57 protein-coding genes and 11 tRNA genes (1 of these 68 running past the window's edge) are annotated in these 57,671 nt (G+C 41.3%); 23 read left to right on the top strand and 45 right to left on the bottom strand.

Features of this window, described 5'->3' with window-relative positions; genetic code table 11:
- Together CSV67_RS05735 and CSV67_RS05730 are read right to left on the bottom strand one after the other, a co-directional pair.
- Window positions 1-1,164, bottom strand: the 5' portion of a protein-coding gene (locus CSV67_RS05735; protein ID WP_099630647.1) for an aromatic ring-hydroxylating oxygenase subunit alpha. Its footprint begins 108 nt before the window's first position; 1,164 of the gene's 1,272 nt are visible here — the first part of the coding sequence; the start codon lies at window positions 1,162-1,164; its stop codon lies off the left edge, out of view.
- Window positions 1,165-1,256: 92 nt separating this feature from the next.
- Window positions 1,257-2,033, bottom strand: coding sequence for an SDR family NAD(P)-dependent oxidoreductase (locus CSV67_RS05730; RefSeq protein ID WP_099630646.1), 777 nt, complete (start codon window positions 2,031-2,033; stop codon window positions 1,257-1,259).
- A 718-nt stretch (window positions 2,034-2,751) separates the two neighbouring features.
- Between CSV67_RS05730 and CSV67_RS05725 the strand changes: the two genes are divergently transcribed.
- Entirely contained in the window at window positions 2,752-3,639 is an 888-nt protein-coding gene (locus CSV67_RS05725; RefSeq protein ID WP_099630645.1) for a LysR family transcriptional regulator, read from the top strand.
- A 152-nt stretch (window positions 3,640-3,791) separates the two neighbouring features.
- Window positions 3,792-5,018 (top strand): benzoate/H(+) symporter BenE family transporter, encoded by a 1,227-nt coding sequence (locus CSV67_RS05720; protein ID WP_233192564.1) that lies wholly within the window; start codon window positions 3,792-3,794, stop codon window positions 5,016-5,018.
- 243 nt (window positions 5,019-5,261) lie between these two features.
- On the opposite strand, the gene CSV67_RS05715 is transcribed toward CSV67_RS05720, so the two are convergent.
- A tRNA-Arg gene (locus CSV67_RS05715) sits at window positions 5,262-5,333 on the bottom strand.
- A 231-nt stretch (window positions 5,334-5,564) separates the two neighbouring features.
- Here CSV67_RS05715 and clpP point away from each other — a divergent pair.
- The gene (gene clpP / locus CSV67_RS05710) at window positions 5,565-6,161 is read left to right on the top strand and encodes an ATP-dependent Clp endopeptidase proteolytic subunit ClpP (RefSeq protein ID WP_099630644.1); all 597 of its coding nucleotides are present in this window, start codon (window positions 5,565-5,567) and stop codon (window positions 6,159-6,161) included.
- 360 nt (window positions 6,162-6,521) lie between these two features.
- On the opposite strand, the gene CSV67_RS05705 is transcribed toward clpP, so the two are convergent.
- From CSV67_RS05705 to hprK, 12 genes are all read right to left on the bottom strand, one after another.
- The gene (locus CSV67_RS05705; protein ID WP_099630643.1) at window positions 6,522-6,779 is read right to left on the bottom strand and encodes an HPr family phosphocarrier protein; all 258 of its coding nucleotides are present in this window, start codon (window positions 6,777-6,779) and stop codon (window positions 6,522-6,524) included.
- A 48-nt stretch (window positions 6,780-6,827) separates the two neighbouring features.
- Entirely contained in the window at window positions 6,828-7,754 is a 927-nt protein-coding gene (gene whiA / locus CSV67_RS05700; RefSeq protein WP_085131583.1) for a DNA-binding protein WhiA, read from the bottom strand.
- Window positions 7,755-7,795: 41 nt separating this feature from the next.
- Window positions 7,796-8,758 carry a gluconeogenesis factor YvcK family protein gene (locus tag CSV67_RS05695; RefSeq protein ID WP_233192571.1) on the bottom strand — a complete coding sequence of 321 codons (963 nt, stop codon included), beginning with the start codon at window positions 8,756-8,758 and terminating at the stop codon, window positions 7,796-7,798.
- 7 nt (window positions 8,759-8,765) lie between these two features.
- The gene (gene rapZ / locus CSV67_RS05690) at window positions 8,766-9,653 is read right to left on the bottom strand and encodes an RNase adapter RapZ (protein WP_099630642.1); all 888 of its coding nucleotides are present in this window, start codon (window positions 9,651-9,653) and stop codon (window positions 8,766-8,768) included.
- A gap of 5 nt (window positions 9,654-9,658) precedes the next feature.
- The gene (locus CSV67_RS05685; RefSeq protein WP_099630641.1) at window positions 9,659-10,135 is read right to left on the bottom strand and encodes an 8-oxo-dGTP diphosphatase; all 477 of its coding nucleotides are present in this window, start codon (window positions 10,133-10,135) and stop codon (window positions 9,659-9,661) included.
- Between the two features lie 204 nt (window positions 10,136-10,339).
- Window positions 10,340-11,293 carry a thioredoxin-disulfide reductase gene (gene trxB, locus CSV67_RS05680; protein ID WP_099630640.1) on the bottom strand — a complete coding sequence of 318 codons (954 nt, stop codon included), beginning with the start codon at window positions 11,291-11,293 and terminating at the stop codon, window positions 10,340-10,342.
- A 148-nt stretch (window positions 11,294-11,441) separates the two neighbouring features.
- Complete coding sequence (locus tag CSV67_RS05675) at window positions 11,442-12,965, bottom strand: tetratricopeptide repeat protein (protein WP_099630822.1); 1,524 nt, start codon at window positions 12,963-12,965, stop codon at window positions 11,442-11,444.
- Window positions 12,966-13,053: 88 nt separating this feature from the next.
- Window positions 13,054-13,575, bottom strand: coding sequence for an acyltransferase (locus tag CSV67_RS05670; protein WP_099630639.1), 522 nt, complete (start codon window positions 13,573-13,575; stop codon window positions 13,054-13,056).
- The gene (gene ppaX, locus CSV67_RS05665) at window positions 13,572-14,228 is read right to left on the bottom strand and encodes a pyrophosphatase PpaX (RefSeq protein WP_099630638.1); all 657 of its coding nucleotides are present in this window, start codon (window positions 14,226-14,228) and stop codon (window positions 13,572-13,574) included. Before ppaX ends, CSV67_RS05670 begins: the two co-directional genes overlap by 4 nt.
- A complete protein-coding gene (locus CSV67_RS05660) occupies window positions 14,221-15,183 on the bottom strand; it encodes a nucleoside recognition domain-containing protein (RefSeq protein WP_233192563.1) in 963 nt (320 codons plus the stop codon). The genes ppaX and CSV67_RS05660 overlap by 8 nt, the downstream gene beginning before the upstream one ends.
- Complete coding sequence (gene lgt / locus CSV67_RS05655; protein WP_233192562.1) at window positions 15,170-15,985, bottom strand: prolipoprotein diacylglyceryl transferase; 816 nt, start codon at window positions 15,983-15,985, stop codon at window positions 15,170-15,172. The genes CSV67_RS05660 and lgt overlap by 14 nt, the downstream gene beginning before the upstream one ends.
- A complete protein-coding gene (gene hprK / locus CSV67_RS05650; RefSeq protein WP_099630636.1) occupies window positions 15,986-16,936 on the bottom strand; it encodes an HPr(Ser) kinase/phosphatase in 951 nt (316 codons plus the stop codon).
- Between the two features lie 204 nt (window positions 16,937-17,140).
- On the opposite strand from hprK, the gene CSV67_RS05645 reads away from it, so the two are divergent.
- A complete protein-coding gene (locus tag CSV67_RS05645; RefSeq protein WP_099630635.1) occupies window positions 17,141-17,692 on the top strand; it encodes an N-acetylmuramoyl-L-alanine amidase in 552 nt (183 codons plus the stop codon).
- 38 nt (window positions 17,693-17,730) lie between these two features.
- Window positions 17,731-17,979, top strand: a complete 249-nt coding sequence (locus tag CSV67_RS16525) for a hypothetical protein (protein WP_143560686.1) — start codon at window positions 17,731-17,733, stop codon at window positions 17,977-17,979.
- On the opposite strand, the gene CSV67_RS05640 is transcribed toward CSV67_RS16525, so the two are convergent.
- From CSV67_RS05640 to CSV67_RS05615, 6 genes are all read right to left on the bottom strand, one after another.
- Window positions 17,955-19,046, bottom strand: a complete 1,092-nt coding sequence (locus tag CSV67_RS05640; RefSeq protein WP_099630634.1) for a DUF4097 family beta strand repeat-containing protein — start codon at window positions 19,044-19,046, stop codon at window positions 17,955-17,957. The genes CSV67_RS16525 and CSV67_RS05640 overlap by 25 nt on opposite strands.
- A gap of 80 nt (window positions 19,047-19,126) precedes the next feature.
- The gene (gene uvrA, locus CSV67_RS05635; RefSeq protein WP_099630633.1) at window positions 19,127-21,994 is read right to left on the bottom strand and encodes an excinuclease ABC subunit UvrA; all 2,868 of its coding nucleotides are present in this window, start codon (window positions 21,992-21,994) and stop codon (window positions 19,127-19,129) included.
- 7 nt (window positions 21,995-22,001) lie between these two features.
- Complete coding sequence (uvrB, locus tag CSV67_RS05630; protein ID WP_099630632.1) at window positions 22,002-23,984, bottom strand: excinuclease ABC subunit UvrB; 1,983 nt, start codon at window positions 23,982-23,984, stop codon at window positions 22,002-22,004.
- A gap of 208 nt (window positions 23,985-24,192) precedes the next feature.
- A complete protein-coding gene (locus CSV67_RS05625) occupies window positions 24,193-24,450 on the bottom strand; it encodes an IDEAL domain-containing protein (protein ID WP_099630631.1) in 258 nt (85 codons plus the stop codon).
- 192 nt (window positions 24,451-24,642) lie between these two features.
- Window positions 24,643-25,854: an ABC transporter permease gene (locus tag CSV67_RS05620; protein ID WP_099630630.1), complete on the bottom strand. Its 1,212-nt coding sequence runs from the start codon at window positions 25,852-25,854 to the stop codon at window positions 24,643-24,645.
- Window positions 25,838-26,584: an ABC transporter ATP-binding protein gene (locus CSV67_RS05615; protein WP_099630629.1), complete on the bottom strand. Its 747-nt coding sequence runs from the start codon at window positions 26,582-26,584 to the stop codon at window positions 25,838-25,840. The genes CSV67_RS05620 and CSV67_RS05615 overlap by 17 nt, the downstream gene beginning before the upstream one ends.
- A gap of 121 nt (window positions 26,585-26,705) precedes the next feature.
- Here CSV67_RS05615 and CSV67_RS05610 point away from each other — a divergent pair, with 121 nt between their 5' ends.
- The 4 genes from CSV67_RS05610 to CSV67_RS05595 all read left to right on the top strand — a co-directional run bounded on the left by CSV67_RS05610 (window position 26,706) and on the right by CSV67_RS05595 (window position 28,691).
- Window positions 26,706-27,131 carry an HIT family protein gene (locus tag CSV67_RS05610; protein WP_099630628.1) on the top strand — a complete coding sequence of 142 codons (426 nt, stop codon included), beginning with the start codon at window positions 26,706-26,708 and terminating at the stop codon, window positions 27,129-27,131.
- A 189-nt stretch (window positions 27,132-27,320) separates the two neighbouring features.
- Window positions 27,321-27,677 carry a YtxH domain-containing protein gene (locus CSV67_RS05605; RefSeq protein ID WP_099630627.1) on the top strand — a complete coding sequence of 119 codons (357 nt, stop codon included), beginning with the start codon at window positions 27,321-27,323 and terminating at the stop codon, window positions 27,675-27,677.
- Window positions 27,678-27,855: 178 nt separating this feature from the next.
- On the top strand, window positions 27,856-28,419 hold the full coding sequence (locus CSV67_RS05600; RefSeq protein ID WP_099630626.1) for an HTH-type transcriptional regulator Hpr: 564 nt from the start codon (window positions 27,856-27,858) through the stop codon (window positions 28,417-28,419).
- Between the two features lie 86 nt (window positions 28,420-28,505).
- Window positions 28,506-28,691 carry a hypothetical protein gene (locus CSV67_RS05595; RefSeq protein WP_099630625.1) on the top strand — a complete coding sequence of 62 codons (186 nt, stop codon included), beginning with the start codon at window positions 28,506-28,508 and terminating at the stop codon, window positions 28,689-28,691.
- A gap of 42 nt (window positions 28,692-28,733) precedes the next feature.
- On the opposite strand, the gene CSV67_RS05590 is transcribed toward CSV67_RS05595, so the two are convergent.
- Window positions 28,734-28,835 (bottom strand): YjcZ family sporulation protein, encoded by a 102-nt coding sequence (locus CSV67_RS05590; protein WP_099630624.1) that lies wholly within the window; start codon window positions 28,833-28,835, stop codon window positions 28,734-28,736.
- Between the two features lie 159 nt (window positions 28,836-28,994).
- Here CSV67_RS05590 and CSV67_RS05585 point away from each other — a divergent pair, with 159 nt between their 5' ends.
- The gene (locus tag CSV67_RS05585; RefSeq protein ID WP_099630623.1) at window positions 28,995-29,951 is read left to right on the top strand and encodes a peptidylprolyl isomerase; all 957 of its coding nucleotides are present in this window, start codon (window positions 28,995-28,997) and stop codon (window positions 29,949-29,951) included.
- Between the two features lie 203 nt (window positions 29,952-30,154).
- On the opposite strand, the gene yhaM is transcribed toward CSV67_RS05585, so the two are convergent.
- The 5 genes from yhaM to CSV67_RS05560 all read right to left on the bottom strand — a co-directional run bounded on the left by yhaM (window position 30,155) and on the right by CSV67_RS05560 (window position 37,553).
- The gene (yhaM, locus tag CSV67_RS05580; RefSeq protein WP_099630622.1) at window positions 30,155-31,093 is read right to left on the bottom strand and encodes a 3'-5' exoribonuclease YhaM; all 939 of its coding nucleotides are present in this window, start codon (window positions 31,091-31,093) and stop codon (window positions 30,155-30,157) included.
- Window positions 31,093-33,945, bottom strand: coding sequence for an ATP-binding protein (locus CSV67_RS05575; RefSeq protein WP_099630621.1), 2,853 nt, complete (start codon window positions 33,943-33,945; stop codon window positions 31,093-31,095). Before CSV67_RS05575 ends, yhaM begins: the two co-directional genes overlap by 1 nt.
- A 1-nt stretch (window position 33,946) precedes the next feature.
- Entirely contained in the window at window positions 33,947-35,149 is a 1,203-nt protein-coding gene (locus CSV67_RS05570) for a metallophosphoesterase family protein (protein WP_099630620.1), read from the bottom strand.
- A gap of 252 nt (window positions 35,150-35,401) precedes the next feature.
- Window positions 35,402-36,661 carry an ABC transporter permease gene (locus tag CSV67_RS05565; protein WP_099630619.1) on the bottom strand — a complete coding sequence of 420 codons (1,260 nt, stop codon included), beginning with the start codon at window positions 36,659-36,661 and terminating at the stop codon, window positions 35,402-35,404.
- Entirely contained in the window at window positions 36,654-37,553 is a 900-nt protein-coding gene (locus CSV67_RS05560; protein WP_099630618.1) for an ABC transporter ATP-binding protein, read from the bottom strand. The genes CSV67_RS05565 and CSV67_RS05560 overlap by 8 nt, the downstream gene beginning before the upstream one ends.
- Window positions 37,554-37,738: 185 nt before the next feature.
- Here CSV67_RS05560 and CSV67_RS05555 point away from each other — a divergent pair, with 185 nt between their 5' ends.
- Both CSV67_RS05555 and mgsA read left to right on the top strand, forming a co-directional pair.
- Complete coding sequence (locus tag CSV67_RS05555) at window positions 37,739-37,924, top strand: YhzD family protein (protein ID WP_029054126.1); 186 nt, start codon at window positions 37,739-37,741, stop codon at window positions 37,922-37,924.
- A 172-nt stretch (window positions 37,925-38,096) separates the two neighbouring features.
- Window positions 38,097-38,501, top strand: coding sequence for a methylglyoxal synthase (gene mgsA / locus CSV67_RS05550; RefSeq protein ID WP_199173138.1), 405 nt, complete (start codon window positions 38,097-38,099; stop codon window positions 38,499-38,501).
- 64 nt (window positions 38,502-38,565) lie between these two features.
- Here mgsA and CSV67_RS05545 read toward each other — a convergent pair whose 3' ends face one another.
- From CSV67_RS05545 to CSV67_RS05530, 4 genes are all read right to left on the bottom strand, one after another.
- Window positions 38,566-39,363, bottom strand: coding sequence for an enoyl-CoA hydratase (locus tag CSV67_RS05545; RefSeq protein ID WP_099630616.1), 798 nt, complete (start codon window positions 39,361-39,363; stop codon window positions 38,566-38,568).
- Between the two features lie 102 nt (window positions 39,364-39,465).
- Window positions 39,466-40,974, bottom strand: coding sequence for a coproporphyrinogen III oxidase (locus CSV67_RS05540; protein ID WP_099630615.1), 1,509 nt, complete (start codon window positions 40,972-40,974; stop codon window positions 39,466-39,468).
- Between the two features lie 61 nt (window positions 40,975-41,035).
- The gene (locus CSV67_RS05535) at window positions 41,036-41,386 is read right to left on the bottom strand and encodes a YlbF/YmcA family competence regulator (RefSeq protein WP_099630614.1); all 351 of its coding nucleotides are present in this window, start codon (window positions 41,384-41,386) and stop codon (window positions 41,036-41,038) included.
- An 11-nt stretch (window positions 41,387-41,397) separates the two neighbouring features.
- Window positions 41,398-42,519, bottom strand: coding sequence for a DUF445 domain-containing protein (locus tag CSV67_RS05530; protein ID WP_199173145.1), 1,122 nt, complete (start codon window positions 42,517-42,519; stop codon window positions 41,398-41,400).
- A gap of 209 nt (window positions 42,520-42,728) precedes the next feature.
- Between CSV67_RS05530 and CSV67_RS05525 the strand changes: the two genes are divergently transcribed.
- A complete protein-coding gene (locus tag CSV67_RS05525) occupies window positions 42,729-43,508 on the top strand; it encodes a helical backbone metal receptor (RefSeq protein WP_099630612.1) in 780 nt (259 codons plus the stop codon).
- A 1-nt stretch (window position 43,509) separates the two neighbouring features.
- On the opposite strand, the gene CSV67_RS05520 is transcribed toward CSV67_RS05525, so the two are convergent.
- Window positions 43,510-43,902 (bottom strand): ferritin family protein, encoded by a 393-nt coding sequence (locus CSV67_RS05520; RefSeq protein ID WP_099630611.1) that lies wholly within the window; start codon window positions 43,900-43,902, stop codon window positions 43,510-43,512.
- An 83-nt stretch (window positions 43,903-43,985) separates the two neighbouring features.
- Here CSV67_RS05520 and CSV67_RS05515 point away from each other — a divergent pair, with 83 nt between their 5' ends.
- The 6 genes from CSV67_RS05515 to CSV67_RS05495 all read left to right on the top strand — a co-directional run bounded on the left by CSV67_RS05515 (window position 43,986) and on the right by CSV67_RS05495 (window position 47,861).
- Complete coding sequence (locus tag CSV67_RS05515) at window positions 43,986-44,189, top strand: YheE family protein (RefSeq protein ID WP_099630610.1); 204 nt, start codon at window positions 43,986-43,988, stop codon at window positions 44,187-44,189.
- A gap of 44 nt (window positions 44,190-44,233) precedes the next feature.
- On the top strand, window positions 44,234-44,386 hold the full coding sequence (locus tag CSV67_RS16650; protein ID WP_158232078.1) for a hypothetical protein: 153 nt from the start codon (window positions 44,234-44,236) through the stop codon (window positions 44,384-44,386).
- 322 nt (window positions 44,387-44,708) lie between these two features.
- Window positions 44,709-46,046, top strand: coding sequence for a hemolysin family protein (locus tag CSV67_RS05510; protein ID WP_199173137.1), 1,338 nt, complete (start codon window positions 44,709-44,711; stop codon window positions 46,044-46,046).
- Between the two features lie 59 nt (window positions 46,047-46,105).
- Complete coding sequence (locus CSV67_RS05505; protein WP_099630609.1) at window positions 46,106-46,525, top strand: disulfide oxidoreductase; 420 nt, start codon at window positions 46,106-46,108, stop codon at window positions 46,523-46,525.
- 6 nt (window positions 46,526-46,531) lie between these two features.
- Window positions 46,532-47,005, top strand: a complete 474-nt coding sequence (locus CSV67_RS05500) for a thioredoxin family protein (protein ID WP_099630608.1) — start codon at window positions 46,532-46,534, stop codon at window positions 47,003-47,005.
- A gap of 13 nt (window positions 47,006-47,018) precedes the next feature.
- Window positions 47,019-47,861: an RluA family pseudouridine synthase gene (locus CSV67_RS05495; protein ID WP_099630607.1), complete on the top strand. Its 843-nt coding sequence runs from the start codon at window positions 47,019-47,021 to the stop codon at window positions 47,859-47,861.
- 234 nt (window positions 47,862-48,095) lie between these two features.
- Here the strand turns inward: CSV67_RS05495 and CSV67_RS05490 are convergent, their stop codons facing one another.
- Window positions 48,096-48,920: an aldo/keto reductase gene (locus CSV67_RS05490; protein WP_099630606.1), complete on the bottom strand. Its 825-nt coding sequence runs from the start codon at window positions 48,918-48,920 to the stop codon at window positions 48,096-48,098.
- A 159-nt stretch (window positions 48,921-49,079) separates the two neighbouring features.
- On the opposite strand from CSV67_RS05490, the gene CSV67_RS05485 reads away from it, so the two are divergent.
- Window positions 49,080-50,378: an NCS2 family permease gene (locus CSV67_RS05485; protein ID WP_099630605.1), complete on the top strand. Its 1,299-nt coding sequence runs from the start codon at window positions 49,080-49,082 to the stop codon at window positions 50,376-50,378.
- 257 nt (window positions 50,379-50,635) lie between these two features.
- On the opposite strand, the gene trmL is transcribed toward CSV67_RS05485, so the two are convergent.
- Window positions 50,636-51,112 carry a tRNA (uridine(34)/cytosine(34)/5-carboxymethylaminomethyluridine(34)-2'-O)-methyltransferase TrmL gene (gene trmL / locus CSV67_RS05480; RefSeq protein WP_099630604.1) on the bottom strand — a complete coding sequence of 159 codons (477 nt, stop codon included), beginning with the start codon at window positions 51,110-51,112 and terminating at the stop codon, window positions 50,636-50,638.
- A gap of 14 nt (window positions 51,113-51,126) precedes the next feature.
- Window positions 51,127-52,263 (bottom strand): tRNA epoxyqueuosine(34) reductase QueG, encoded by a 1,137-nt coding sequence (gene queG, locus CSV67_RS05475; protein WP_099630819.1) that lies wholly within the window; start codon window positions 52,261-52,263, stop codon window positions 51,127-51,129.
- Window positions 52,264-52,318: 55 nt separating this feature from the next.
- Here queG and CSV67_RS05470 point away from each other — a divergent pair, with 55 nt between their 5' ends.
- The 3 genes from CSV67_RS05470 (at window position 52,319) to CSV67_RS05460 (ending at window position 56,097) form a co-directional block, all read left to right on the top strand.
- Window positions 52,319-53,020 (top strand): B3/B4 domain-containing protein, encoded by a 702-nt coding sequence (locus CSV67_RS05470; RefSeq protein ID WP_099630603.1) that lies wholly within the window; start codon window positions 52,319-52,321, stop codon window positions 53,018-53,020.
- Window positions 53,021-53,022: 2 nt separating this feature from the next.
- Window positions 53,023-53,535, top strand: a complete 513-nt coding sequence (locus CSV67_RS05465; RefSeq protein WP_369803142.1) for a hypothetical protein — start codon at window positions 53,023-53,025, stop codon at window positions 53,533-53,535.
- 888 nt (window positions 53,536-54,423) lie between these two features.
- Window positions 54,424-56,097: a ribonuclease J gene (locus CSV67_RS05460; protein WP_099630601.1), complete on the top strand. Its 1,674-nt coding sequence runs from the start codon at window positions 54,424-54,426 to the stop codon at window positions 56,095-56,097.
- A 659-nt stretch (window positions 56,098-56,756) separates the two neighbouring features.
- Here CSV67_RS05460 and CSV67_RS05455 read toward each other — a convergent pair.
- The 10 genes from CSV67_RS05455 to CSV67_RS05410 form a co-directional block, all read right to left on the bottom strand.
- Window positions 56,757-56,837 (bottom strand) — tRNA-Leu (locus CSV67_RS05455).
- 28 nt (window positions 56,838-56,865) lie between these two features.
- Window positions 56,866-56,936 (bottom strand) — tRNA-Cys (locus CSV67_RS05450).
- A 7-nt stretch (window positions 56,937-56,943) separates the two neighbouring features.
- Window positions 56,944-57,018 (bottom strand) — tRNA-Gly (locus CSV67_RS05445).
- An 8-nt stretch (window positions 57,019-57,026) separates the two neighbouring features.
- Window positions 57,027-57,098, bottom strand: a tRNA-Gln gene (locus tag CSV67_RS05440).
- Between the two features lie 4 nt (window positions 57,099-57,102).
- Window positions 57,103-57,178: transfer RNA gene (locus tag CSV67_RS05435), tRNA-His, on the bottom strand.
- Between the two features lie 52 nt (window positions 57,179-57,230).
- Window positions 57,231-57,306 (bottom strand) — tRNA-His (locus CSV67_RS05430).
- Window positions 57,307-57,331: 25 nt separating this feature from the next.
- Window positions 57,332-57,402, bottom strand: a tRNA-Trp gene (locus CSV67_RS05425).
- Between the two features lie 3 nt (window positions 57,403-57,405).
- Window positions 57,406-57,490, bottom strand: a tRNA-Tyr gene (locus tag CSV67_RS05420).
- Window positions 57,491-57,498: 8 nt separating this feature from the next.
- Window positions 57,499-57,571: transfer RNA gene (locus CSV67_RS05415), tRNA-Thr, on the bottom strand.
- A 7-nt stretch (window positions 57,572-57,578) separates the two neighbouring features.
- Window positions 57,579-57,654 (bottom strand) — tRNA-Phe (locus tag CSV67_RS05410).
- Window positions 57,655-57,671: the final 17 nt, after the last annotated feature.

Below are 57,671 nucleotides of genomic sequence, written 5' to 3'. Positions count from 1 at the left end.
CATTCCTTTTGAAATATCATTCCATTCCACTTCTAAATTGTTCAAGTATCCTTCCTGACACAGCTCAAGAGCTTCATTGTCATCCGGAGTCGCAAATCCGCCAGGCCCGAGAAACTCGAGGAAGTTATCATTTCTTCGCAATCTGAACTTTTCGCTCTCGTCTTTAGGTGCTAACGAATACCCTGTCACTTCCATATAACCCGGTTCAGTAGGATAGAAGGTCCGTGCCGTGATTGCCATGATGTCGTTTATGACCAGGTTTGGGAAGATCAATATGTTCCGGTTATATTTGGCTATTCGTTCGCCGCGCTCTTCACCATGTAGTTCAATCAATTTGTCTTTTAGTTCCTGTATTTCCTTCTTGTCTTCTTCCTCCCATGCAGGCGTCCACTCCGCAACCGGTCTTCCCCAAGGCGCAATATATTCAATTACCGCATGGCCGTTCCCAAGGTCAGTTCCTTTTCCTTCAAGAACTGCTTTTCTCATCGTAGGATCCTGAGCGGCTTTAATATCAAAATAGGTTTTATGCGTCGGCATGCCGTGGTAAAGATCCACACTGTTCTCAGAAATCAGTTTCCAGTTCGCACGGACACTGTATTGCTGCGGATCGCCCAGAACTTCCAATCCTGCATCTGACTGGTCTGCCACCAGATCGATATATTCTTTCGCATTTCCAAGGTATTCTTCCAACGAAACTGCTTCGCTGTCATAGTTTACAAACATAAAGCCGCGATAACTTTCCAAACGGGAGACTTCCGTCATGTTTTTAGAACCATCACAGTTGAACGTATCAGGGAATCCGTCTTTACCTGGCATCCCTACGAGTTCCCCGTCATTTTTAAATGTCCAGGCGTGATAGAAGCATCTGAATACTTTAGTGTTTCCTTCATTTTCCCTGCAGACTAAGGCACCGCGGTGTGGACAAGAATTATATAAGGCCCTGATTACGCCTTCATTATCACGAGTGAATATGAGGTTCCGTCCGCCGACTTTCTTTCTCTTAAAATCACCGTTTTTCGGAAGCTCTGATTCATGTCCAATATAGATCCAACACTCGCTGAAGATCTTCTCACGTTCTTCCTGTAAAACATCGTGACTAGTAAAGACGCTGCGGTGAACGGAAAACTCAGACTTCTTGACGTTCTCAATGATATAGCTTTTCATTATGTTTCCTCCCCTTCATGTTGGCAGTACTTCCACTGCACCCAAATTAGTATTTACAATTCTAAATGAAGATCCCGTCTGGCAATTTGATTTTATTGCATTGTACTTCCGCCATTCACACTAATTACCTGGCCATTTATAAATGATGCTTTATCGGAAGCCAAGAACACCACTGCATCTGCAACCTCTTCCGGGTAAGCTCCCCTTCCGATCGGGATTATATCGATATAGCGGTTTACTAGTTTAGTATCCCGATCACGTATATCATCGAGCAGCTCTCCTTCTACTGCTGGAGGGGCGATGACATTTGCGGTAATATTACTTTTCGCAAATTCTCTCCCTAATCCCGAAACAATAGCGTGAACTCCGCCTTTCGCAGCGTTATATGCCGCATGATCCCATAAACCGTTACGGACTGAATCTGCACCGATGTTTATGATTCTTCCGTAATTTTGCTCGACCATATGAGGTAGAACTTTATAGCATGACCAGAGCATCGTCCATAAATTCCGATCAATGGTTGTTTTCAACGTTTCCGGTGTCTGTTCTAGGAACGGTAGAATGACACCGCCACCTGCATTGTTCACGAGGATATCTATCTTCTTCCAGTTTTGAATCGCCTTATCAGTCATTTCCGCGACGTTCTCTTCCTTGGACAGATCCCCGATATAATAATCCGATTGCTGACCCGTCTCCTTGGTAATCTCCTCTGAAACGGCTTTTGTACGTTCAGGATTTGTTCCAGTTACTAATACATTCGCTCCCTGCTGTGCAAGTCCGATTGCAATCGCTTTCCCGATGCCTCTCGAAGAACCCGTCACAATTGCAACCTTGCCTTCTAAAAGTGATTCCTGCTGCTGACTAGCCATAATTTCAGTCATCTCCTTCGATTTGTGAAAACCATACATTTTTGATCCGGTAGTCAAATGAAATTCAGTATTTTTTTCATATCCTACAGTTAGTCACTAAAAAGTTGACTCTTCGCTGTATACAGTGTCCAGTTATCATTCATTGAGTGCTTTCTATACTACGTGGAACGTTTTACCATTCCAATCACTAACACAATTGTGATGGACGAATTAGTGAAATGAAAAACACCTGTTTGAGTGCTCAGTTTCCTGAAAGAATAATGATCCATTTTAAACCACGGATTGTAACCGCATACATTTTTCGACAAGAAACAATTTCCCTTCAGCTGGATTTCCACGTTTTGAGTAAAGCGCCTCAAACTTGTTTCCCAAGTAAACTTGTAATTGTGTCAGTTCAATGAACTTAACTTACTCTCAGTATAAGATGTGAAAATAGATAACACCAATCGAATATAATTTGTCATTTGGACTATTCTGAAGATTTTTTCTATACGGATTTTCCGGTGTCTTCACGCCTTACTATGTGTTCAACTTTTCCAGACCCTTACAGTAAAGATATTTGGTAGATTTAGTTTCTGCTCTATAGATGAAGGAAAAAATCATTTGGGTATTACGACTGAAAAATGTTTTTGACAGCTTTAAATCTAGTGCTATACTTATTGAATAATTACCAATTTGGAATAAATTCCATCTTATTATCTGCATAGGGGGTAAGCAATTGGATAAAACTCAGCTGGAAACTTTTTTGACTATCGTGGAACAGAAGAGCTATTCAAAAACAGCAAATTTGCTAAATGTTACACAGCCTACAGTCACAGCCCGGATAAAGAATCTGGAGCTCGAGTTGTCCTGCTCGTTATTTGAACGAGTCGGCCGGAAGATTGTTCCGACAAAAGAAGGCACGGTTTTTTTTGAATATGCAACGAACATATTAACGTATATGAACCATTCAAAAGAAGTAACAAAGCATTCCAACTTCCCGGAAATCAGAATTGGTTTTTCACCCGGTTATTCCTATTCCTTTATGACTGAACTCCTGAACGCAATCATTACGATTGAAAACTTAAATATTACGATAATTGAAGGTGAAGATTCTTGCAGTCTGAATGAACAGATTCTATCAGGTGAATTGGATTTAGTATTCACCCGAAATGTTAGCGCCCACCGCCCGGAAATCATAACGGAATATCTTTTTGATAATAATTTAGTCGTTGTTCTAGGCAAAGACCATCATCTGGCTGAAAAGGATGAACTCGCTATCGGTGACCTCGAAGGTGAAACGCTGATCAGTTACAGGCGTAAATCCAATCTCTGGAAAGAAATTGATCAGAAGTTGGTTGGTGTTCCCGATATTAAACGAATTGATGTGGACAATAACGAAATGCTGATAACGATTATCGAAAGTGGAATAGGAGTCGGTATTACACCATCTCTTGGAATCCATAGATTAAATAAAAATGATATAATCGTCAAAAGTATTGAAGATATCTCTAATATCCCGAACAGAGTCTATGTGCAGTACAGAAAAAGCTCTATAATTGCTGCGCCTGTCAAGAAAATTATATACTCCATCATCAACCATGAAATGGAAGTAACATGTAATTAAGCCATAAATGTAAGCGCTTATATTTCTAAATAATTAATCTACTGCAGAAAGACTGTTTCCAGGAATTCTTTTCGTTTCCATGGCGAGGCAGCATCTGCACCATTTTACCGTGGAAATAGAAACGCAGATTTATAGCTGGGAGGCTGGGATATGTGAAAATAACTACTCTGCGTGCGCACTTGAAAGATCTGGGTAATCACACAAACTTAAATACCATCAGCGCAGGGTTGGTGGCAGCAATCTTCGGTTGCACAGGTCCAGCTTTAATCATCATTGGTGGCGCAACAAGCGGTGGCTTATCTTATAGCGAGACCATAAGTTGGATATTTGCCGTTTATTTTTTCAGTGGATTGCTCGGTATTTTTCTCTCATTACGATATCGTCAGCCTATCGCAGGCGCCCACTCCATTGCCGGTGCAGTATTAGTTGCTGGATCTTTAACCCATTTCTCTCTTCAAGAAGCCATCGGGGCTTATTTAGTGGCGCATGTGTTAGTAATCATTCTAGGTTCATCGGGCATAATCGACAAAGTGATGAAGTGGATACCAGTGCCAATCGTCATGGGGATGATTGTCGGTGTCATGATCCGTTTTTCCACAGAAATGATTACCTCCGTCACGGTTTCCCCACTATTGGCAGGCTCTACTATTTTGGTATTTTTACTGTCAACACGCTTTTTGAAGAAATTCCCACCGGTTTTACTAGCGCTTCTGATCGCTGTTACATTGGCTATCTTTATGAAAGAGTTTCAATTGCAAGACATTACCAGTACATTTATATTGCCGCAGCTCATTATGCCCAGCTTCAACTTAAACGCTATTTTGTCTATTGGCATACCGCTTGCTCTGCTGATTATCTGTACAGAAAATGCCCAGGCATCCGGCGTACTGACAGCTCAGGGTTATAAGCCTCCGAATAATATGATGGCGATTCATGGTTCTGTTATTGGTTTGATTGGCTCTTTCTTTGGAGCGCATGCCATCAACATCGCAGGCCCTATGACAGCAATTTGTTCTGCTGATGATGTGGGAGGAAAAGAGAGCCGGTACGTGGCTTCGGTAGTATGCGGCGTCCTGTTCTCAACGTTCGGGCTGTTTGCAGCGGCGGTTGTTCCTCTTGTCATCGCCATGCCAGGAGTAATTGTCAGTGTCATCGCTGGACTTGCTATGCTCGGCGTTCTCATGAATTCACTGAAGAAAGCCTTCTCAGCAAACAATTTCCAGATGGGCGCATTCTTTTCTTTAATCATCGGTATGTCAGATATTAGCTTCCTGAACATCAGCGCACCTTTATGGGCAATCGTTGGTAGTTTACTCGTTTCATTCCTTGTTGAAAAAGAGCACTTCGTCTCGGATAAAAAAGTGGAAACGGCTGTGTAGGACACCGGTAACCGGCGTTCTATATTCCGGATTTAGCCAAACAGCCAGCGTTCGCAAAGCCAAGCGATTCGTGAATACTTATACGAAACCAAAGACTGCCAAGGGATATTTAGCAACGAAGTTTAAAAGAAGTGCCAGACGGGGAAAATAAGAATAGAAAGCCGAGAGCAATAGAAATTCGAGCATAAAAAAAGCGTTTGAGCATAATCGCAAAATGCGAACTGTTCAAACACTTCACTATGATGCCCTCGGCGGGAGTCGAACCCACATTTCAAGCTTCGGAGGCTTGCGTGCTATCCATTGCACCACGAGGACTAAACGTGTAGTATCAAGCTTTAACTATAATTACTCAACTACAGAAAAAAGCTTTTCTTCTGTAAGAGACATCTTCCATTATATCGTAGAATATAATGAAAAGCAATGTGTATTTTTAAGGCAAATGATTTGACCTTTGTTGACCTTAATAGGTAAAATACAGTTATAGTTGAAATACGAAATGATTTCAACCGAACGAATATTATGAAGTGATTAAAGGAGGAAGTCTAATTGAATCTAATTCCTACAGTTATTGAACAAACAAATCGTGGTGAGCGAGCGTACGACATCTACTCTCGTCTATTAAAAGACCGTATTATCATGTTGGGGAGCGGCATTGACGACAACGTGGCAAACTCCATCGTTGCACAACTGCTATTCTTGGAAGCTGAAGATCCAGAAAAAGATATCTCCATTTACATTAACAGCCCAGGTGGAAGTATCACAGCGGGTATGGCAATCTACGATACAATGCAATACATCAAGCCAGACATCCGCACAATCTGTGTAGGTATGGCAGCATCTATGGGTGCATTCTTGCTAACTGCTGGTACAGAAGGTAAACGTTACGCTTTGCCAAACGCAGAAGTAATGATTCACCAACCATTAGGTGGCGCACAAGGTCAGGCAACTGAAATCGAAATTGCCGCAAAACGCATCTTACACCTACGTGAAAAACTAAACCAAATCCTTTCAGATCGCACGGGTCAGCCAATCGACGTCATCGCAAAAGACACAGACCGCGATAACTTCATGACTGCCGAACGCGCTAAAGAATACGGCCTAGTCGACCACGTTCTAGAACGCAGCGAAATCGAAAAGAAATAATCACTATAGGTTGTCCGGAACGCCAAATGGCCTTCCGTGACAACCTTTTTATTTTGTATTTTTATATGGACTTGGGGTTGGGTTTAATCTTTTCCAAACAAATGTACCAGCTTTCTAACTTCAGAAAGAAACGTAAACCAGGTGATCTGCGTTTTAGGCGGCGACTCCCGCGGGAAAAGCATGAGCCTTGAGACCCCGCAGGAACGCAGTGACGAGGAGGCTCAAGCCATGCCCGCAGGAAAGCGTCCGTCTAAAACGCAGATCAACGGCTTCCCCACGTCTCCCCTCACTAAGCCATAAACAAAAAAAGATGACGAAACCTCACAAGGTCACCGCCACCCATTTCCCATACTATTCAACTTACTGCTCCTCTTCCACTATGTCAGCTAAATTCTGAAGAGCCAAATCCTCATCAATCCCGTCCGTAATCAACGTGATCTCCGTCCCCTTCGCAATCGCCAAACTCATAATCCCCATGATACTCTTTGCATTCACTTGACGATTATCCTTCTTCAAATAAATATCAGCCGTATACTTATTGGCCTCCTGCACAAATAACGCCGCCTGTCTCGCTTGCAAACCAGGTTTAATTCCTACTTTCACTGTTTTTTCTACCATATTGTGTGCTCCTTTTCTTCCTCTTCTTAAGAAGGATCTACTAATAATTTACCGTAATCGATCTGCGATTTCTTCAATCTTACGCAAACGATGATTGACACCCGATTTACTAACCGGTGTACCCGTTACTAGCTCGCCTAGCTCTTTTAGCGTCACATCTTGATGAGTAACACGTAATTGAGCAATCTCTTGTAGACGTTCCGGTAATTGATCTAAACCAATCGTGCGCTCAATCAATTTAATATTTTCTACTTGCCTTTGTGCTGCACCAATCGTTTTATTCAGATTAGCGGTTTCACAATTCACTAGCCGATTCACACTGTTGCGCATATCTCGCATGATTCGCACATCCTCAAACTTCATTAGGGATACATGTGCACCGATGATGCCCAGAAAATCGGATATTTTTTCTGCTTCTTTTAGATACGCGATAAATCCTTTTTTGCGTTCAATAGATTTTGCATTCAAATGAAAATGGTTCATCAACTCAACAAGTGATTGACTATGTTCTTGATAGCTCGAGAAGACTTCCAAGTGATAAGAAGACGTCTCCGGATTATTAACGGAACCTCCTGCCAGGAAAGCTCCCCGTAAGTATGCGCGTGCACAGCAGTCTTTTTCAATTAGCTGTGGATCGATCGTGTTAATCATTTGGAAGTCATGCGTCATAATGGATAACTCTTCCAGTAAGTGCTTGGCCCCATCACGAATCCGGCAAATATAGACATTGTTTTTCTTTAAACGCATTTTTTTCCGTACAAGCAATTCCACTTTATATGGATACAACGCCTTCACATTCGAATACAAACGACGCGCAATAGAGGCATTTTCCGTTTGAACGTCAAGACTAAGTTGTTTATTTGAAAAAGACATAACGCCATTCATACGGATGAATGCCGCAATTTCTGCTTTCGTACAACAATCATCCGTTTCAATCTGCGTCAATTCTTTCTTTGTTTTGGATGCAAAAGACATGATATTCCCCCTCTTCGGCGATTTTCACATCTATCCGCCTTCTACGTTCTCTCTATATAACGCATCAACAAATCTGACACTTCCATTGTTTTATGCATAACCGTCCCATCAATAAGAGACGCGATCTCTTGCACAAATACTTCAGGCACTAGCGCTTGCAGGCACTCCAAATCATTTTCCACAAGCCAAGGCTCTTCATTTTCAGCCAGGTTATGCATACGTCTGAACGCTTCTACATTATTCACTAGAACTGCATCAAGAAACGGTGCTCCCGCATGATCATAGAGTGCCTGAACATGCTCAGAAGCAGTATAGCGATACGTTTCGCCACGTTGTGTGGTTAAGTTACCAACATAGACTTTTTTTGCAGCACTTTCGAGAATCGCTTCGCGAATGTCCTGCACTAAAAGTGTTGGCAAAGTACTAGTATACAAGCTTCCCGGTCCAAATACGATTAAATCTGCATTTTTTATCGTATCGGCTGTTTCCGGTAATGGTTTTACATCTTGAGGCGTGATGAAAACGTTACGGATTTTCCTTCCATAGAGAGGAATTTTCGATTCGCCTGTAATGATTGAACCATCTTCAAGCTCTGCATGCAAGGTAATTCGCTGATTTGCAGCAGGTAATACGGTTCCTTTAATATTCAGAACAGCGCCCATCTGCTCGACTGCACGGGCGAAATCACCAGTAATCGTTGTTAAGGCCGTAAGCATCAAATTCCCAAGAGAATGTCCCTTCAATCCATCTGATCCCTCAAAACGATGCTGGAACATTTTTTCAATCATGGGTTCGACATCTGAAAGCGCTGCCATAACCTGTCTTATATCTCCAGGTGGCGGGACGTTGTACTGGTCGAATAAACGACCTGAACTTCCCCCATCATCCGCCACCGTCACAATAGCTGTCAATTCAATTGGATAACGCTTTAAACCGCGAAGGATATTAGATAATCCTGTACCGCCTCCGAACACAACAACGCGTTTCTTTGTAGTGGATTGCATATTCATGTCAACCCTTTCTTTTTTCAACATCCCGATGCGATACATGTGTTGGGTAATCGCCTTTAAAAACGCCTGTAAAGTATTCGGCGAGTGTAACAGAACGGTGTTGACCACCTGTACAACCGAACGCTATGACTGCCTGACCTTTTCCTTCTTGTTTATACTGTGGAATTAAGAACTTGAATAAGTCCGTTAGTTTCTCAATCAATTCTTTCGTGTCCGCCCATTTCAATACATAATCCGATACTTCATGATTTAAACCTGTCAACGGACGTAATTCTTCCAAATAAAACGGGTTCGGTAAAAATCGTACGTCGAATACTACATCTGCATCAATCGGCATCCCATGCTTGAAACCAAACGATACGAAATTCAAGGTGAAGTTCGGCTCGCCTGCTTCAGAAAACTCCCGTGTGATTTTTTCCCGTAAGTGCTTGGGCTTTAATTTCGATGTATCAATAATAGAACGTGAAAGTCCTTTTATTTCAGTCAGCAAATGACGCTCTTTCCGAATCCCTTCGAGTAACACGCCACCTTCAGATAATGGGTGTGATCTGCGTGTTTCTTTATAACGTTTTACAAGAGCTTCATCATCTGAATCCAAGAACAACAAACTGGTTTTGACATCTTCCATCTTGAATAATCCTTCGAGTGCAGTAATCATGGAATCAAATAAACTTCCTCCGCGCGTATCCATCACTGCGGCAATACGTCTCATCTGATTATTCGACTTCATCATCAAATCGAGGAATGTTACAAATAGTTCGGGTGGCAAATTGTCGATACAATAGAATCCCATGTCTTCAAAGCATTGCATAGCGACTGTCTTGCCTGCACCTGACATACCCGTAATAATTACCACTTCATATTCATTTACCACTTGTGGTTGATCCATAAATATTATTCACCTTCCATTGATTGTTGAAGTGATTCCCGCAAGAGGCGGAATTGCTCTGTATAATAGAATGTTCCATACTGCATGCCTTTCTGATTAACCGCAAAGAGCAAATTCTTGCGATCACCTTCCGCCATTGGCAGTGTATGCAAACTTTCTAGCGGATGCCATTCTAATTCACCTTCGATAGTTGTCTTCATCAATTCCCCAGAATAATCATGTGCGACAAATGTGAAGAGTAACCATTCGTTCAATAATTCTATACCCTCATCGTCCATAATCATCATCGTATATATGCCTTTTACATGTGGCGAGATTGCCTGCGCACCGGTTTCTTCGAGAAATTCACGATGAGCTGCTTCATAGACCGATTCACCTTCGTCTATTTTCCCTCCCGGTGCCACATACCATCCACGCCTCGGCTTCTTTAGTAATAGGACTTGACCGTCTTTCACCACGAGCAAGTTAGCAATTTTTTGCATATGTAGTTCCCCACTTTTCAAGTATGTATGTATAGTATACAACGCTTTCATTGAAAACGAAAAAAAAAGACGGCTATTCACGGAAGTTTATACCGTAAATAGCCACAAAGTTGCTATATTATGAAAGGGGGTGTCTTTCTTTTTCTATTATCCCTCTCTTATATTGCAAGACGATTACACACACGTTACAATTTCAACGATCGTTTATGCCTTTGCTTCTACTTCTTCCGCCAACTCTTCAATATACTTCTGAGCTGCTTGAGCTGCAATACTGCCGTCTCCTGTAGCCGTCACGACTTGGCGTAATAATTTCTCCCGCACATCGCCAGCAGCAAAAATACCAGGAATTTTTGTTTCCATAATATCATTCGTTTCGATATAGCCGTTTTCATCCAAAATGCCTAGATCTTTGAAAGGCCCTGTTATGGGATCCAATCCTATATAAACGAACATACCTTCCGTTTCCATTTCGCGTTCAGAACCGTCTTCAGTTGAGACGAGCGTCAAGGAACCAATCTTACCATCCTTTTCATTCACTTGCTTAACCGTTGAATTCCAAATGAAATCAATCTTCTCATTTGCGAATGCACGCTCTTGTACAATTTTTTGTGCACGCAATGTATCACGACGGTGGATGATTGTTACCTTGTTAGCAAAACGTGTTAAGTATGAACCTTCTTCTACCGCCGAGTCACCGCCGCCAATTACGACGATATCTTTATTACGGAAGAATGCTCCGTCACATACCGCACAATAACTCACACCACGACCAGTCAATTCTTCTTCGCCCGGAACGCCTATCTTGCGGTATTCAGCACCTGTTGCCAAGATGATCGCACGTGCTTTATATTGTTTCTCACCCACATAAATTGTTTTGAATTCGCGGCCGTCTTCGATTTTCGTTACGTCACCGTAAGCATATTCTGCACCAAAACGTTTCGCATGATCGAACATTTTTGTGGAGAGATCTGGACCTAAAATACTCTCAAATCCAGGATAGTTCTCTATTTCTTCTGTGTTAGCCATTTGACCGCCTGGCACGCCTCTTTCTAACATCAATGTAGACATATTTCCTCGTGATGTATAGACAGCCGCTGTCATACCTGCTGGTCCTGCACCCACGATGATTACGTCATAAATCTTTTCTTCCGTCGTCATAGTCGTTTCCTCCTTCAAAATATGCACCTTATTTGGTGTTATTCACTTCGTCAAAAATTTCATCTGACTGGCAGATAAAACTATCGCTATATAAAATCGTACGAGAAACACACTCGAATTTCAACTTAAATGCAACTTCTGTAAGTAGTTATTCTTCTGTATAAGGCAGAAATTGAAGCAATTCCTGAATATACTTGGATAGCGTTGAAACGGATACGTTATAGTTTTCTGCTACAGATTTCTTTGTCACTTTTTTGTCATGCGATGATTGGAACATATAATCTGCCGCAGCAGCAAGTGCATGCACGTTACTGAACATATATTTCTGTTCAAGTGCATGTTCACATAACGTAAACCACATTTGAAAGAATTGTACACTTCGCTCATCAAGCGGTTTATACTCTTCATACAATAGATCACAAATAGCTAGCGCTTTTTTCAAAGCCTTTTCGAATGGATTCGTCACTTGGAATGAATAACTCAGGCTATGCGCTAAAAACAACTGTTCCGCAGCAGTCAATTTTTCAACGTCTATATATCCTGGATGCGAAAGGATTTCCTGTAAATGTGACGACTTTCCCACTACATATAAGCCGAACATTCGCTCACTGCGATAAGGACTCGAAATCTTTTCAATCAGAAACGGAACATCCTCTTCGTAAGAATCTACGTCCACCTCTTCGTCCAATGATTTCCATGGTTCAAATCCTTCTTTAGTAGGGTCCAATTTCAGCAAGGCTTCATTTGCCTGCTCCGCTACTTTTCGGTGACCTGTAAAGTATGCAGCATTCGCCAGCCAGAAGTAGTATCCGACATCACCTTCAAATCCGCGTTTTTGTAGACTGCGAAGCCAGTGATACGCTTCTTCATAACGACCTGTCAGCGCAAATGTCGCTCCTAATTTATAGCGCTGTTCGAATTGATACGGTTTAATCTTCGACAACAGTTCCATCATGCTGTTCAGACGCTCTTCATCCCGATTGTAATAAAAGAACACTGCCAAGTTACACAGCGCATGGATATTGCCTTTTTCCTCACGTAGGACATTGTATAGAATATCTTCCGCATGTTTTTCTTTACCTATATAAAAATATGCAAGCGCCAAATTATTATGGACAGCCCATGTCTTTGGATAATCCACTAATAAATCCTCAAGCACGTCAATGGCATCTTCAAAGTCCCCTTGTTCCATCATACGGCGCGCTTTTTCTTGCCTGAATATGACTTCCCCATCCAGCTGTTCGCCTTCTTCAACAAACATTTCTTCTTGATCGGCGAATTCAGAGATTTCATGGGCTTCTTCCACAAATACGCCATCCGGTGCTATAGCAACATATTTCAATGCATACTGCTTCGCTTCACGCAGTAGGCCCAGATGTGCGTGAACTTCTGCTAAATAGAATGTCGTCTCTTCATTGTTTGGATCCAGGTCATCAGCCGTTTGCAGAAGTTCATAAGCATCTTCAAAGCGGCCAACTTCCATAATAAACACACCGTATTCCATATGTGTCAGTGCATCTTCTGGATTCAAATCCAGTGCACGTTTATAATATTTTTCCGCGTCAGAAAATTGTTCACGTTGCATAGCTTGCATCGCGCGTTTACGATAAAAATCACCGTCAGGCAGGAATGATATAATTTTATCTCTTTTAAAACGTTGGTTGTTTTTCAATCGAACTCCTCCGAAAAAGTAAGAGGAACGCACTTGACGTCCCCCTGCAATGTATCCTCTAGTATAGCACAACTACATGGCCCGTCATTCATTTGCTTTCACGTGCTGCACGTTCTACCATTTGTTCGGCCGTATATATAATACGCACTGGATTACCGCCAGCAAATGTACCGGCCGGAATATCTTTATTGACGAGTGATGCAGCGGAAACAATGGCACCATCACCAATTTTCACACCCGGCAAAATCGTTGTATTGGCTCCAATCAGTACATTATTGCCTATTTCCACATCTCCAATACGGTATTCGTCTATCAAGTATTCATGCGCTAAAATCGTCGTATTAAACCCAATTATGGAGTTTTCACCGACAGAGATTCGTTCCGGAAACATGACATCCGGTACAACCATTAGCGCAAATGCCGTATGTTTTCCAACTTTCATCCGCAAGAACCATCGATACAGAACGTTTTTCCACGAAACAAATGGCGTGTACCGCGCAATCTGAATGACGATGAAATTTTTGGCTACCTTAAAGATCGAGATTGTACGGTAAATATGCCAAAGTGAATTTGCATCTCCTTTGGAAGGATGCCGTTCCGTGCGTCTCATAGTTTGATTCCCGCGGTGATTTTAAGTAAGTCGGACATATGCTGCAACATAAAGTCGGGTTTAAATGTCTGCAAATATTCTTCCCCTTTTAGTGCCCATGCAACTGCCGCAGTTCGTGTTCCTGCATTTTGTCCTCCGAGTATGTCGTGGAAGTTATCCCCAATCATGAGTGACTCTTCTGCTGTTCGATCTAGGCGTTTCAATGCCAGTAAAATCGGCTCTGGATCCGGTTTAGGATTCATTACATCATCCAGTCCAATCACAGTCTCAAAATAAGGTGCAATGCCTAGAAGGTTGATCCCTCTTTCTACCATATCGCGCTTCTTTGTGGAAACGACTGCCATCTTCAAGCCTAGATCATATAATTTACGAAGCGTATCTGTCACACCCTCGAATTCGGTTACATAGTCATCGTGATGCGCTAGATTCCATTCACGGTATTCTGCTACCAGTTCTTCTGTCTTATCCGATGCAATCGAGGAAAAAGTATCATGTAATGTAGGTCCGATAAACGGTAACATCTCTTCTCGCTGGAAACGTCCAGGGAAATGTTTTTCCAATACATACTGGAAAGATGAGAGTATTAACTCATTTGTATCGGCAAGCGTTCCGTCAAAGTCAAATAGTAATGTAGTAATTGGTTGATTAGTCAATAACAGCTTCCCCCTTCTCTCTCGGCTGTTTCCATAAAATACTCACAGTGATCGTCAATACAATGGCGGTCACAAGCCGAATTATCAATAATGGCCAAATCGGTATACCGAGTGGCAGGAATAACAGTGTATCCTCAATCACCGCATGGCATGCCATCAAGAAAATGAAGGCCAGTGTAATATCGCGTTTCGATACGCCATCTTCCTGCACTGCTTGAATCATGACACCTGCACCGTATGCCAAACCGATCAATAATCCCGCAACGAGTGTCATCGACGCATTGGGTTTCACACCAATCATTTTTGTAAACGGTGCCAACCCAGTAGAAAAACGCTCTAAGTAATTGCGATCTTTCACATACTGCACAACTAACATTAATGGAATGACGATCAATGCCAACTGCAAGACACCAAATGTTGCCTTTTCAAGTCCAAGTATGAAAATTTGCAAAAAGCCTTCTGGCACAACTTCCGCTTGCGGCGTTAGACCGTATTGCGCGATTTCATTGCCGCCTGTCCAGAATATATTAATCAGCACTCCAGCTAGCACAGCCAATCCAAGTCGAACGACAAGCACTGTCCATAGTTTAACGCCTACTTTTATGGCGACAGCTGTCTCAATGAACAGATTATGCGCAAAGCTGATCATCACAGCAATGATGAATACTTCTTTAACCGTTAATTCTAATGAAATGATGCCCGCAATTCCAGCATATAAATTTAATGCATTACCAAGCACGAGGGGCACAGCTGCTTCACCACGCAAGCCAAATAGATGCATAATAGGTTCCACCAATTGCACAAGCCAAGGTAAGATAGGTGTAAACTGCAAAATGGTTACAAGCAAAGTAATAGGGAAAATGATCTTGCCGAGTGACCATGTCGTTTTTAATCCCACTTGTAAACCATTTTTCAACGTATTGGATAGTGCGATATTATGTTTATTTGTCATCATAGTTCTCTTTCACTTTCATTACATATCTACGATACAACAAGATGGCAAGACCTACGACAATTCCTGTTACAGATACTAATTGTGCTGCCCGCAAACTACCGATGACATATAGACTATCCGTCCGCATCCCTTCAATGAAGAATCTACCGATTGAATACCAAATGACGTAAAATAAGAAAACTTCGCCTCGTTTCATCTTCAGCATTCTTCGGATAACTAAAATCAAAATGAGTCCGACTACATTCCATAACGACTCATACAAGAATGTCGGATGATACGTTATACCCTCAATCGTCATTTGATTCATAATCCAGTCAGGAATTATTGTGTTTTCCTTAAACGTATCTGAAACCGGTCCACCATGGGCTTCCTGATTCATAAAATTTCCCCAGCGACCGATAATTTGTCCAATTAATAAACCAGGCGCCGTAATATCTGCAACTTTCCAGAAGGATACCCCACGCTTCCTACAGAAAATCATCGCTGTAATGACCGCACCTATTAAGGCACCGTGGATTGCAATCCCGCCATTCCAAATTTGAATGATTTGGTCCGGATGGTCACGATAATAATCCCATGTGAAAATAACATAGTAAATTCGTGCACTGATGATGGAAATAGGAATCGCCCAAATGAGCATGTCCGTTAGTAAGTCGGGGTGCATTCCCCGCTTTAGCATTTCTCGTTGAACTACCATAAATCCTAAAATAATTCCGAGCGCGATCAAAATACCGTACCAGCGAACTTCTAGGCTGCCAATACTGATCGCGACTGGATTAATCGCTAGCATGGATACATTCACTTAGTCGCGCTCCTCTTCTTCTAATAGTTCTGCATTGTCTGCGATTGCTTGATCCAAACGCTTGGTAAATTCCTCTGCAGCATTAACGCCAAGACGTTTCATGCGATAATCCATTGCCGCTACTTCAATGATCACCGCGATATTCCGCCCTGGTCTTACGGGGACGGACAATTTCGTAATTTGCGAATCGAGTATCTCGACCTTCTCTTCATCAATTCCCAGACGATCATAATGCTTTTTATCATCCCAAATCTCTAAATCGACCGCTAACAATACACGCTTATCATCTTTCACGGAACTTGCACCAAATAACGTCATCAAATCGATAATACCGACGCCGCGAATCTCTAGCATATGCTTCAACAGTTTCGGTGACGTTCCGATTAAGATGTTATCGGATACTTGACGAATCTCAACAGAATCATCTGCAACTAGTCTATGCCCTTTTTTAATGAGTTCTAACGCAGTCTCACTTTTACCTACCCCGCTGCCACCTGTTATTAAAACCCCTACGCCATATACATCGACTAGCACACCATGAACTGTCGTCATCGGAGCGAGTTGTCCGACCAAGTAATTCGTCAGCATTCCAGAAAACTGTGTAGTTTTATAATCCGTCCGAAGAACAGGAATGTTTTTCTCTTCAGCTAATTGGCTCAATTCTTTTGGACCTTCCTCGCCATGAGCAATAATGAAAGCCGGCGTATCGTCCGAGCAAAGTCGCTCTAAGCGTTTTCTTCGCGTAATGGCAGACAATGTTTCAAGGAAAGACATCTCCTTGCGCCCGATCAACTGCACGCGTTCGGCAGGATAATAATCGAAATAGCCTGCCATCTCAAGCCCCGGCCGTGAAATATCACTCATTAGGATCTGCTTATGAATGCCCGCGTGTCCAGCAATCAATTCCAATCCAAATCGATTCATAATATCTTCTACTGTTAATTCACCCATGAAGTTCCTCACTTTCTGCTACGATGTACGTATTCCGGCAATCTTTTGCCGAATCATCGTTTCCTGTGCTTATGTACAAATCATTCAAACCTATTTTACCATGAAGGAAATGAAAAGAAATGGATTACTTCTTGATCTATATTCCCTTTTTGTATCCTTTTCAAAAGTCTTCTCTATATAGAGGATAAAGGAGAGTGGACAGAATTGACACTAATCATTCTTGATGCAGGTCACGGGCCAGATACACCAGGCAAAAGAACGCCAGATGGAAAGCTTCGTGAGTACGATTTTAATGCAGCAGTAGCTGTACTGGTCGGAGAGTTTTTAACAGAGGAAGGCATGACAGTAAAGTATACGCATGCGTCTACACACGACGTACCTTTAGGTGAACGAACAGCTTCGGCTAACCGTATGAGAGCGGATGCCTTTGTTTCAATCCATGCAAATGCATTCGGCAATGGCTGGAATACGGCACAAGGGATTGAAACGTATATGTATCCACAAGCAAGCAAAAGTTCCGCAGTTCTCGCCTCTGCGGTACAGAAAGCTTTAATTTCTGCTTGCCAACGTCCCGATCGCGGCGTGAAGAAGGCCGATTTTGCGGTCCTGCGTGACACCAACATGCCCGCGATTTTAGTTGAATGTGGCTTTATGTCGAATCAGACAGAGGCTACTCTATTGCAAAGCAAAACGTATCAACTTCAATGTGCACGAGCTATAGCTTTTGGCATTTTGTGTTGGGAGTATGTTAGATGAATTGGGGAGATGCGGGAGGCAATGAGCGAATATGAGTCGTGATTGATCGTGTATTGCGTGGGTATGAGCGGTTACAGACCGTGATAGAGCGGTTAGCTCGTGTCATAGGGTGGTTAGCTGATGTGATAGAGCGGCTACGCAAGAACTATGAGCGTTTACACGAATTTTATGAGCGCCCTAAGCGACTGCCCCATCTAATTACAAACATACAAAAAACACCTGCACCGCCAGAAACGGCAAATGCAGGTGTTTCATTAAGCTATCAATCCATATCGACAGAGTTATAACGGACCATAACAGTACCAGTCTTGGATTCGCCCGTAACATGCAATGGCTCTTTCGTTGCGTCCTCAACATTCTTGCTGAAACGGATTGTACGGTGCAAGAACTGCTCTTGCTCTTCCACACGTGATACGTCATTCAACCGTAAATCAAGCTTACCCATGTTGGATGAAATCTCTCCCTTTAGACCTAAAGATGACGGGAAGTAAATTTCAACCGTACCGCTGATGGACTTCGCTTCTAATCTTTTTGCATCAGGGGATGAAGTCGTCAACGTCACGTTTCCGTTTAGGGATTTTGCGTCTACATCATTTACCGCGCCATCTACATAAACTCGACCGTTTAATGTTTCAGCCTCTAACTTTTCACCGGTAACTTTTAATAAACGCACCATACCATTTGCAGTTTCCAGCTTCGCTTCATCGAATTTACTATCTGCACATTCAATTTTACCATTCGCTGTTCTAATCCGTAGATCTTTAAAATCTACACCTTCCACTGAACAGCCGCCGTTCAATAAACGTACAGAGAGTTTACTATACGGTGTGGCAGTCGGTACATACAGATCAACATTTACTTGTAACATCTTCAAGTCGCTTCCGATACGCAACTTATTGCCGTCTTTTACGAACAATAACTTGTCAAGGAACTGACTAAGCGCGTCTGCTTCGGAATCATTATTAAAATGCTTTACAGAGAACTTCGCCATGATCTCGTCATTGTCTGAAGGGTGAACTTCCACAGTACCATGGTCAATATGGATGATGACTTCTTCAATATCTTCTACTGATTTACTTTCGGTATGTGTAAAGGAGACAGATTTGCTGAATGGTGCTTCGAAATCAAATTTTTTCACACGGTGTACTGCCGTATCCATAAATTGCATGAAGCGGTCACCTGCTGTGACGAATTCTTTACGGATATCCTCGAAGAAAGCATCAGCAGAAGAGCCCTCTTCTGCTGTTCCTTTTTCAGATTCTTTACCCATGACTTCCAGTAATTTCAATGCTTCATCAGCTGTGATTTTACCTTCTTCAAGCATCGTTAGTATTCGTATGCGTTCATTTTGCATATCCAGATTCCTCCTCGTTTTGACTAATCTTTTTAGCAGCTATCTATTTATACGGTTCTGCGGAACAAAAGTTTCATTTTCTATTTCGTTACTACACTCTGAATTTGTTCCTTCATCCGATTTCGATCTCTTTCTAGGATGGTTTTCAAATATTTCCCTGTGTAGGACTCTTTAACTTCTGCTATCGCTTCCGGTGTCCCCGTTGCAACAATTTCTCCGCCTTTGTCTCCGCCTTCCGGACCGATATCGATAATATAATCAACCGTCTTAATAACATCCAAATTATGCTCAATAACGAGAACCGTGTTACCCCCATCAACTAGACGTTGAAGAACTTCTAGTAACTTGGCAATGTCATGTACGTGCAAACCCGTTGTTGGCTCGTCTAAAATATAAAACGATTTACCCGTGGAACGTTTATGCAATTCCGAAGCCAATTTCACACGTTGGGCTTCCCCACCTGATAGTGTCGTTGCGGGTTGACCTAATTGAACATAGCCTAAGCCTACATCAACTATCGTCTGTAATTTACGGTGGATTTTCGGGATATTCTCGAAAAACACCACTGCATATTCCACGGTCATCTCCAGTACGTCCGCAATATTTTTTCCTTTATATTTCACTTCCAGCGTTTCCCGGTTATACCGCTTGCCGTGACATACTTCGCATGGTACATATACATCCGGAAGGAAATGCATTTCGATTTTAATGATTCCATCTCCACGGCATGCTTCACACCGTCCACCTTTTACGTTGAAACTAAAGCGACCTTTTTTATAGCCCCGAACTTTTGCTTCATTCGTCATCGCAAAGACATCACGTATATCGTCAAAAACGCCTGTATACGTAGCTGGATTGGAGCGTGGTGTCCGTCCGATTGGTGATTGATCAATATCGATAATTTTTTCCAAATGTTCCACACCACTAATACTCTCGAACTTTCCAGGTCTTTGTTTGGAGCGATTCAATTTCTGAGCCAATGTTCTATGCAAAATATCATTGACCAATGTACTCTTACCTGAACCAGAAACACCAGTAACTGCAATAAATTGACCGAGAGGGAATTCTGCGTCGATATGCTTTAAATTGTTCTCCGAAGCACCTTTAACGATAATGCTGCGTTCATCACGTGATCTTCGTTCAATCGGAAGTGGAATGAATTTCTTTCCGCTTAAGTATTGTCCGGTCAGCGATTTCTTGTTTTTCATAACTTTTGCAGGTGTACCTGCAGCTACCACTTCTCCTCCTGCCACACCAGCGCCAGGACCGATATCAATTAAATAGTCCGCAGCCATCATCGTGTCCTCATCATGTTCTACAACAATCAATGTATTACCGATATCTCGCATACTTTGTAACGTGCCAATTAGTCTGTCATTATCCCGCTGGTGAAGCCCGATTGAAGGTTCATCCAGTATATATAGAACACCCGTCAAACGTGATCCAATTTGTGTAGCCAAACGAATTCGTTGTGCTTCTCCACCAGATAATGTCCCTGCTGAACGGGATAAATTCAGATAGTCGAGACCTACGTTCACCAAAAAGCCCAAGCGTTCCTGGATTTCTTTTAGGACCATATCTGCAATTTGTGTATCTTTCTCGGAAAGAATTAATTGGTCAAAGAATTTTGTCGTTTCAACAATCGAGCGTTCCGTGATTTTTCCGATATGCTGACCATTCACTAATACCGCAAGTGATTCGGGCTTTAGGCGGTAGCCTGTGCAAGTAGGACATGACTTTTCTGTCATATATTTACTCATCTGCTCACGAATGTAGTCTGATGATGTCTCATGATAACGTCGTTCAACGTTGCGCAAAACCCCTTCGAAATAAATATCGCTATCACGGGTATTACCAAATTCATTTGTATAGCGGAAGCGAATCTTTTCTTTTCTCGATCCTACCATCAGTTTTTCAATATCCGAGTCAGCCAATTCGCTAACCGGTACATCCATTGGAATTTTATAGTGCTTCGCAATCGTCTTCAGGAGTTCTGGATAATACTGCGAGCTTGTTGGCTCCCATGGGGCAATGGCGTGTTCTTTTAGGGTTAGGTCACTATTTGGAATGACTAAATCTGGATCGACTTCGAGCTTCATTCCAAGTCCGTCACATTCAGGGCAAGCGCCGAATGGACTGTTAAATGAAAACATACGTGGTTCTAGTTCGCCAATAGAGAATCCACAAATAGGACACGCGTGATGTTCACTGAAAAACAATTCTTCTTCACCGATTACATCTACCAGCACATTACCATCAGCTAATCGCAAGGCGGATTCCAACGAGTCACTTAGACGTGTTTCGACGCCTTCCTTCATGACAATTCGATCGATGACGATTTCAATTGTATGTTTTTTATTTTTATCTAACTCTATATGATCATCCAAATCAATTGTTTCACCGTTGACTCGAACGCGTACATAGCCTTGTCTTTTGATATCTTCAAATAATTTAGCATGCGTCCCTTTACGTTCTGAAATAATTGGAGCCAAAATTTGAATTCTTGTACGCTCAGGCAATTGAACTACACGATCCACCATCTGTTGAATCGTCTGCGTAGAGATTTCAATGCCATGATATGGACAATGTGGTTTCCCAACTCTCGCATAGAGTAAACGCAAGTAGTCATAGATTTCTGTCACCGTTCCTACAGTAGACCGTGGATTTTTACTTGTTGTTTTTTGGTCAATGGAAATGGCGGGTGACAATCCTTCTATAGAATCCACGTCTGGTTTATCCATTTGTCCAAGGAACTGACGCGCATATGCGGATAATGATTCCACATAGCGGCGCTGCCCTTCCGCGTAGATCGTATCAAAAGCTAGTGAAGACTTGCCTGAACCCGACAGGCCCGTAAGCACAACCAGTTTATCGCGTGGAATCTTCACCGTAATATCTCTCAGGTTATTCGCTCTCGCTCCCTGTATTACAAGTTCTTTATTTTTCATGCGGACTCTACCTTTCTGCTTTCAGTTCTATTACGGTATCGCGTAACTCTGCAGCTCTTTCGAAGTCCAAGGCTTTTGCTGCATCTTTCATTTCTTTTTCCAATTTGATTAGCAATAAGCCTTTCTCGTCTTTTGATAACTTCTTGCCGTTCGTCACCTTTTGCAAATACGATTCCGTTTCTTCAGCCACTTGAGTCGCACGGATCAATTCACGTATCGGTTTGACAATTGTCGTAGGCGTTATACCATGTTCTTCATTGTAAGCTATTTGAATTTCACGACGACGTTCCGTTTCATCAATGGCTTTCTTCATCGAATCTGTCATTTTATCTGCGTACATAATGACGCGCCCTTCTGAGTTACGTGCTGCGCGACCAATTGTCTGGATCAACGCACGTTCTGAACGCAAGAATCCTTCTTTATCCGCATCCAAAATCGTAACCAATGAAACTTCCGGGATGTCGATCCCTTCACGCAGTAAGTTGATCCCGATTAATACATCATACGTACCGACCCGTAACTCGCGAATAATTTCTGTACGTTCCAGTGTCTTAACGTCAGAATGGAGATACTGAACTTTAATCCCGATATCTTTTAAATAATCCGTTAAGTCTTCTGACATTTTTTTCGTCAGAGTGGTAATCAATACACGTTCATCTCGCTCGATTCGAAGATGTATTTCATCCAATAAATCATCAATTTGCCCTTCGATAGGACGCACTTCAATGATTGGATCCAGTAATCCTGTAGGACGTATAATCTGTTCTACCATTTCGTCTGTATGCTCAATTTCATAAGGGCCGGGCGTTGCTGAAATATACATCGCTTGGCGAATATGCTTTTCAAATTCTTCAAACATCAATGGTCGGTTGTCCAATGCAGAAGGCAAGCGGAAACCATGTTCTACCAATACTTTTTTCCGCGCTTGGTCTCCATTGTACATGCCGCGAATCTGCGGCAAAGAGACGTGACTTTCATCCACGACAATTAAAAAATCGTCAGGGAAGTAATCTAGCAATGTATAAGGTGTTGCACCTGCTTCACGCAACGTTAAATGTCTGGAGTAGTTCTCAATGCCAGAACAGAAGCCCATCTCTCGCATCATTTCCAGATCATAACGCGTCCGTTGTTCTAAGCGTTGCGCTTCCAATAACTTATCGTTATCTCGTAAATATTTAAGCTGTTCTTCCAATTCAATTTCAATATTTTCAATTGCTTTTAATAATTTTCCTTCACGTGTAACGAAGTGGGAACCAGGGAAAATAGCCACGTGATCACGATCACCGATGACTTCACCTGTTAAGGCATCCACTTCACGGATTCGTTCAATTTCATCTCCGAAAAACTCTAGACGTATACAACGCTCATCACGTGCCACCGGGAAGACTTCGACTACATCGCCTCTGACACGGAATGTACCCCGCGTAAAATTAATATCATTGCGTTCGTACTGAATGTCCACCAGCGTCCGCAATAGTTGATTACGCGGTATTTCCATTCCCTTGCGTAATGAAAATACCATTTCATTATATTCTTCTGGTGAACCCAGACCGTAAATACAAGATACAGATGCCACAATCAATACATCATTACGCTCGAATAAAGCACTAGTTGCGGAGTGACGAAGTTTATCGATTTCATCATTGATCGATGAGTCCTTTTCAATAAAAGTATCCGTCTGTGGCACATACGCTTCCGGTTGATAAAAGTCATAGAAGCTAACAAAATATTCTACCGCATTATCTGGAAAAAATTCTTTGAACTCGCTATATAATTGGCCAGCCAACGTTTTATTGTGAGCAATGACCAGTGTAGGTTTATTGATTTCCGTTAGTACATTAGAAACTGTAAATGTTTTACCTGTCCCCGTTGCACCAAGTAACGTTTGATGTTTCTTGCCTTCTTTTATGCCGTTAACAAGGCTATTGATCGCTTTTGGCTGATCTCCTTGCGGTGTATATGGTGCCTGCAATTGAAATGTTTCGTTCAAATGGTTCCACTCCTCTTCTTAAACACCTATCCTTCTATTTTACCACAACTATTGTTTTTTCTAAAGAAATAACGAACGTACGTTTTAAACTAACTCTCTGTGTACTTTATTGTACCCTTGTACTTTGTGAAAGAAACTTACAGCTAAGACATTCTATACAAATAAAAAACACTGCCAGGATTTTGTCCTAGCAGTGCCTATAAATAAATTATTTCGTTTTAAGTTCGTATCCATGTTCTTGTGAAATGTCGAGCAATTGTTGTGTATACAGGTCGAATGCTTCTTTGTCATTTTGATCCAGCGCATCGTCAATCAATAACATGATTCGCGATTGTGTTTGTTCCCAGTGAATGTGTTGTAGAAACAGATCCCAATAGATTTCATTCAGCAGCTTTTCCGCTTGGAGAGAAGTGCTATTATTACCTACCGCTTTCAAAAATTCAGCATATGAGTTGTTATTATTCATCTCTCTCACCCCTGATACCTTTTAGTAATTATATATGCAATAGAATATAAATTGCAACCATTATTCTAACTATTCGAACTTTTGAATTATTTAAATGTAGTTAGTGGAGTATTTACTAGGCACATATATTCAGATGATTCTGTGACAATACTTATATTATGAACTTTAGTTCAACTTTACTAGTATCTATTATCAAATTTCTTTCAATTGCTCTTTGGTCAATCGGATCGTTGCCTCCCCAACAATGAGTGCGATAGTCGCAATCAAAACAGGTATAATGCTTAGGCCGTATAACGGTAATGCCGCCAGTAATAGAATGATTGCATGTAACCAAATCAATTTTCTAACCAACGAACGAACCGCTTTGATTTGCGATTTTTCCTGTTCTTCGGGAAACAGCTGATCCATAGTAAACTCGTCTCCACCTTCAAGTGCCAATATCAACTGAACGGCAGTCGCAAACGCTAGCGCTCCTACAAAGATGAAAGATACAATTGGTAACGGTATTAAGAACGCACCCAATGCAGACAACGCCGTTAATCTAACCCACAACCAGAATGTATCATCTGTACGAATAAATGTCCTGACGATTAAGTACTTTTGCACATCCTTGCGCTTGAATGTAGAACGTTTCATAGCCATCGTTAACCAGCTACGCTTACTCACGGATCCAACTAGATGCGGTACTTCCGTGAAGTAATTCGCAAATCGATAAAAACGCATCATACGATTTTGTTCCAATTCAATAAACTGCTCATACGGAAATGGATAACGCGCTGCTTGTTTATCCCAAAACTTTGCATAGAGCATGGCGATAAGAATTCCGATAAAGATGGCAACTGTACTCCAAGTAAGTGCGAATTGAATCGTTAAAAATGTTAAAACCAGTCGAAGAACACGATCCGGCCAAACGAAGTCATGATTCGCAATACGGACGCTGTATTCAGTTCCTACAAACAGTCCTTTAAATACAATGATTACCAACAATACAAGAAGATAATCAATGCCCGTCCCCACTTCTGTTGCCTTTAATAACGGCAACGCAATTACCATAGAAATTAATGGTAGCGGAAGTTGTGAAAACGTCGACCAAGTGATCGAGCGTCTCATATAACTCGACAATTGATTTTCTAATGGCAAGAAAAAAACAATGTCTGCCGGCTTGAGTAACGTGGTTGGTGCAGCCTTCATTAACAAAAGCGCAAGGACAACGGATATGATTAAGGCAGAAGGGAATGAAACAGGCACTTCTTTTAGCCATTCACTATATGCATACCCACCCGCTCCAATGGCAAACATGAAAACGATAGCCAAATGTCCAGTGAATACATAGCGCATATATTTCTGTAGTTCATTGACGTAATGGAAGAACCGCTGTCCCCAAATTTCATGCATGTTGTTCATAATCAGTTTCCTCAGTCATGGCAATATATAAGTCATCAAGTGTTGCATCTGGTCGCCCGAATGCTTTGCGCAAGTCGTCCATCGTCCCATTCGCACGTACCCGTCCTTCGTGCAACAAGATAATGCGATCACAATACTTCTCAGCCGTTGCCAATACGTGAGTCGACATCAAAATAGAAGCACCCGCATTTTTTCGTTCAATGATTTGATCGAGCAAAGCGCGAATTGCCAATGGATCTAATCCAACGAATGGCTCATCGATAATATATAATTTCGGTTCTACCAGAAAAGCACACATGATCATCACTTTCTGTCGCATACCTTTGGAAAAGTGAGCCGGAAACCACTTTAAGCGTTTTTCCATACGGAACTCTTTCAGCAACTGTTCGGTACGGATTTCAAATTGTTGCTTGTCCAGTCCATATGCCATCGCAGTCAGTTCTAAATGTTCTTGTAATGTAAGTTCTTCGTATAACACTGGCGTCTCTGGAATATAACTGAATGATTGGCGGTAATGTTCTTTATCACTAAACGTCGCCCCGTCAATCTTGATTATTCCTTCAAGCGGATTCATCACACCGATAATATGTTTGATTGTCGTACTCTTTCCTGCGCCATTCAGACCGATTAATCCGACCAGTTCCCCCTCTTCTAGCTGAAATGAAAGGTCATGTAAAACAGGCCTGCGCGTATAACCACCTGTAACGTGTTCTAGTTCTAGGATTGCCATTATCTTTCCCCCTATCTTCTGGTATTATTTTAGCAAAGAAATTGTAAAATTGCTTTATCCGTCTTCGTTAACTATCTGAAAATATGCTACAATACATCCAAACATGAAAGGATGTGTAGAAATGACCTCATGTATTTTCTGCAAAATTGTAGAAGGAACGATTCCAGGAGAAAAAGTATACGAGGATGATCACGTTATCGCCTTTATGGATATTATGCCCGTCACGAAAGGACACGTACTCCTAATTCCTAAAACACATCGTGAAAATGTGTATGAATTAACTGAAGATGAAGCCGCGAATTTATTTAAAGTGGCACCAAAAATCGCCAATGCATTAAAAGAAGAATTTCAACCGTGTGGAATGAATTTATTGCAAAACAATGGCTCTTTCGCAGGTCAGTCAGTCTATCATTTCCATATGCATTTAATACCGCGCTATGACAAATCAGATGGGCTGAAAGTAGAATTTGATACAAAAGTAGAGCAGTTCCCGATGAACGTAGTGTCTGAATTAGCTACCCATATTTCTAGACGACTGCAAGAATAACATGGGGAGGTTGTAGGCAGAAGCGTACGATAATTTTCTCCATCACTCAAAAGAAATTCTACTCTTCTGTCCACTTCTTCAAACCGTTAGAATTGCTTTTGGTTGTATAATATTTCATTCATATCTTGCTCAACTATGCACTAACATGCTTTAATAAAATAATAACTATACAAAAGGAGTGTTCTCTATATGAAAGCGTCCACATTCTTTATTGGTCTGGCGGCAGGTGCTGTTACTTCTGCGGTAACTGTTCTATATTCTACACCAAAAGCCGGAAGTGAACTGCGTGACAGTGTCAAAAATGCATCACTCGAATTGAAGGATAAGTTGAAAGATGTCAAAGGGCAAGTCGCGGATCTAAAAGATTCTGTAACCGATCTAACGAAGGAAGTAAAAGAGCTTGTACCAGAAACTGTCGAAGAAATGAAGGTTTCTGTAGCGGACTGGAAGCGCTCGACCGAACACAATAAGAAGCGCTTAGAGAAAGAAATTTCTGCAATTCAAGCAGCTTTGGATGATCTCGAAAAATCAATTGGAGCTCGCTAACGTATTTCCATTTAGGCGCCAGTTGTTCACTTGCTAATCTTTGAGTGCGTACCCATAGTAAAACAGCTGCATTCTATGGGATATACACTCAAACTGATTTATTTTATTATTCCGTCTTCTTTATTTGTTGTTTTTTTGGTATAATAAATAAAATGACAGAAAGAAAGCAGGTGTCTCGATGGCCGATCAAAATATTTCACGTAAAGACGCCATGATCTTCAATCAGCGTGTAGCCCAAATGTCCAAGGCATTATGGAAAGCTGTAGAGAAGGATTGGCAACAATGGATTAAGCCGTATGAACTCAATATTAATGAACATCATATTTTATGGATCGCCTACCATTTGGAAGGTGCTACCATTTCAGACATCGCAAAGTTTGGTGTAATGCATGTCTCAACCGCCTTTAACTTCTCAAAAAAATTGGAACAACGCCAGCTTTTATATTTCTCAAAAAAAGAAGATGACCGACGTAATACCTATGTAACGGTTTCAGAAAAAGGCAAAGCACTACTCATCCAGATGAATGAAAATTACCATAATGAAGATTATAGCGTACTTCAGAGTTCCCTCCCTATTCGTGATATTTATGGCAAATTCCCTGAATTCCTAGAAGTCATGTCAGTATTGCGTAACATTTATGGAGATGATTTTATGGACATTTTCGAACGCGGTTTTCAGAACATTGAGAAGACATATATCGATTCAAATGATTACCTTATAAAATCTAAAGTAGAGTCTTAATCACCTGCTCTTTAGACAGCGTAGTTTTTTCCTTTTGATCACAAATTCTGCTATGATAGTAAAGAAGCAGAAAGAGGAGGTCTATAATGGTTATTGCGATTACCATTCTATTTTCATTGTTCTACTTATATCAAATTAATAAAATGACATTTGCTCTTTGCCAATCTAGAGAGATTCCAGAAGATAAGCAGCCAAAAATTTATCGAACTGTAAACATTCTGATCACGATCCTCATTTTATCCTTATATGTAGAAGTATTCTTTAGTGCCTGACACTATGTATGCCCGCCCCCATTGCTGGAGGCAGGGCATTTTTTAATAACAGAATGCTGCACCGACGATGATCAACAAAATGAACAACACAACAATTAAAGCAAAGCAAGATGAACCTGATCCGCCCTGTGAGTAACCGCTCATGAAGGCACCCCCTTTCACATTGTATCCTATGCGAAAGTAGAAAAAACCGGTTGGGCTGTTTCAGATGAATGGAACCTTTTTGTTTTTCATACGTTATATGATATAGTGTTTACTTGAAGAATAATCAGAATCTATACTTAGATTAAGGGAGTTAATTACATGAAAAAGAAGATGTTAGCATTTACACTTGCAGCTTCGGTTGCAGCTTTATCCGCTTGTTCTGGCGGGGATGAAAAAGTTATGACGTCCAAAGCAGGAGATGTAACGAAAGATGAATTTTATCAAGAAATGAAAACATCTGTTGGTGAACAAGCTCTACAAATGATCATCTTAGAAAAGGTTCTGGATGACAAGTATAATGTAGACGATAAGCAAGTAGACGCAGAATTTGAAAAAAACAAAGAACAACTTGGTGAAAACTTCGAAGCTTTCTTAGCTCAACAAGGTCAAACACCTGAGAGCTTCAAGAAAATGATTCGTTTGAATAAATTGCAAGAAGCTGCATTGACTGACGGCATTGAAGTTTCTGACGAAGAGTTAAACAAGCGTCTCGAAGAATCTCAATCAGAAATCAACGCTCGTCACATATTAGTTGAAGATGAAAAGACAGCAAAAGAAGTAAAAGAAAAGTTGGATAAGGGAGAAGACTTTGCAAAAGTAGCAAAAGAATACTCCACTGACCCAGGCTCTAAAGATGAAGGTGGAGATCTTGACTGGTTCGCTTACGGTGTAATGGTTCCTGAATTCTGGAACGCTGCATATGACTTAGAGCCAGGTAAAATCAGTGAGCCTGTTCAATCAGATAACGGCTTCCATATCATCGAAGTAAAAGAAAAGCGCAAAACTGATGATAAAAAGATTACGGATGAAAAGAAAGACGAAATCCGTCATGAACTATTGATGGAAAAGGCTGATGAAAACGAGCTATTGAGTAAAGTTGCAAAGCTAGTGAAAGCAGCAGATGTAAAAATTAAAGATGAAGATTTAAAATCTGCACTTGATTTGTTCAAGATGGAAGAGCAACCGGCTGAAGAAGGTACTCCAACTGACGAAAAAGCACCTGCAGAAGATGCTCCAGCTGACGATGCTGAAGTGGAAGTTAAAGAAGGTAAGTAATATATGAAAAAGGTCTGCCTTGGAAGTTATAACTTCCACTGGCAGACCTTTTTTGTGTTTTTATAATCGTAATGTTTGCCTGTTTTCTTTTTATTACAATGATAAGTAAAAACTCAGTATCTTCATGAATCGTTCTTCTTGTAAAACCACAACTTAACAAAATTTATTATTTTGCAACGGGTCGTGCCCCGTTCCATAGTAGTTTATTCAAAAGTAGGCTTGTAGAACGAACGGTTATCTAGCGGGAATACGCGCTCGGAGAACTCGCCTGGCGTAGTCTTTGACATTACGCGGTTCAGCATATTCATCTTCGCATCGATATTATCGATATAATGGAGTATCTCCGCCTCTTTCAACATCGGGCGCTTTGGACTGCCCCACTCCTCTTTACCGTGGTGAGACAACACCATATGCTGAAGCAACATCACTTCTTCACCATCGATCTCCAGCTCTTCTGCTGCCTTGGAAATTTCATTGACCATGATCGTAATATGACCTAGCAAGTTCCCTTCAATCGTATACTGCGTGCCGACTGGACCTGACAACTCGATGACCTTTCCGATGTCATGCAAAATAATTCCTGCATACAGCAAGTCTTTGTTCAACGTCGGATACAATTCCGCAATCGCCTTGCCAAGTTTCAGCATCGAAACTACATGATCTAGCAAGCCGGATACGTAGTCATGATGATTTCTCGTAGCTGCTGGATATAACACGAAGTCCTGCTGATGCTTCTTCAGTAAATGACGGGTAACACGCTGAATTTGTGGATTTTTCATTTCAAAGAAATATTGCATCAATTCGTCTAGCAATACTTCCTTACTCTTTTCAGCAGACGGTACTAAATCTGCAATTGTCACGCCTTCATCTTCTTTTACAGGACGGATTGCTTTAAGACGAAGTTGGTTTTTCCCGCGGTATTCATGGATTTCTCCACCTACTTTTACGATGGTCGCTCCCTGATACATCTGGGCTTGCTCTTCACCCGCATCCCAAAGTTTAGCTTCAAGGTCCCCGCTTTTATCTTGCAGAATCAACGTCATGAACGGACTCCCCTGCTGTGTGACACCTTTTGTTGCCTGCTTAATCAATAAATACATGTCGATCGTTTCACCGACTTGATAGTCAAGTAGTTTTTTCATCAGTAAATCTCCCCTTTTACTTTTCGTCCAATCTCAATTGTATGAGGTTCACTTGGCCATTTCAATTTCATTTCTTGATGGCAAGTAAAGTACAGAAATTGATGTGATGGCTGTAACTCCGTAAGTATTTCTATCATACGCGAAAGTCGCTCATTATCAAAGTGAACAAATGGGTCATCCATAATGATTGGGAACGGTGCACGCTCTGATAATTCATAGGCTAACGCTAGTCGTAAAGAAAGATAAGCTTGCTCTTTTGTAGCTTGACTGAGCTCATTGATCATGAACGTTTGTCCTTCGGCAGTGACTGCCTCAAAATAACCTTCTGCCGTTAAACCAATCGTCGCATACCGATCCCCTGTTAAATAGCTGAACCATTTATTTGCTTGAATGAGTACGGCTGGTAATTGATGTTCTTTCCACTCACTCATCGTCTGTCGAATCGACTCACGGACAGCTTTACGGATTACCCATTGCTCTGTCATTTCTTCCAACTCGGCTTTTCGCACTTCAACTAACTGCTGAAGTTCACTGTACGACTGACTGGTACCCATTTGTGAGATTTCATGCCCTACTTTGACTTGCTCATCTACAAGCGCTTCTACTTCTTGTCGTATTATTTGAAGGCGGTTCGTCGTCTCGCTGCGTTGTCGTTCTAGTTCCAGTATAGTCCACTCTTTTACCAATGGTTCCTTATTGTATAAGGAAAGCTGGGCTTCTACTTCTTTTAGCTGTCGTTTCAGCAATTGTGCATCTTGGTCTTGCTGATACGCTGTATAAAATTGCTCTTTTTCTGATACGCCAACGATCGTAAACAATTGTAAAATTTCCGCTGTTGTCGTTTCCAACAGCTCATTTGTTTCTAGTAATTGCTCTTTGATTTCAAGTACTGTTTTTTGCTTGCTTAACTGCTTTTCTTGCAAGCTATTCTGATGAAGTAGTTCTTGGCGAATTCTTTCAAATAAACCTTCTTCCGCGACAGGTCCGAGCACTTTTTCCACTTCTTTAATTAGCGACTGTACGTGTTGCGTCGCGGTTAGTAAACGTAGCCGCCATGTTTTCTGATCTATTTCCGCATCCTGGAACTCGCGCAGTAGGCGGAAGCTTTCCTGAATATTGAATGTCAAATCGAATGGTTCATCTTGCAACAGGTCTTGCCATTTCTTCACCGCTTTTTGTTTCTGATCATAAAGTTGTTCCATTTCTTCCGCATATTTCTGTAATTTGTAATCTAGTCTTTCAATCTCTGCTGCCACTTGCCGTTGGTCACGCTGTTGCAGCTCATCACGCTCAGCCAGTCTTTCGAGTTCCGCCACTAACGGTTCATTATCTCGAATGAACGATTGCTGATCTGATACAGAAGCGGGTCGTTGTTTCCATAACCAAGCACCGATCGCCACCATTACTATACCGAGGCACGTGAACAACCATTGCTGCTGCAAGACACTATATGCCCCAATCGCTAGGCCAATGAGCATAATAATTACTGGAACCATCTGATTCGATGCCTGCTTATCCGACGCAGATACAATGAATTTAGCTTCCGCGAGCTGATGTTGCAGTTCGGGCAAGGCCGTCAGTTTCTTTCGTTCAGATTCAGTCAATTGTATACGTTCAGTATGTTCTTTTCGTTGCTCTGATTCCTGCCGTTCACTTTCCGCTTCCGCGAGAAGACGTTGCAATGCTTTTAATTGCTGATCCAACTCTTTCTGTTCTTCGAGGATTGGTTCAAGCTGGCGTTCACGTTGGATGGAAACATCCATCTTCCCTATCGACAACTGCTGATCATGGGTTAATCCTAAACGATTACTGAGTTGCTGTAGTTTCTTTTCGAGCAAACGGATTTCTTGTTCAGCAGAAATTCGGTCCGTACGTAACCGATGCCACTCTGCTTCTTGTGTGACCCAGCGCTCTAACTGCTGCCTTTCACTAGTAGGCCGTAAATCGATCCACTCCGATTGCCATTCCGATTGTTCTTTCTCTAGACGCGTTTTCTTTAATTGCAATTCGGATTGTTTACTAGCCAGTTCCTCGTACCGTCGGATGCCTGCCGCTGGGAATGTATCTGTCAAGTGGGAAAGTTGTTCAAGTAATTGATTACGTTGTTGCTGTAGCGGAACAATTTGCATGGCAATTCGTTGTTCTTCAGACTGCTTATAAAGACGTTGCTCTTCCAAGCGTAAAGTCGCCACTTGCTCGTCGAGTTCTTGCTTGCGACTAGTAAGCGGTTCATACATCGATAGCTTCTGCTGCTCTTTTTGCATCGCTTGTTCAAGTTCACGTATTTCGGTCAGTTTTTTATTCATCTGTGGTATTTTCCCAGTCTTTTTGAAGAGGCTACCCATTTCTTTCTCCATCTTCTTTTCCACTTTCCAAAGTGTATCCAGGCCGGTCGTTCCGGATGCAAGTAATGTACGGCTTAAATCATTTTCATCCATCTTCTCGAGACCTTGTAATTGGAATAAGGAAAAAGAGAATATAGATTCAAATGCTTGTCGATCATAACCTCTCAATAACCTCTTTAGTTCGGCTTCCTCCATAATACGCCCATCTTCAAAACGGATTAAGACGTCACCTGAGGACTTACCGCGCACCCGCTCAATCATCCAATTACCATACTCTTGATCTTCTATATACAGACAGCCGCCATATTTACCACCTGTTTTCGGCTCATAGCGCAATTCCTGTTGATTCTTTTGAGGAAATCCAAATAAAATATGAAGGATGGCTTGCTGAATGGTCGTCTTCCCCGCTTCATTCGGTCCATACAAAAGATTCATACCGGGGCGCAGATTAATTTCTAGATTCTCATGCTGACCGAATCCATAAAGAAGTATTTTCTGGATTTTCATTTCAGCTCTCCTTCAACAGTTCATTCTTAAGCAATGCAGTTGCCTGCTGTTTCAACCGCTCAAAATCCACAGGCTTCAATGCCTCTAAATAACGACCGGCTTTATGACTGTATACTTCTTTCACCAAATCATGCCAGTCATTCGTTTCCCAAGAAGACATGGTTCTTTCCACCGGTTCCAGTAAAGAATTCGGAACTACTGAATCATGGATTGGTGGCCATTCAATTGCTGATATCCACACAAATGGTTCTATAGCTTCATACTGTTCTCGCAAAATGTCGAGCCATTGCCCTTCTACTCTAGCCAAGTCGTTTGTAAGGCCTTCCGTTTGTTCCATCACTAACTCCACGACGACACTACCGGCTTCAGCTGTCAGTTGATCTATCGCTTCCTGACAAGCAGAAACCCAGTCATCTGCGTATTCAATTCCTTCGCACGAAACAGTCAATGAAGTGTACATAATATCCGATGTGCCTACAAATTTCATGGATGTCTGAGTCGATGTCAACAGGACATCATAAAAACCTTTCTGTCCTGATTCATTGCGATGACGACCTTGAATATTGCCGGGATAGACGATCGGTGGTTCCTCTGATAATAGTTGGCGTTTATGAATATGCCCAAGCGCCCAGTATTGATAGTGCTTGTCTTGCAATTCACTGACTGTAAACGGTGCATAGACAGCGTGCTCTACATCTCCTGCCACACTTCCGTGTAATAGACCGATATGTATTCCGTCAGTAGCTTCCGGATAATCCCTAATCATTGGTTCTTTCACATGGCGCTGCGGATAACTGAAGCCGTGTAAGTATATTATATCGTCACGGATAGCCAATTGTTTTTGTTCCACTTGTTCAGAAAACACGTGGACATTTTCAGGCAATGAAACTCTAGTCCATCTGCCCGACAAGTTATCATGATTTCCGTATGATAGATAGACAGGGATATTCACTTTTTGAAGTTGTTGCATACCTTGCTGGAAACGGATTTGCGCACGCAAGCTACGGTCTTCACCGTCGTAAATATCGCCGACAATGACAATGAAATCCGGTCGCTCTTTGACTGCGTATGCTATAAATCGGTCGAATGCAGCGAATGTGGACTGCTGCAGTCTGGCTAGCTCGTCCGGACCTGCTGCGGCCATGCCTTTAAAGGGGCTGTCCAAGTGCAGGTCGGCTGTATGTAAAAAACGTATAGGTTCCATAGGTCGCACCTCTTCCACGAATACTCGTTCCTATTTTACCATATTTCATCTATTACTGGAAAGTGAACATCTATAAATGAGGTGACTTGAAGGCACCGTTGATCGACGTTCCAGGGGGACGCTTTCCGAGGTACAGCTTCCATCACATCGTACACACTAATTACCTAATTCTACCATTCACACTTTGATTTTGAACGTATCATCACGCAAAAAAGCCCCAAGAAGCACCGTGACTTCTTGGGACACTTAAACCTATTCCTTTCCAAGCTGAACAGCCTTCTTCAAATCTTTCAGCGAACGGGATGGCCCATACATCAAGACACCGCCACGGTACACCTTTGATCCGAACCAGCCGAGGATCAAGATGGTCACCACCATAATGCCTATCGAGAGCAAAGGCTCCCATAAAGGTAAGTCAAGCATGCCTACTCGTAGGAACATGACAAGGGGAGCGAAAAATGGGATGAACGACGCGATTTTCAAGTAGCCCAATTCTGGATTCCCAAGTCCAGTTGCTGCGATGATGAAGGCTGCAACAATCAGCAACGACATCGGCATAATCATTTGCTGTACATCTTCTGTACGGCTCACTAACGAACCAAGCAAGGCTGCGAGTGTAGCGTATAAGAAGTAGCCGAGCAAGAAGAATATCACGGCGTAAACAAGTGTACTTACTTCTAGGTTTTCTAAACTAAAGAATGCGGATAGCTCATTTTTCTCTCCTGTAGAAGAAAGTCTATATGCTAAAAATCCTGACACTGCATAGACGAGAATTTGCACAATCCCGAGTGAGCCGATTCCAAGTACTTTTGCGAACATATGCTTAACGGGTGATACACTCGAGATAAGAATTTCCATCACGCGTGAGGATTTTTCAGTTGCGACTTCGGTTGCAATCATCGATGAATAAATAATAACGGCAAAATAAATAACGAACATCAATACATACACCAAGATACGAGCTTGGTTTAGTTCTTCTTCTGATTTTGCTGTTTCTGAAATATTATGTTTCTCAAATTGAATGGGTGCAAACAACTCGGAAACTTGTTCAACAGATAGAGAAAGCCTTTCAGCTTTCACCTCGGTTTGAATGTTCTGTAATGCGTCTTGCAGAGCAGAAGGTAAAAATTGATCTACTAGACTGCTTGTAGTGTAATTCGCTTGAATCGTTTGATCCGCATCGAAACTTAATTCCATGAACGAGGCAATTTCTTCCGATTTTACTTGCTCTAACAGCTGATCTTTCGTGTCTTCTGTCAGCTCTAATGAAATTCCTTGCTCATTTTGCTGAAGATGTTCAAGCAGACGGTCAAATAACACTCCACTTTCATCAACAACCAGTACACGATCATCTTCTTCATTCCCCATCATTTTACCGACCTTTTCCATAATGCTCGGCAAATTCGCGAAAAGAAAAATCCCTGCTACCATAATAAGTGTCGTAATGAAAAATGATTTTGTTTTAGCTTTAGTTAAGAAGCTTTGTTTGAAAATAATCCAAAATTCACGCATGCTCATTCCCCACTTTCGCAATGAATATGTCTTGCAAAGATGGTTCTTCTATTTCAAACTGACGAATCGGTCCCTTTAGCAATGCCGCTTGCAACAACGTATGCGCCACTCGTTCATCCTCTACTTGAAAGACTGCACCTTCTAATGAGTGATGAGTTGTCGTTACGCCTTCGATGCTCTCTAGCTCCATTAAAGGAAAGTCTGCACGAATCCGGACATTTTGTTTGCCGAATGAACGTTTAACGTCACGCAAATTTCCACTGACTAATTGTTTGCCATGGTGAATAATACTGAGTTGCTCACATAACTCTTCCACATGATCCATGCGGTGGCTAGAGAATAGAATCGTTGCCCCGCTGTTACGGAAGTCTACGATTGCTTTTTTTAACATCTCTACGTTAACTGGATCAAGTCCCGAGAACGGTTCATCCAAGATAAGTAATTGGGGACTATGTAATAATGCAGCAATGACTTGTATCTTTTGCTGATTCCCCTTGGATAACTCTTCTACCTTTTTATTCGTATTTTGCGGTACTTCGAAACGATCCAACCAATGAAGTGCTGCACTTTTCGCTGCGGATTTTTTCATTCCGCGCAGCTGTCCAAGAAAGATTAACTGATCTAGCACTTTCATTTTTGGATAAAGACCTCGCTCTTCAGGCAAATAGCCAATTAGCGGACTCGTTTCATACGAAATCGTGCGGCCATTCCATGAAATATTTCCTTCTGTCGGGGTTAATAATCCCAAAATCATTCGAAATGTAGTGGTCTTCCCTGCACCGTTCGCTCCAAGGAATCCGTACATCGTCCCTTCTTCCACCGTCAATGACAGCTGATCCACTGCTGTGAAATCGCCAAATCGTTTAGTTACTCGTTCCAATTCCAAAGCCATACACATCATCTCCTTCAATACTCTCTATCTCGTTCTACGTTCCAAAAGACCATATGTTTCATAATTATAAATATTCCTCCACTACATTCTAACATGAAGTAACTTTTTGCACTCCTATTAAATGAATCATTATTCATTTCACACGATTCATAGTATACTAGGTAAAAGATGATGGAGGCGATATAATGAAAACCTACAAACTAACAGCGTACGAAAAAGATGGTTCATTAATTACAGAAGAGACTTTCACTGCGGAATCTGATGATGCAGCAAAAGAACAAGGTCATCAGCTGCTGACAGAAAAAGATTTGCTCGAGCGAACACATCGCCTAGCTTCCCCTCTTGGTAAACTATTATTATTCCATACATGAACAAATGACAAAATCTCCATTTTGAGGAGGTTTTGTTTTTTATACGATAATCCTGAACAGAGGGATATTGTATTGCGCACAGTTATAAATTTTTATACAAATAGCACAAGATTTTTTCAGAATTTTATGATACGCTATGTTCGTTAAGAAATCGTAGAAGGAAGTGACTCGTTTGAACATTGCTTTGATTGCGCATGATGAAAAAAAGGCTGAATTAGTCAATTTCACAATTGCTTATGAGCAGATTTTTGCTAAACATACTCTTTACGCAACGGGCACAACAGGATTACGCATCATGAAGGAAACCGATCTTTCTGTCACACGACTCATGTCAGGTCCACTTGGTGGGGATCAACAGATGGGTGCCATGATCGCGACGGGCGAGCTAGATTTAATTTTATTTTTCCGTGATCCGTTGACTGCACAGCCACATGAACCTGATGTGAGCGCCTTACTTCGATTATGTGACGTCTATGGTATACCTCTCGCTACGAATTTAGCTTCAGCGGAGTTACTATTGCGTGCTATAGAAAAAGGCTATTTCTCATGGAGAGAAACAGCCGCTAAGTATCAATAATTCTATAAAAATGATCATAGATATAAACGAGACGCGCAGTTTTCATAGCGCGTCTTCTTTCCATTTATTGGCCTGTGAAGCTCGGTTTTCTTTTTTCAATAAATGCCTGTACGCCTTCGCGATGATCAGTAGTTGAGCGCATAGCTACTTGTGCTTCGCCTTCAAGCTTCAAGATTTTCTCGAGTTCAGCGATGCCTGTTGCATGGAGTATTTTCTTTGTTGCGGCCATGGAAGCTGTTGGGGAGTGTAGGATAACTTGAGCACGTTGTTGTGCCGTATTCCACGCTTCTCCGTCTGCTACCGCTTCATCAACGAGTCCGATATGCATGGCACTTTTTCCATCCAGTACTTTCCCGGACCAAATGAGTTGTTTAGCTCTGGCTATACCTACGCGTTCCTTCAGGAAGAAGTGACCGCCACCATCTGGTACGAGTCCAATGCCGATAAAGTTCATTGCAATTTTACTTGATTCTTCTGCAATGACGACATCGCATGCGATTGCGATACTGCATCCAAGCCCAGCTGCTGCACCGTGTACAGATGCGATCGTGATTTGTGGCATGCTATACATAGATAATGCCAATCTGGATAAGTCGATCATAATATCTTCCATTTTCATCGGGCTACTCGGGTCAAGCATCGCCTTGACGTTGCCACCGGCGGAAAATGCTCGACCTGCTCCCCTGAACAGTACGACATGTACTGATGAATTGTCTTTTAGTTGATCTACGATATCTGCCAATTCTTTCATCATAACTCCATCCAACGCGTTCATTACTTCAGGTTGGTTAAAGGTTACTGTTGCTAATCTTCCTTCAATTTCCACTTTGATTTGTTTTGTCAAAATTACATCCTCCTCCATATGAATGGTTGTTCATTCATTATATTATACACAATTATCCGAGCATTTGCATAACTTTAACAAAAAAAATTCCCTCGATCAGTTACGACGAGGGAATCCGTATTATTTTATTGTTTCTGAAGACGGAAATAACTCTTCCAAATACGCTATTTTCTTATCTATGGCCTCTTCAAACCCTACTATATAGGCGCCAGGTTCTTTTGGGTTATGGAATTGCGTCAGCTTGCCAGTTGCCGGTTCCATGAACTTGCTTGAAGCTCCGCAACCTAAACCGATAATGGTCTGTGCTTCTTCCATGATCAATATGTTATAAAGACTTTCTTCACCTGGTTTGGAATAACCGACATTTTCAAGATTTCCTAAAATGTTTTTCTGGCGGTATAGATAGTAGGGTATATAGCCGTTATCGCGCGACCATTCTTCTCCGCGTGTCATCATTTTTCCTACAGTTTCCCGATCCGCCACTTGGTACTTGTCCTTATTCCGTGTCATTTCAGAAGCACGCTTGAACGACAATGTATGGATGGTCAAAGATTCCGGCTGCATCTTTTCTGTTTCAGCCAATGAGTGTTCGAATTCTTCAAGACCTTCATTCGGCAAACCGATGATTAAGTCCATATTAATATTGCGCATTCCTTGCTCTCGGGACAACCAATATTTATCGATTGTTTCCTGTACCGTGTGATGACGGCCGATTGCTTTCAATGTTTCATCCGTATAGGACTGTGGATTGACACTGATTCGATCTATGCCCCACTTCTTCAGTACTTCGAGTTTCGGTACCGTAATCGTATCAGGACGCCCGGCTTCCACCGTCACTTCACGAACATGTTCCATATAAGGGAATGAGTCCGTCATCGTTTGATAGAGTGCATCCATTTCATCTGCTTCAATAGACGTGGGTGTTCCGCCACCGAAATAAATTGTCGTAATACGAATATCACGCTCTTTTAACCATTTACCCATCGCGCGCATTTCTTCATGCAAGCCGTCTAGGAATGTTTCTACTCGTCCACTTTTTCGATGAATTGCATAGGCTGGGAACGTGCAATACGCACATTTTGTTGGACAAAACGGTATGCCAATATATATACTCACTTGTTCTTTCAATGAATACAAATCTGGCAATGCATTCAGTTGAACGTCTGCAATTTCTGCAATCAATTCACTTTTTCGTACGGATACCCTATGCCGTTGCTGAAGTAGCTGCTTTGCTTCCGCAACCGTATGGCCATCTTGACGATACATATGATACAACTTTGTAGGTCGGATTCCCGTTAGGATCCCCCACTCTTGATTCATTCCAGTTGCTTGTTCTAGCGCATCTAGCAATACGTGGGAATACATTCTTTTACGCTGACGTATTTGCCCGCGTTCTTCTATTTCCTTAACCTCTTCGGCAAAACGCGACGTATACTGCTTACCTTGCCATTGAATATCCACCGTTACACTTGGTGATTCTTCGTATTCCTCAGTAAACCGTAATTCAATTGCTGTATCATCTGTTTGTTCCGTAACTATTTTAGACTGTTCAAAAAATAAATTGGCCAAGTGTGTAAACATTCGTATCCAATCTTGGGGGAATTGTTGATTTACATGTAATTGTTGCATAATTTTCTCCTACTCTCCATCTGTTGAAAAAAACCGGCCAAGGCCGGTTTCGATATATCTATTAATTGAAGTCTTCATATAAATCTTGAATCGGTTTCAATACTACACGGTTTACTTCTTCAATCAATTCGCTAAGCTTCATTTCAGCAGTCAGCATAGCCAAGATTTTCGGGTTTTCTTGAGCAAGTTGCGCTGTTTTCTGTGCGTGCTCAAGCTCGTCTCCTTCAATCTCTTCACCAGCCATTTGTTTTTGTTGTAAATTCATTTGGATTTCGCGGAAGCTTTCGAACAATGCAAGAGCTTGTTCGTCACCTTTCACTTCGGCCATTGCTGTTTTCACCGCTACATACTCATCTGTTTTACGTAAAGTAGATTCCAATTTGTTCATATCATCATAAATGTTTACTGACATACTATCTCCTCCTACAATCCATTTAATATAAGTGCAATAACTCCTTGCACAATTCCTATGATACCACCCAGAAATGCGCCCAGAACCGTAATCATTTTAAACTCTCTGCGTGAAATGCCGAGAACTAGATCTTCTAGAACAGCCACAGGGAACGTGTCTACTTGCTCTTTCACCAGCTCATCAAGTTTTAGCTTTCTTAATGATTGTTCAAGGTGCGCTTCAGCCTGCGTGAATAAAAAGTTGACAATTTGTGGTGTTACATTGTTAGCCGTCCATGTGGATCCTTGTGGCCAATAATGTGACAAACTGTGATCGAGTCTTTCTTGTAGTGCCAATTGATCCAGTGCATACTTTCTCACTGAAGCAAACACACTATCAAAGTCGAATCCAGACGTCAACTGTTCCATTGGTTGTTGCTGAACATTTTGCCACTCTTTCGAAATCAGTTTATCTAATAATTCTTTTGTTCCAGGCGCTTCTATAAATCTCAATGCTTCCCGTTGAACCTTGCCGACAAGCGACTCCGATTCTCCAAAAAACATATTGAGCATGCCACCGAATGTTCCTTTTGAAGCCAAGAAATCATCGATCAACTTTTGGAATGTCTGTCTTCCTTCTGCTGAATCCACAAATTGACTTGCGCGAATTAGTACAAAGTCAGAGGCTAAAGGAATTCTTTCTTCGATTTGTTGTTGCCAACGAAGCGGCATAACTTCCTCCACGGTACCTGTTGTTACTTTAACTTTCATCTCATACAATTGTTGATCAATCAATGTGATCAACTTGTCTTCCACTTGTTCTGGAAGTTTGTCGGCACCCGCAAGCTTGAGCCAATCGTTCAAGGTCTTATCTGATTGCAAGATGTATTTATCCATTTGACTTTGGATAAATGTCTCTACACGCTTTTCCATTCCAGGAGTCAACATCTTTTTCCGGAATAGGTCAGGTGTCAGCAAATAATTTGTCACTGTTTTTCCAAGCTGAGTCGCCAATTCATTTCGGCGCTTCGGAATCAAGCCGGGTGTAAACGGCAAACGTGTTTTTCCAATGTATTTTGCCTCATGTGGCCTAAACAGCATCTTGATCGCCAGATGATTCGTTACTCCACCAATCAATGCGCCAATAAACGCCATGAACAAAATAGTTAGTACTATTTTCAATCGCTTCACCTTATTCCACTTGGTCTTCGTTCCAATTATAACAAAAACCAGCTGAATGAAAAGCAATTAGAGGCGGAGATTTCTGACTTTACATTTGATAGCAGTTCAGGTACGTTGCAAGTAGAGTATTACTTACCACAATCCTATGTTTTCACATACCATTAAAGGAGGCAATCATTTCATTGAAAAAAGAAATTATCGACCACTTAGGAAGAACCGTTGTGTATAATTTCCCACCCAAACGAATCGTCACATTATGTCCTGGTATTACAGAAACTTTATTCGGAATTGGACTTGGAAAAGAAATTGTTGGACGCACAAGGTATTGTATATATCCTGAACAGGTTAAGGACGTTCCCGCAGTCGCAGGAACGAAAGATTTGAAGTTGGAAAAAATACATGAAGTACAGCCCGATTTAATTATTATGGAAAAAGAAGAAAACACAAAAGAGATGGTCGAAATTCTTTCCGAGTTCTATCCGGTATATGTAGCGGAAGTGCAGACGATCGAACAAGCTTATAGAATGATTACAGATATGGGATCGTTGACTGATCATGAGCAACAATCAAAATCGCTTGTCGCGGAAATCAAGCAAGCATTCACGACGCTCCCCACACTTCCTGCTGCACGAGTTGCTTATGTCATTTGGCAAAAGCCGTATATGGTTGTCGGCAAAGACACCTATATCAACTCGTTATTACAAAAACTCGGTTTCATCACACCTTTCGCGGAATCATCTGACCGCTATCCAGCTGTAACGGAAGAACAATTAGAGAAAGCCGATCTGGACTTAGTCTTGCTATCCTCTGAACCCTATCCATTTAAGGAAAAACAACTAATTCAGTTCCAGGACATGTTACCTAATTCAAGGATCCAGCTAATTGATGGCGAAATGTTCTGGTATGGGGTTCGAATGCTTGATGGTGCCGATTATTTCAAAGACTTTTCTTTCGATGTTTGATTTAATTTACTCCATTGAATATGGTAGACATTCGAATAGCATGCTCCATATCATCATGTAAAGCGATAAAAATCGGATCATATGCCTCTTCAAAAGGAATCGTCAAAAACAGTTCCTTACACTGTTCCACTGCTTCAAGTTCATTAACTAGCGCATTTTTAGCTGATTCTTTCAAATTCGTACAAGGCGCTGGCTTTTTCGGATTCGGCACAAACTCTTTTGTCATTATATAATGAAGCTGCTGGAACATCTCGTAATGACTTTTTTCATCCTCATACGCATGGCGAATGAATTCCTGCCATAACAAATCATTCGTCAGCTGGTACATGGACTTATAATAAAAATATGATTTATACTTTTCCTCAATCGCATTACGTAGTTGAGTAACAAACACACACTCATCCTTTCGTCCTTTTGGTCAGTTTATGAAATGAACGAACAGGATATCACTAATGGAACAATAAAGGAGAAAACAAGATGCTACAACACTTCAGTCATAAAAAAATGTTTGAAGATACTGATCTACCGGGTTGGACTATCTCATTTTATTACCAGAACAAACAATATAAAGGTGATTACCATAAAGACGGCACGATCAATTGGACAAATGGCACACCGCCAGACGAAGAAAAGATCGTCCTAATGGTCCACGATCTCATGACTTTCCACGTCTATGAATGAGATCCATCTAAACCGACCATCCTCTAACTAAAGGAGGTGCTTTTATGGGCAAAGAACAATCAAAAGGTAAACAACAGTTAGAAAAAGAGCGGTTGAGAGTACAAAACCAAAAAACTGAAAATGTCTTTGAAGACAAAAGCCACATCCCCAACGAGCAAAACGCATTTAAAGAAACCCAGCCAAAATACGGTGAGTAAAAATATTGCCTAAGATTGAAGACTTTCCTTATGTAAAGGACATGGTCTTCAGTCTTTTTTAAAAGATTTTTTAAAACTTTAAAAATACCAAAATTAAATGTAAATGGATAGTGGTTTCACTGTGTATAAGTGTTACCACATCCCCTTTCACTTTATATATCGACACATTGCGTATCCTTAATACGATTTTTTTCTGTTCTGTAAGCAAATCGAATTGTAATTTCTCTATAAATAAATTATTATAAAAGATAACTAACTTTACTTTACAGGAGGTGTACGCTTTGTTCTTTTCCCTCATCTGGGTTAAGCGCGAAGCTATTATTTGGATATTGCCATACGATTGGCAGCATTTGCTGCCTTGATCGCAATCACCGCTTTTTTTGTCGCGTGTGAATTCGCAATCGTGAAAGTCCGTTCATCACGTCTCGACCAACTAATCGTCGAAGGTAATCAACGTGCGGTTCTTTCAAAAAAAATTGCCGATAATTTAGATGAATATTTATCCGCTTGTCAGCTCGGAATTACGATTTCGGCACTTGGCCTAGGTATGCTCGGGGAACCAACAGTCCGCATGATGCTAGCTCCCATTTTTGACATGTTTATACTCGATGCCCATGTCGAAACCATTCTTTCATTCACTATCGCTCTAGCGATCGTCACCTATTTGCATGTCGTGGTAGGAGAACTAGCTCCAAAGACCATCGCATTGCACAAGGCGGAAGAATTATCCTTATCCCTTGCCGTCCCACTGAATCTATTTTACCGTCTTATGTACCCGATTATTAAAGGAATGAACGGATCGGCACGTCTTGTTACACGATTGCTAGGCTTCAAATCCATTTCCGAGTTAGAAGTAGGTCATACAGAGGAAGAATTGCGTATCATTTTATCTGATAGTTTGCGAAGCGGTGAAATAAATCAAGCAGAGTACAAATACGTCAATCGTATTTTTGAGTTTGATGATCGAGTTGCAAAGGAAATTATGCTACCACGAACAGAAATGATGACAGTCGATAAAGAAATGACATTATCCGAAGTGTTTGAATTACTAGGCGTTGAACAGTTTACTCGTTATCCAATTATCGACGGGGATAAAGATCACGTCATCGGTCTGATCAACATGAAACATTTATTGACGGCCTATATTAAAGATCCGTCAAATGGTAGTAAATCGGTCATTAATTATATGCAGCCGATTATCCGAGTCATCGAAACGATCCCAATTGGAGAGTTACTCTTGAAGATCCAGCGCGAACGTATTCATATGGCCGTTCTACTGGATGAATATGGAGGGACTTCCGGTCTGGTCACTATTGAAGACATCTTAGAAGAAATTGTTGGTGAGATCCGCGATGAATTCGATATGGATGAACTACCTGAACTTCAAATTGTTGGCGCAGACCACTATATTCTAGATGCCAAAATGCTGATTGAAAATGTCAATCATGCATTGAACATCGAAATACTGGAAGAGGACATCGATACAATTGGCGGTTGGTTCATGGATCAACGCTTCGAAGCTATACAAGGTGAAAAGATTATTGAACAAGGGTATGAGTTTACTGTCAAAGAAGTAGATGGCAACCATATTCTTTACCTTGAAGCAAAAAAGCAACCTCCAGAAGTTGCAACCAATGAAGCTACCGATTCGTCTAAATAAAGCTTTCCCGTCTAAACGGGAAAGCTTTTATCTATTACCTAATTGTAAGGAGATGCTCCATGAATAAAAAACAGGAAAACTGGCTTCTCTCGATATGGGCCGTCGCATTCATCGCATTACTTGGCTCTTTGTATTTCTCTGAAATCAAAGGTTACATACCTTGTACGATGTGCTGGTATCAACGAATTTTCATGTATCCTATTGTATTGATTGGTTTAATCGCACTCATTCAGAAAAACATTTCGATTGCCTGGACTACGGCTTCATTCGCTTTTATCGGAGGCTGTATTTCTCTCTACCACTATGGTATTCAGAAACTGACTTTCTTACAAGACAGTGCTCCTGAATGTAGCGGAGCCTCTTGTACTGCTACATATATCAATTATCTCGGCTTCATTACGATTCCTTTTCTTGCATTGATAGCATTTGCTTTTATTTTCATCGCAAGTCTTGTAATCTTGAAACAAACAAAGGAGTGAAACACATTGAAAAAATTACTAGCTATTGGTGGAGTTATTGTCGTGATCTTCATTTTAATCGTCGTACTCAATAATAAATCCAATGAAACAAAGCTCGCCGACAATCCGTACGGTACAAATAACCTACAACAATCTACAATTGATTTATTAGACAATGAAAGTTATCAGAACGTCGCACTTCCGGAAGAGATCTTCAAAAAAATTGAAAGCGGTGAACCGACAACTGTTTATTATTTCAGTCCGGAATGCCCGCACTGCATGGATATGACACCGCGTTTAATGCCAATTGCAGATGAATATGGTGTACATGTCTATCAGTATAATCTGCTCGAGTACGGAGATCAGATGAAACCAGAATACGATATTACAGCATGGCCTACACTAGTTCATTATAAAGATGGTAAAGAACAAGGCAGAACAGTTGGTTCACAGCCCGACGAGCAAATTAGAGCATTCTTCGATGAATTTGAAAGCAACTAAGGAGACTACGTAAATGACAAGTTTTCATTATACGACTACACAACCTGGCGAGACGATTGAAAAACTACTAAGAGAACAATGGCAAGGTGGTAAGAAATCTGTGCACCAAATGCGCATGGATAAAAGTGTAACGGATACAGATGGACAACCAGTGGATTGGAAAGAGCCCCTTCCGGAAGGCACCGAACTGGTCTTCGGTTTCACTGAGGCACAATCTGCCTACAAACCAGAAGCATTCAATTCCTTACGTGTACTATGGGAAGACGAACATATACTTGCCGTACACAAACCTGCAGGGGTGTCCGTACATCCGGAACACTTACCTGGTACCGGCACATTGATGAACGAAGTCATGGGTTATATCGAAGCAAAGAGCGGTACCTATGCAGAGCATATCCACCGATTGGATCAGCATACAGCTGGAGTTTTACTTATCGCAAAACATCCACTAGCGAAAACGATGTTCGACCGGATGTTGGAACAGAATCAAATCGAACGCTATTATACGGCTGAACTTGAAGGCCAGCTAAGAAAACCGCGTGGCACGATTAATATGCCAATCGGTAAAGATCGCTATCATGCAACAAAGCGTAGAGTATCACCATCCGGTCAATCCGCGGTCACGCATTTCAAGGTACTTGAACGTAAACCTGATACGACACTTGTTGAAGCTCAGTTGGAAACAGGACGAACACACCAGATTCGTGTCCACTTCTCCCATCTGGGTCACCCTGTAGTTGGAGATCAACTGTATGGTAGCGAGACCATATCAAGAGGACCTTATAAGTTAGTCGCTACAAAGGTCACTTTCACACATCCCATTACGTCAGAGATGATTGTAGTGGAAACTGAATAAAAAAAAGAGCTATCCAGGAGGTCGTAGAGACCACTTGTGACAGCTCTTTTTTATTTCTGTTTGATTAATTTCTTGGAAAGTAGGTAGTGGACTTGTAAACTGTTGAGCATTTGAACCTGAATCTACTAATGTCTAAAGTCAAAAAAATTTCACACATTAACAACAGCTACATATCGTCGTCTAAATAGTTGTCCACTTCTTTTCAACTTGATTCGTTTAACTAAATACATTCACTTAAAACGAATCTGGATCTGTACCTGTCCGTTCATCACGGTTTAACGCATCAATCATCGCCATATCAGAAAGTGTCAATTCAAAATCAGCCACTTCACTATTTTCTTGAATACGATCAAATGACACAGACTTTGGAATAACAATCAATCCATTTTGGAGATGCCATTTGATGATGACCTGAGCTACAGTCTTCCCGTGTTGCGCAGCGATTGCAGTGAGTGTTGCATCCTCAAGAATTTGACCTCTAGCTAAAGGACTCCAAGATGTTACTGCAATTTGATGTTCACTACAAAACAGACGCAACGGCTCTTGAGTTAGACGTGGATGGAGTTCTATTTGATTTACCATAGGACGAATATTAGCAATCGTAAATATCTCTTGTAAATGTGACGCGTGGTGATTGGAAACACCTGTTGATCGAATCAATTTTTCATCATATAGCCTTTCAATCGCGCGATATGTATCTACGTAGCTGCTGGCAACAGGCCAATGTGTCAAATATAAGTCAATATAATTCATATCCAATCTAGTTAATGAACGCTCAAATGCACGTAGTGTTTCATCATATCCTTGGTTATCATTCCATACTTTTGATGTCACAAAGAAGTCTTCACGCGCAATACCGGTGTGACGAATTGCTTCCCCCACAGCTTGTTCATTTTCATAAATAGATGCAGTATCAATTGCTCGATAGCCTATTGAAACCGCTTTCTCAATAGCTTGAATGGTTTGCTCAGGTTCTATCATTTTATAGGTTCCTAAACCGAACTGTGGCATTTGCACACCGTTGCTCAGTATAACCATTTGATCAAAAATTGTTGTCATGAAAAATCCTCCTCTTTGAACTACTCCCTAGTGCAATTGTACATTATTTCACAGAATTTACGAATGCTTTTTCGATATAACAGGTTGATTTCTTCTAAAAAAACGAATATTATTGTCTATGGACTTCATTACGTTCGTAATATAAGGAGAGAATACACAGTGTTCCAATTAAAGAAAAATCACACGACTGTCAAAACAGAATTACTTGCAGGAATGACCACTTTCCTGACGATGGTCTATATCGTCATCGTCAATCCAATTATTTTATCCGAAGCCGGTGTCCCATTTGATCAAGTATTTTTAGCCACCATTATAGCGACTGTGATCGGTACGCTTTGGATGGCCTTATTCGCAAACTATCCCATTGCTATTGCACCCGGAATGGGATTGAATGCATACTTTGCATCCATCGTAGTTGGGTCTGACGGTCAACTCGACTACTTGACAGCTTTTTCTGCAGTCTTTATAGCGGGTCTAATCTTTGTCTTATTATCGATGACTTCCTTCCGAGAAAAGCTAATTGAAGAAATTCCCGAAAATCTTAAACACGGTATCACTGCCGGAATCGGTTTGTTTATCGCATTTATCGGTTTACGTTTATCGGGATTAGTAGTTCCCCACGAGTCCAACATCGTTCAGCTAGGTGAACTTACCTCGCCCGCCGTATTACTGACATTGTTCGGATTGCTCGTGACCATTATTCTAATGAACCGCAATGTCTATGGTGCTATTTTTATTGGAATGATTGCAACAGGTATTGTCGCATTCTTTACGAAGCAGTTACAGTTCGATGGTATTGTGAAAATGCCCCACTTGCCTGAAGGTATTTTAGTGTGGAATCCGGTACTGGCGATGCAAGATGTTATTTCTTACGGTTTATACGGTGTTGTCCTGTCGTTTCTACTCGTCACTTTATTTGATACAACCGGAACAATGATTGGGGTAGCCAAGCAAGCTGGACTTATGAAAGGCAAATCTTTACCACGTGCACGCCATGCTCTCCTAGCCGACTCAGTGGCCGCTACAGTTGGCTCAATGGTCGGAACTAGCCCAACATCCGCTTATGTCGAGTCGTCCTCTGGCGTAGCTGTAGGTGGGCGTACAGGGTTGACTACTTTAACAGTTGCAGTGCTATTCATAGCCGCAGCATTTTTCAGTCCTATCGTTAGCGCATTATCTGGTGTCGCGGCCATTACAGCACCTGCTTTGATTATTGTGGGTAGTTTAATGATCGGTGCGGTAAAAAATATCGACTGGGATTCATTTGATGAATCGTTCCCTGCATTTCTGGTTATTTTGACCATGCCGCTTACATCCAGTATTGCGACAGGAATCGCCCTTGGGTTCATTACATACCCATTACTGAAAATTACAAAGGGACAAGGTAAACAAGTTCCCCTATTAATGTATATCTTTGCCGTATTGTTCACCTATCAATTGCTTTTCTTGCCTCATTAAGATTTGTTAGTAACCTGTCACATAAAATGCCGAAGATTATTTCATTTATATAATTTTTACGGTATACTGTAAGAAGGACTATTGATTTCATAGGAGGTACAAACAATGAGACTAATTCTAATTATTGCTGTTTGTTTTGCATTCTTATCTGCAATCTTGACTGGCGGATATGAAAATAAGCCAGGCGAATCAAAAACGAATCAAATGAAATAAAATAGAAAAGGGATTGGCCATGAGCCAATCCCTTTTTTTATACATTACGTTAAATGTGCAAAACGCTGTTGACGAAGTGCTTCATAAATAAGAATTGCAGCAGTATTCGACAAGTTCAATGAGCGGATATGCTCATCGTTCATCGGAATGCGCAAACAATTCTCTTTATACTTATCCGTAATTTCATTCGGCAACCCGGTAGTTTCTTTGCCAAACACAAAGAAAATATCCTGATCGGTATTCGAATAATCAAACGTATCATAACTCGTCTCTCCGAATTTTGTAATGAAATAAAACTTGCCTTCTGGATAGGCATCTAGAAACTGCTGGATTCCCTCATGGTACGTAATATCAACATGCTCCCAGTAATCTAGTCCAGCGCGTTTCAACATTTTATCCTCAGTAGAAAAACCAAGCGGCTTTATTAAATGGAGGGCTGTATCGGTGCCTGCACAAGTTCGTGAAATATTTCCTGTATTTGCAGGAATTTGTGGTTCAAATAATGCAACGTGAATCGTCATCTTACTACCTTCTTTCAATTAATATGCAGCAGTTCCATAGCCTTCGTAATTTCACTTACTACAAACTCATCTTCTTCAATGAGCAACACTTCTTTTAGCACCTCGTGCCCTTCTGTCGTACCAATTTCCCCAAGTGCCCATGCGGCTGTTCCTCTGATCATGGGTCGTGGGTCTTCTTTTATTAATCTAGTTAGTTCTGGTATCGCTGATTCATCCTTAAAATGAGCCAATGCTATCAGTGCATTTCGTTGAATGGGATTCTTTCCACGCCAAGAGCCTGACATATGGCCATACTGTTCCTTAAATTGCCGGTTTGATAATGACAAGAGTGACAGCAACAAAGGCTTAACGAGCTCGGGCTCAGGTGTGAATGCCAGTTGGTGCGTATGATTCATTCCCTTGTTTTTCGGACAGACCGTTTGGCATGTATCACAGCCATACAAGCGATTCCCAATCTTGTGCCGGAATTCTTCAGGCACAGGCTTCTTCGTTTGTGTCAAAAATGCAATACAACGCTGGGCATTTAATTGTCCCGGCTGTATTATCGCACCCGTAGGACAAACATCCAAGCATAAATTACAGTCTAGACATTGATCTTCCATCGGCTCATCTGGTATAAATGGCAGATTCGTAATCATCTCGCCTAGATAGACGTAAGACCCGAACTCCGGTGTAATGATCGAGCAGTTCTTAGCCGACCAACCAATCCCCGCACGTTCTGCTACTGCGCGATCTACAAGCTCTCCTGTATCCACCATGGAACGAAGCCGCGCATCCGGTACCTTAGTAAGAATAAATAATTCAAGCTGTGCTAGTTTGTCACGCAATACTGTATGGTAATCTTCACCCCATGAAGCCCTACAAAATATACCACGCCGCTCCCCTTTTTTCCCACGGAGACTATCCGATAATTTCGATGGGTATGCAACTGCAATAGCAATAATACTTTCTGCCTGATCCAGTAATAATAAAGGCTCCGTTCGCTTCTCTATATCCGGCTCCTCAAAACCAGATTGATAATTCAATCGTTGCTGTTGTTTTAGACGATCCTTCAATTTTACAAACGGGGCTGCTGTCGTAAAACCAATTTTGTCTATTCCAATGGACGCCGCAAACGTTCGTATTTCAAGCTGTAACTGAGCGACATTCACCATTCCCCGCCTCCCTTATGATAAGATGAAATAAAATTACAAGCAGGTGATACTGATGCAACTTACTATTGATTCTTCTATATTCACGAAAATCCCTGATTTTAAATTAGGCATAATCTATTATAACAAAACAATCGTCTCCGCATCACCTCAGATGCTAAAAGGGCGACTACAATTATTTCAAGAACAACTCTATTTCGAACTACTTGACAAAGAAGTTACCGATTTCAACGGTTTAGCGGAATGGCAATCCATCTGGACAACTTTCGGAGCGGACCCATCAACTAAGCCACCAGCTCTTCAGTTACTCTTACAACAGATCCAAGACCGTCTCTATACCCCTTCCTTCCATAGTGCAGAAGATCTCAATACATTCTTTTCCTTGCAATACGAAATCCCAACAGTGATTTATGATGCTGATAAAATAGCCGGTGATGTTATTTTATCTGTCGGCACGGCCCGAGATGGCTACGAAGGATTGAATAATCAATTCAATACCTTTGAAAACATCTTACTGCTAAGCGACGGATATAGTCCGTTCGGTAGCCCGTATATTGATTCCATACGAACAGCCGTAACCGAAGAAACAGAAAACATCATTCAATTACTATTTATTCGTCCTTCATTGGATCAAGACAAGGCTCAGCAATTAGCCGAAGCTTGCGGTAAAATGTTCACTAGCATAAACGGTGGAGACTATCAAAGTTCTATATTGGATAGTCAAAATCCTAACTTTATACTAACAAACGAGGTGTAATCTTGAATATTACATTAGCTGAAGGCATTAAATTAAAAAGTATTCTGTCAAGGCAAATACGGGAATTAGAAACAGAGGCACAACGAGTGGCTTTCATTACAGTGGAAAAAGCGGCACCACGTCCTATAACCAGCCGGAAATTAGGAGATGTAGAAGCTGAGATGGAACAAGTAAGAATAGATCAACGTAAACTAGACTATCTCATTTACGTAGCAAACAGTACCCATACAGTAGAATTTGAAGACAAACAAATTCCATTAGTTGAAGCTATTGAACTGGCTATCCAATTGCGTGCAAAGTCTTCATACTATAAACAGTTCTCTTTAGCGAGTAAAGAAGAAATACAATATGGTTTTGCCGAATCCACGACGATTTATCGTGTAGCATTGTTTGATCCGGAAGAATATCGGCAAAGAGCACAACAAGCTGAAAAAGCAGCACACCAACTATCGAATCGCATCAACATGAAAAATTACACTATCACTCTTGACTTTGATGGCACTAATTACTTTTAACCTCAAAAAGGTGAGACTCCTTTTTGAGGCATAGGGCGGGGAATATGAACATAAACTTGCTAAAACCAATCACTTGTTACCCTTTACACATTGACCAATGACCTATAACCAACCATGTCCATGGCAATGACCCCTTACTGAGTAACATCCTTTCATATTTCTCCTCTATGGCCTGCTGCCTGTCATGTTGACAGGCAGCAGGTAATTTTATATTTTTTCCATATAAGAGAAGCGGAACACAGCTAGCCAAAAGCTAAAGGCCATCGAATGACCGAAATGATGGCAAGCTTTTTATAAAACGTTACTATAAAAGCTGGATCTTCTAAATAAGGCACGTTAAATTACAACACAGCACTGAATTCCGATGCTTGTTTGGAGGTATTTAACAAATTGTATATAGTATAGAAAACAGAACTCAACATGCTTCTTTACAATGCGACACACGGTATTTTATTTTTTATTAGTTTCCGTTCACTATTCATATTGCCTCGCCATCTACACCTTGAACTTCGAACTCTGAGCAACCATGTCGACATATATGAAGCTACACTTTTTCATATACGGCTTCCGCTACCGCATGACTTTTTTCGATGATATAGCTTTATAAGCTTCTCTTGATTACCTTTTATAGCGAATTACTACTTCTCGAACTCCAATAATTCAGACACCTGATTTTTCCTGAGCTAAACTTATTTCAATCGCTTTCCTATCTAATCCCTTTTCAAATTCTCTTCTTCCTAATCTAAATGCGCTTCCTAAATTAGAAATACGCGGAGTAAAATCACCTTAGTCTATACTACATAAAATTCATTATTATGGGCATCCTAATCGACAGGAACTTAATCTACATCAAACTAATTGAAAATAACTAGGTAAGGGGTTTTTATTTTGAATATAGGAGAAAGCACGTTATCCATTTTTGCTTTGGGTGGTATAAATGAAATCGGTAAAAATATGTATGTACTCCAATATGAAGATGATATTATCATTATAGACTGTGGTGCCAAGTTCCCAGATGAAACTTTATTAGGTGTGGATTTAATTATTCAAGATATATCTTACTTACAAAAAAACAAAGATAAAATTCGTGCATTGATTGTAACTCACGGGCATGAAGATCATATCGGTGGTATTCCATACTTATTAAAACAGTTAAGTATTCCCGTGTATGCGACTAAATTGACACTTGGTTTAATTAAATTGAAATTAAAAGAACACGGACTTCAACGTGCAACGGAACTTAATGAGATTAATGCGGATTCGAACTTCGAAGCAGGTACGTTAAACTTGACATTCTTCAATGTAAATCATAGTATTCCGGATTGTTTGGGTATTGCGATTCATACACCAGAAGGGACTGTGGTACACACAGGCGACTTCAAATTTGATTTGACTCCTATAAATAAGAAATATACAGATTTTCATAAAATGACCGAAATTGGGAACAGCGGAGTACTACTTCTATTATCTGAAAGTACTAATGCTGAATGCCTAGGTTTCACACAATCTGAACGCGTCGTTGGCGAACATATTGAAGATGCATTTCGCAAGGCCGATCAAAAGATATTTATCTCTACATTTGCATCAAACGTTTACCGTGTTCAGCAAATCATTAACGCTGCCCTTAAAACAAATCGAAAGGTCGCGTTGCTCGGCAGAAGTATGGTGAATATAGTATCCGTTGCAGCAGAACTCGGATACTTAACAATACCTGATGGCACTTTGATTGAGACAAATGAAATCAATCGAATAGCACCTGATAAGGTTGTCATTATTTGTACAGGCAGTCAAGGCGAGCCTATGGCGGCATTATCACGTTTATCCACCTCAACATACCGTCAAGTATCTGTATTGGCTGGAGATACCGTCATTCTGGCGTCAAGCCCTATACCTGGTAACGAAAAAAGTGTGTCGCGCATCATCGATAATTTATTCCATTTAGGGGCCAAAGTTATCTATGGATCCGGTAGCGCATCGGGTATGCATGTTTCAGGACACGCTTTCCAGGAAGAATTAAAACTTATGCTCACTTTGATGAAACCAACTTATTTCATTCCCATTCATGGTGAATTTCGTATGCTTCAGCAACACCGAACATTAGCCGAATCGGTTGGCGTGAAAAGTGAGAACATCTTCATTATTAACAATGGAGATGTTGTAGATATTACGAATACCGTTGCTAGTCAAACTAGACGGATACAGGCTGGGAATGTTTTCGTGGATGGACTAGGTGTTGGAGACGTAGGAAAAATTGTATTACGTGATCGTAAATTGCTTTCAGAGGAAGGAATGCTGATTGTTGTGATTTCCCTTAGCAAAACGGATGGACATATCATTTCAAATCCGGATATAATTTCCCGCGGGTTCGTATATGAACGGGCTGCGGAAAATATTTTAAATGAAGTGAATCAGTTAGTTATTACGATCGTTACCGAGTCAAGACAATCGAATGGGGATAAACGAAATGAATTAAAACATACTCTAAAAAAGTCAATTGAAAAACTCTTATATACACAAACAAAGAGAAGACCGATGATCCTTCCCTTCATAATAGAGATATGAAACAAATTCACAAGCCAATAATAGTGTCAATTTAAATCATCACGCTTAACCAGGCGTGATTGAAACATGTTTTGTAAAAGTCAGAAGTTTAATGAGATGTTCACTTCAATTATTCTCGGTTCCAATCTCCTCTCACAAAATATTATTATAATTAACAATAGACTTTTGAAAAGCTTAATCGCTTCTGCTAGTGCATTTTTATTTCAAGGTATTACATGAAAAACCCGCTTTTGAGGCAACTGTTTTCTTTTCAAAATACAAGACAACTCGATACCAACTTAAATAGATTATTAAACAAAGTCTTCTTCTAATTAGATATTTCAAAATAACTTTCTACGTTTAATGTCACACTCATGTATACATGTTTTGATGGGCATGTAATTCAATTTAAGGACTTCCATGAACGCTGTCAGCGAATGAATTGGACATATGAATCTAGGGATAAGCTGAAGACCATTTCGCATATGTGGAACAAAATAAGCGATGTTGTTAAATATTGATGTAATTTAGATCTGTAAGAATATGCTAGTATGAAGGTTTTAAAAACACCTCGTATTTAATCGTATTTACTCAAAATAAAAAGCATCTACAAACGTTATTATATCAACGTTTATAGATGCTATAGGTCTTACTAAAAATAACACAATAAGACTTGGTGATACCCGAGGCCGGACTTGAACCGGCACGCCTCGCGGCATCGCATTTTGAGTGCGACGTGTCTGCCATTCCACCACTCGGGCACGTGTAAAGTAATTATATAAAATTATAAGGCGGCAACCGGAATCGAACCGGTGGTAAGGGTGTTGCAGACCCGTGCCTTACCGCTTGGCTATGCCGCCAACATAGTGGAGCGGAAGACGGGATTCGAACCCGCGACCCCGACCTTGGCAAGGTCGTATTCTACCACTGAACTACTTCCGCAAAACTGACTGGGGTAGCTGGATTCGAACCAACGAATGACGGAGTCAAAGTCCGTTGCCTTACCGCTTGGCTATACCCCACTAATGGGGCGGACGAGGGGAATTGAACCCCCGAGTGTCGGAATCACAATCCGATGCGTTAACCACTTCGCCACGCCCGCCATGTTATGATTACTTTCAGTATAGTAATGAGTGTTAATGTTTTTAAAAGTATGGGGCGGACGAGGGGTATCGAACCCCCGAATGTCGGAATCACAATCCGATGCGTTAACCACTTCGCCACGCCCGCCATAGTAATTATTTATTTAAAAATACAGGGGCAGTAGGAATCGAACCCACACCAAAGGTTTTGGAGACCTCTATTCTACCGTTGAACTATGCCCCTAAATGGTGGTGGGGGACGGATTCGAACCGCCGAACCCGGAGGGAGCGGATTTACAGTCCGCCGCGTTTAGCCACTTCGCTACCCCACCAGTAAGGATGCCGGCGAAAGGACTTGAACCCTCAACCTACTGATTACAAGTCAGTTGCTCTACCAATTGAGCTACACCGGCATATAAATGGTGGCTCAGGACGGAATCGAACCGCCGACACAAGGATTTTCAGTCCTTTGCTCTACCAACTGAGCTACTGAGCCACATTTGTTATTTCCAG

Source organism: Sporosarcina sp. P2 (assembly GCF_002743255.1).
Lineage (GTDB): Bacteria > Bacillota > Bacilli > Bacillales_A > Planococcaceae > Sporosarcina.
Note: the sequence above shows the minus strand (reverse complement) of the source record. Positions and strands in the feature narration are given on the sequence as shown.

Excerpts from the sequence above, each read along its gene's own strand:
- CSV67_RS05495 (WP_099630607.1), top strand. The coding sequence starts at position 47,019 with ATGACAAGTTTTCATTATACGACTACACAACCTGGCGAGACGATTGAA.
- uvrA (WP_099630633.1), bottom strand. The coding sequence starts at position 21,994 with ATGAAAAATAAAGAACTTGTAATACAGGGAGCGAGAGCGAATAACCTG.
- CSV67_RS05625 (WP_099630631.1), bottom strand. The coding sequence starts at position 24,450 with ATGAATAATAACAACTCATATGCTGAATTTTTGAAAGCGGTAGGTAAT.
- CSV67_RS05640 (WP_099630634.1), bottom strand. The coding sequence starts at position 19,046 with ATGCAAAATGAACGCATACGAATACTAACGATGCTTGAAGAAGGTAAA.
- CSV67_RS05470 (WP_099630603.1), top strand. The coding sequence starts at position 52,319 with ATGCAACTTACTATTGATTCTTCTATATTCACGAAAATCCCTGATTTT.
- yhaM (WP_099630622.1), bottom strand. The coding sequence starts at position 31,093 with ATGAAAAAACTACTTGACTATCAAGTCGGTGAAACGATCGACATGTAT.
- CSV67_RS05660 (WP_233192563.1), bottom strand. The coding sequence starts at position 15,183 with ATGATGACAAATAAACATAATATCGCACTATCCAATACGTTGAAAAAT.
- CSV67_RS05730 (WP_099630646.1), bottom strand. The coding sequence starts at position 2,033 with ATGGCTAGTCAGCAGCAGGAATCACTTTTAGAAGGCAAGGTTGCAATT.
- CSV67_RS05490 (WP_099630606.1), bottom strand. The coding sequence starts at position 48,920 with ATGACAACAATTTTTGATCAAATGGTTATACTGAGCAACGGTGTGCAA.
- CSV67_RS05565 (WP_099630619.1), bottom strand. The coding sequence starts at position 36,661 with ATGCGTGAATTTTGGATTATTTTCAAACAAAGCTTCTTAACTAAAGCT.
- whiA (WP_085131583.1), bottom strand. The coding sequence starts at position 7,754 with ATGTCTTTTGCATCCAAAACAAAGAAAGAATTGACGCAGATTGAAACG.
- hprK (WP_099630636.1), bottom strand. The coding sequence starts at position 16,936 with ATGGGTGAATTAACAGTAGAAGATATTATGAATCGATTTGGATTGGAA.
- CSV67_RS05530 (WP_199173145.1), bottom strand. The coding sequence starts at position 42,519 with ATGGCGTTTATTGGCGCATTGATTGGTGGAGTAACGAATCATCTGGCG.
- CSV67_RS05505 (WP_099630609.1), top strand. The coding sequence starts at position 46,106 with ATGAATAAAAAACAGGAAAACTGGCTTCTCTCGATATGGGCCGTCGCA.
- CSV67_RS05575 (WP_099630621.1), bottom strand. The coding sequence starts at position 33,945 with ATGAAAATCCAGAAAATACTTCTTTATGGATTCGGTCAGCATGAGAAT.
- CSV67_RS05615 (WP_099630629.1), bottom strand. The coding sequence starts at position 26,584 with ATGGCAATCCTAGAACTAGAACACGTTACAGGTGGTTATACGCGCAGG.
- CSV67_RS05695 (WP_233192571.1), bottom strand. The coding sequence starts at position 8,758 with ATGCAATCCACTACAAAGAAACGCGTTGTTGTGTTCGGAGGCGGTACA.
- CSV67_RS05555 (WP_029054126.1), top strand. The coding sequence starts at position 37,739 with ATGAAAACCTACAAACTAACAGCGTACGAAAAAGATGGTTCATTAATT.
- CSV67_RS05570 (WP_099630620.1), bottom strand. The coding sequence starts at position 35,149 with ATGGAACCTATACGTTTTTTACATACAGCCGACCTGCACTTGGACAGC.
- CSV67_RS05560 (WP_099630618.1), bottom strand. The coding sequence starts at position 37,553 with ATGGCTTTGGAATTGGAACGAGTAACTAAACGATTTGGCGATTTCACA.
- CSV67_RS05620 (WP_099630630.1), bottom strand. The coding sequence starts at position 25,854 with ATGAACAACATGCATGAAATTTGGGGACAGCGGTTCTTCCATTACGTC.
- CSV67_RS05610 (WP_099630628.1), top strand. The coding sequence starts at position 26,706 with ATGACCTCATGTATTTTCTGCAAAATTGTAGAAGGAACGATTCCAGGA.
- CSV67_RS05540 (WP_099630615.1), bottom strand. The coding sequence starts at position 40,974 with ATGCAACAATTACATGTAAATCAACAATTCCCCCAAGATTGGATACGA.
- CSV67_RS05685 (WP_099630641.1), bottom strand. The coding sequence starts at position 10,135 with ATGCAAAAAATTGCTAACTTGCTCGTGGTGAAAGACGGTCAAGTCCTA.
- CSV67_RS05515 (WP_099630610.1), top strand. The coding sequence starts at position 43,986 with ATGCTACAACACTTCAGTCATAAAAAAATGTTTGAAGATACTGATCTA.
- CSV67_RS05545 (WP_099630616.1), bottom strand. The coding sequence starts at position 39,363 with ATGGAGGAGGATGTAATTTTGACAAAACAAATCAAAGTGGAAATTGAA.
- CSV67_RS05595 (WP_099630625.1), top strand. The coding sequence starts at position 28,506 with ATGGTTATTGCGATTACCATTCTATTTTCATTGTTCTACTTATATCAA.
- CSV67_RS05605 (WP_099630627.1), top strand. The coding sequence starts at position 27,321 with ATGAAAGCGTCCACATTCTTTATTGGTCTGGCGGCAGGTGCTGTTACT.
- CSV67_RS05600 (WP_099630626.1), top strand. The coding sequence starts at position 27,856 with ATGGCCGATCAAAATATTTCACGTAAAGACGCCATGATCTTCAATCAG.
- CSV67_RS05705 (WP_099630643.1), bottom strand. The coding sequence starts at position 6,779 with ATGGTAGAAAAAACAGTGAAAGTAGGAATTAAACCTGGTTTGCAAGCG.
- CSV67_RS16650 (WP_158232078.1), top strand. The coding sequence starts at position 44,234 with ATGGGCAAAGAACAATCAAAAGGTAAACAACAGTTAGAAAAAGAGCGG.
- trxB (WP_099630640.1), bottom strand. The coding sequence starts at position 11,293 with ATGACGACGGAAGAAAAGATTTATGACGTAATCATCGTGGGTGCAGGA.
- trmL (WP_099630604.1), bottom strand. The coding sequence starts at position 51,112 with ATGACGATTCACGTTGCATTATTTGAACCACAAATTCCTGCAAATACA.
- CSV67_RS05585 (WP_099630623.1), top strand. The coding sequence starts at position 28,995 with ATGAAAAAGAAGATGTTAGCATTTACACTTGCAGCTTCGGTTGCAGCT.
- CSV67_RS05590 (WP_099630624.1), bottom strand. The coding sequence starts at position 28,835 with ATGAGCGGTTACTCACAGGGCGGATCAGGTTCATCTTGCTTTGCTTTA.
- CSV67_RS05535 (WP_099630614.1), bottom strand. The coding sequence starts at position 41,386 with ATGTCAGTAAACATTTATGATGATATGAACAAATTGGAATCTACTTTA.
- CSV67_RS05670 (WP_099630639.1), bottom strand. The coding sequence starts at position 13,575 with ATGAGACGCACGGAACGGCATCCTTCCAAAGGAGATGCAAATTCACTT.
- rapZ (WP_099630642.1), bottom strand. The coding sequence starts at position 9,653 with ATGGATCAACCACAAGTGGTAAATGAATATGAAGTGGTAATTATTACG.